Source organism: Streptomyces sp. NPDC031100 (genome assembly GCF_055570785.1).
This window is the reverse complement of the sequence record NZ_JBVIGN010000022.1, coordinates 56,823-99,830: the sequence shown is the minus strand read 5'-3', so window position 1 is coordinate 99,830 and position 43,008 is coordinate 56,823. Positions and strand designations below refer to the sequence as shown.

32 protein-coding genes and 1 pseudogene (1 of these 33 cut by a window edge) are annotated in these 43,008 nt (G+C 69.6%); 8 read left to right on the top strand and 25 right to left on the bottom strand.

Annotation, left to right across the window (positions count from 1 at the left end; all coding sequences use genetic code 11):
* Positions 1–138, top strand: a pseudogene (locus ACZ5DS_RS40605) (UTP--glucose-1-phosphate uridylyltransferase); the annotation flags it as partial.
* A 73-nt stretch (positions 139–211) separates the two neighbouring features.
* Here ACZ5DS_RS40605 and obgE read toward each other — a convergent pair.
* From obgE to ACZ5DS_RS40575, 6 genes are all read right to left on the bottom strand, one after another.
* Positions 212–1,657, bottom strand: coding sequence for a GTPase ObgE (gene obgE, locus ACZ5DS_RS40600; protein ID WP_468249025.1), 1,446 nt, complete (start codon positions 1,655–1,657; stop codon positions 212–214).
* A gap of 114 nt (positions 1,658–1,771) precedes the next feature.
* Positions 1,772–2,026, bottom strand: coding sequence for a 50S ribosomal protein L27 (rpmA, locus tag ACZ5DS_RS40595; RefSeq protein WP_023550764.1), 255 nt, complete (start codon positions 2,024–2,026; stop codon positions 1,772–1,774).
* Positions 2,027–2,040: 14 nt separating this feature from the next.
* On the bottom strand, positions 2,041–2,361 hold the full coding sequence (gene rplU / locus ACZ5DS_RS40590; RefSeq protein ID WP_009188585.1) for a 50S ribosomal protein L21: 321 nt from the start codon (positions 2,359–2,361) through the stop codon (positions 2,041–2,043).
* 242 nt (positions 2,362–2,603) lie between these two features.
* A complete protein-coding gene (locus ACZ5DS_RS40585; protein WP_468249022.1) occupies positions 2,604–6,899 on the bottom strand; it encodes an Rne/Rng family ribonuclease in 4,296 nt (1,431 codons plus the stop codon).
* A gap of 262 nt (positions 6,900–7,161) precedes the next feature.
* Positions 7,162–7,947 (bottom strand): TIGR03936 family radical SAM-associated protein, encoded by a 786-nt coding sequence (locus ACZ5DS_RS40580; protein WP_468249020.1) that lies wholly within the window; start codon positions 7,945–7,947, stop codon positions 7,162–7,164.
* Between the two features lie 46 nt (positions 7,948–7,993).
* A complete protein-coding gene (locus ACZ5DS_RS40575) occupies positions 7,994–9,085 on the bottom strand; it encodes a hypothetical protein (RefSeq protein WP_468249018.1) in 1,092 nt (363 codons plus the stop codon).
* Between the two features lie 122 nt (positions 9,086–9,207).
* Between ACZ5DS_RS40575 and ACZ5DS_RS40570 the strand changes: the two genes are divergently transcribed.
* On the top strand, positions 9,208–10,002 hold the full coding sequence (locus tag ACZ5DS_RS40570) for an SDR family NAD(P)-dependent oxidoreductase (RefSeq protein WP_468249016.1): 795 nt from the start codon (positions 9,208–9,210) through the stop codon (positions 10,000–10,002).
* Between the two features lie 23 nt (positions 10,003–10,025).
* Here the strand turns inward: ACZ5DS_RS40570 and ACZ5DS_RS40565 are convergent, their stop codons facing one another.
* From ACZ5DS_RS40565 to ACZ5DS_RS40555, 3 genes are all read right to left on the bottom strand, one after another.
* A complete protein-coding gene (locus ACZ5DS_RS40565; RefSeq protein ID WP_468249013.1) occupies positions 10,026–10,418 on the bottom strand; it encodes a cytochrome P450 in 393 nt (130 codons plus the stop codon).
* Positions 10,419–10,531: 113 nt separating this feature from the next.
* Complete coding sequence (locus ACZ5DS_RS40560) at positions 10,532–11,557, bottom strand: hypothetical protein (protein ID WP_468249011.1); 1,026 nt, start codon at positions 11,555–11,557, stop codon at positions 10,532–10,534.
* A 428-nt stretch (positions 11,558–11,985) separates the two neighbouring features.
* Positions 11,986–14,625 carry an amino acid permease gene (locus ACZ5DS_RS40555; RefSeq protein ID WP_468249009.1) on the bottom strand — a complete coding sequence of 880 codons (2,640 nt, stop codon included), beginning with the start codon at positions 14,623–14,625 and terminating at the stop codon, positions 11,986–11,988.
* A gap of 158 nt (positions 14,626–14,783) precedes the next feature.
* Here ACZ5DS_RS40555 and ACZ5DS_RS40550 point away from each other — a divergent pair, with 158 nt between their 5' ends.
* Positions 14,784–15,254, top strand: coding sequence for a hypothetical protein (locus ACZ5DS_RS40550; protein WP_468249007.1), 471 nt, complete (start codon positions 14,784–14,786; stop codon positions 15,252–15,254).
* Between the two features lie 60 nt (positions 15,255–15,314).
* Here the strand turns inward: ACZ5DS_RS40550 and ACZ5DS_RS40545 are convergent, their stop codons facing one another.
* The gene (locus ACZ5DS_RS40545; RefSeq protein ID WP_468249005.1) at positions 15,315–16,733 is read right to left on the bottom strand and encodes a (2,3-dihydroxybenzoyl)adenylate synthase; all 1,419 of its coding nucleotides are present in this window, start codon (positions 16,731–16,733) and stop codon (positions 15,315–15,317) included.
* Between the two features lie 324 nt (positions 16,734–17,057).
* Between ACZ5DS_RS40545 and ACZ5DS_RS40540 the strand changes: the two genes are divergently transcribed.
* On the top strand, positions 17,058–18,725 hold the full coding sequence (locus ACZ5DS_RS40540) for an IS1182 family transposase (RefSeq protein ID WP_468249002.1): 1,668 nt from the start codon (positions 17,058–17,060) through the stop codon (positions 18,723–18,725).
* A gap of 67 nt (positions 18,726–18,792) precedes the next feature.
* Here the strand turns inward: ACZ5DS_RS40540 and ACZ5DS_RS40535 are convergent, their stop codons facing one another.
* From ACZ5DS_RS40535 to ACZ5DS_RS40525, 3 genes are all read right to left on the bottom strand, one after another.
* On the bottom strand, positions 18,793–19,062 hold the full coding sequence (locus ACZ5DS_RS40535; RefSeq protein ID WP_468249000.1) for a hypothetical protein: 270 nt from the start codon (positions 19,060–19,062) through the stop codon (positions 18,793–18,795).
* Positions 19,063–19,405: 343 nt separating this feature from the next.
* Entirely contained in the window at positions 19,406–20,161 is a 756-nt protein-coding gene (locus ACZ5DS_RS40530) for an MBL fold metallo-hydrolase (RefSeq protein ID WP_468248998.1), read from the bottom strand.
* Between the two features lie 95 nt (positions 20,162–20,256).
* On the bottom strand, positions 20,257–21,303 hold the full coding sequence (locus ACZ5DS_RS40525; RefSeq protein WP_468248996.1) for a YybH family protein: 1,047 nt from the start codon (positions 21,301–21,303) through the stop codon (positions 20,257–20,259).
* A gap of 418 nt (positions 21,304–21,721) precedes the next feature.
* Between ACZ5DS_RS40525 and ACZ5DS_RS40520 the strand changes: the two genes are divergently transcribed.
* Together ACZ5DS_RS40520 and ACZ5DS_RS40515 are read left to right on the top strand one after the other, a co-directional pair.
* A complete protein-coding gene (locus ACZ5DS_RS40520) occupies positions 21,722–22,669 on the top strand; it encodes a GlxA family transcriptional regulator (RefSeq protein ID WP_468248993.1) in 948 nt (315 codons plus the stop codon).
* 1,036 nt (positions 22,670–23,705) lie between these two features.
* Positions 23,706–24,005, top strand: a complete 300-nt coding sequence (locus tag ACZ5DS_RS40515; RefSeq protein WP_468248992.1) for a hypothetical protein — start codon at positions 23,706–23,708, stop codon at positions 24,003–24,005.
* 462 nt (positions 24,006–24,467) lie between these two features.
* Here ACZ5DS_RS40515 and ACZ5DS_RS40510 read toward each other — a convergent pair whose 3' ends face one another.
* The 12 genes from ACZ5DS_RS40510 to ACZ5DS_RS40455 form a co-directional block, all read right to left on the bottom strand.
* Positions 24,468–26,429, bottom strand: coding sequence for a TIGR03960 family B12-binding radical SAM protein (locus tag ACZ5DS_RS40510; RefSeq protein WP_468248990.1), 1,962 nt, complete (start codon positions 26,427–26,429; stop codon positions 24,468–24,470).
* Between the two features lie 70 nt (positions 26,430–26,499).
* Positions 26,500–27,999, bottom strand: coding sequence for a CYTH and CHAD domain-containing protein (locus tag ACZ5DS_RS40505; RefSeq protein WP_468248987.1), 1,500 nt, complete (start codon positions 27,997–27,999; stop codon positions 26,500–26,502).
* Between the two features lie 91 nt (positions 28,000–28,090).
* Complete coding sequence (gene rodA, locus ACZ5DS_RS40500) at positions 28,091–29,287, bottom strand: rod shape-determining protein RodA (RefSeq protein WP_468248984.1); 1,197 nt, start codon at positions 29,285–29,287, stop codon at positions 28,091–28,093.
* Complete coding sequence (mrdA, locus tag ACZ5DS_RS40495; RefSeq protein WP_468248982.1) at positions 29,284–31,533, bottom strand: penicillin-binding protein 2; 2,250 nt, start codon at positions 31,531–31,533, stop codon at positions 29,284–29,286. Before mrdA ends, rodA begins: the two co-directional genes overlap by 4 nt.
* Before the next feature lie 116 nt (positions 31,534–31,649).
* Positions 31,650–32,324: a rod shape-determining protein MreD gene (mreD, locus tag ACZ5DS_RS40490; RefSeq protein ID WP_468248980.1), complete on the bottom strand. Its 675-nt coding sequence runs from the start codon at positions 32,322–32,324 to the stop codon at positions 31,650–31,652.
* A 13-nt stretch (positions 32,325–32,337) separates the two neighbouring features.
* Positions 32,338–33,279, bottom strand: coding sequence for a rod shape-determining protein MreC (gene mreC / locus ACZ5DS_RS40485; RefSeq protein ID WP_468248978.1), 942 nt, complete (start codon positions 33,277–33,279; stop codon positions 32,338–32,340).
* 165 nt (positions 33,280–33,444) lie between these two features.
* Positions 33,445–34,464, bottom strand: a complete 1,020-nt coding sequence (locus ACZ5DS_RS40480; protein ID WP_266514304.1) for a rod shape-determining protein — start codon at positions 34,462–34,464, stop codon at positions 33,445–33,447.
* A 312-nt stretch (positions 34,465–34,776) separates the two neighbouring features.
* Positions 34,777–35,190 carry a nucleoside-diphosphate kinase gene (gene ndk / locus ACZ5DS_RS40475; protein WP_468248976.1) on the bottom strand — a complete coding sequence of 138 codons (414 nt, stop codon included), beginning with the start codon at positions 35,188–35,190 and terminating at the stop codon, positions 34,777–34,779.
* A 62-nt stretch (positions 35,191–35,252) separates the two neighbouring features.
* Complete coding sequence (locus ACZ5DS_RS40470) at positions 35,253–35,615, bottom strand: DUF4233 domain-containing protein (protein WP_468248973.1); 363 nt, start codon at positions 35,613–35,615, stop codon at positions 35,253–35,255.
* A gap of 10 nt (positions 35,616–35,625) precedes the next feature.
* The gene (folC, locus tag ACZ5DS_RS40465; protein ID WP_468248971.1) at positions 35,626–37,140 is read right to left on the bottom strand and encodes a bifunctional tetrahydrofolate synthase/dihydrofolate synthase; all 1,515 of its coding nucleotides are present in this window, start codon (positions 37,138–37,140) and stop codon (positions 35,626–35,628) included.
* A gap of 212 nt (positions 37,141–37,352) precedes the next feature.
* On the bottom strand, positions 37,353–39,977 hold the full coding sequence (locus tag ACZ5DS_RS40460) for a valine--tRNA ligase (RefSeq protein WP_468248969.1): 2,625 nt from the start codon (positions 39,975–39,977) through the stop codon (positions 37,353–37,355).
* Between the two features lie 136 nt (positions 39,978–40,113).
* Positions 40,114–41,403: an RNA-guided endonuclease InsQ/TnpB family protein gene (locus tag ACZ5DS_RS40455; protein WP_468248967.1), complete on the bottom strand. Its 1,290-nt coding sequence runs from the start codon at positions 41,401–41,403 to the stop codon at positions 40,114–40,116.
* Between the two features lie 198 nt (positions 41,404–41,601).
* Here ACZ5DS_RS40455 and ACZ5DS_RS40450 point away from each other — a divergent pair, with 198 nt between their 5' ends.
* Entirely contained in the window at positions 41,602–42,054 is a 453-nt protein-coding gene (locus tag ACZ5DS_RS40450) for a transposase (RefSeq protein ID WP_468248965.1), read from the top strand.
* Between the two features lie 24 nt (positions 42,055–42,078).
* Positions 42,079–43,008, top strand: the 5' portion of a protein-coding gene (locus ACZ5DS_RS40445) for a hypothetical protein (protein ID WP_468248963.1). 21 nt of this gene lie beyond the right edge of the window; 930 of the gene's 951 nt are visible here — the first part of the coding sequence; the start codon lies at positions 42,079–42,081; its stop codon lies off the right edge, out of view.

The following is a 43,008-nucleotide window of genomic DNA, read 5'->3' as shown; positions in this document are numbered from 1 at the left end:
CGCTACGACACCGGCGACCGTGGCGACTACCTGCGTGCCATTGTCAGACTGGCGTGCGAACGTGAAGACCTGGGCCCGGACTTCCGGACCTGGCTCCGCGACTACGTCGGCCAGGAGCTGACGGGCGACAACGGCTGACGCCGAGAACGTAAAAGAGGGCGGGCCGGAGGATTTCCTCCGGCCCGCCCTCTCGCGTTGCCGTTGCTCTGGTCTAGAACGGCTCGAAGTCCTCGAACTCCTGGCCGGCCTCGTCCCGTTCGGCCTGCCGGTCCCGGCGCCGCTGCGCGGCAGGGCGGGGCGCTTCGAAGCGGTGGTCCTCGCCACGGCGACCGAGCATCTCCGCGCCCGCCATGACCGTCGGCTCCCAGTCGAAGACGACCGCGTTCTCCTCGGGTCCGATGGCGACGCCGTCGCCGGCCCGGGCGCCCGCCTTCATCAACTGCTCCTCGACACCGAGGCGGTTGAGCCGGTCGGCGAGGTAGCCGACGGCCTCGTCGTTGTTGAAGTCGGTCTGGCGGATCCAGCGCTCCGGCTTCTCGCCGCGCACCCGGAACAGCGGCTCGCCGTCGACCTCCTCGCGGACGACCGTGAAGCCCGCGTCGTCCACGGCCTTCGGCCGGATGACGATCCGCGTCGCCTCCTCCTTCGGCTTCGCGGCACGCGCCCTGGCGACCAGGTCACCGAGGGCGAACGACAGCTCCCGCAGCCCGATGTGCGCCACCGCCGACACCTCGAAGACGCGGTAGCCGCGCGCCTCCAGGTCGGGGCGGACCATCTCGGCGAGGTCCTTGCCGTCCGGCACGTCGATCTTGTTGAGGACGACGATCCGGGGACGGTTGTCGAGGCCGCCGTACTGCCGCAGCTCCTCCTCGATGACGTCGAGGTCGGAGACCGGGTCGCGGTCGGACTCCAGGGTCGCGGTGTCCAGCACGTGCACCAGCACGCTGCACCGCTCCACGTGCCGCAGGAACTCCAGGCCGAGGCCCTTGCCCCGGCTGGCGCCCGGGATCAGACCGGGCACGTCGGCGATGGTGTAGACGGTCGAACCGGCCGTCACCACTCCCAGGTTCGGCACGAGGGTGGTGAACGGGTAGTCGGCGATCTTCGGCTTGGCCGCGCTCAGCACGGAGATCAGCGAGGACTTGCCCGCGCTCGGGTAGCCCACCAGGGCCACGTCGGCGACCGTCTTCAGCTCCAGGACGATGTCCTGCAGGTCCCCGGGCACGCCCAGCAGCGCGAAGCCGGGGGCCTTGCGGCGGGCGCTCGCCAGCGCCGCGTTGCCGAGGCCGCCGCGGCCGCCCTGCGCGGCGATGTACGAGGTGCCGTGGCCGACCAGGTCGGCGAGCACGTTGCCCGCCTTGTCCAGGACGACCGTGCCGTCCGGCACCGGCAGGACCAGGTCCTCGCCGTCCTTGCCGGAGCGGTTGCCGCCCTCGCCGGGCTTGCCGTTGGTGGCCTTGCGGTGCGGGGAGTGGTGGTAGTCGAGCAGCGTGGTGATCGACTGGTCCACGGTCAGGATGACGTCACCGCCGCGGCCGCCGTTGCCGCCGTCCGGGCCGCCGAGCGGCTTGAACTTCTCGCGGTGGACGGAGGCACAGCCGTGGCCTCCGTTACCCGCGGCGACGTGCAGCTCGACGCGGTCCACGAAGGTGGTCATGGTTCAGTGCCTCCAGAAACGTGCGGGAATGTCTCTTACTCAACACGCGAAAGGCGGACCCGCCTTCCCGACCGGGAAGTGAGGTCCGCCTCGCGAAGTGAAGTGAACGTTCGGTCAGGCGACCGGAACGATGTTCACGACCTTGCGGCCACGGTGGGTACCGAACTCCACCGCACCGGCCTGCAGCGCGAACAGCGTGTCGTCGCCGCCACGGCCGACGCCGGCGCCCGGGTGGAAGTGGGTGCCGCGCTGACGGACCAGGATCTCACCAGCGTTCACGACCTGACCGCCGAAGCGCTTCACGCCGAGCCGCTGGGCATTGGAGTCGCGACCGTTCCGGGTGGACGATGCGCCCTTCTTGTGTGCCATGTCTCCTCAGTCCCTTACTTCGCAGCCGTGGGGATCGACGTGACCTTGATCGCCGTGTACTGCTGGCGGTGGCCCTGCCGACGGCGGTAGCCGGTCTTGTTCTTGTAGCGCAGAATGTCGATCTTCTGGCCCTTGTGGTGGTCCACGACCTCGGCCTGAACCTTGATGCCGGCCAGCACCCACGGGTCGCTGGTCACAGCGTCGCCGTCGACAACGAGCAGGGTCGAGAGCTCGACCGTGTCGCCAACCTTGGCGGTGGAAATCTTGTCAACCTCAACGATGTCGCCGACAGCAACCTTGTGCTGGCGACCACCGCTGCGCACGATGGCGTACACGCGGATCTCTCTTTCGCTCGAAGAAACGGCACCCCCGCAGGCCAGCCGCCCAGCAATGACACGGACGACCTCTCCCGGCCAACCGTGTGCCCGGGAGGAAGAGGTTTACGGGGATGTGGCGTGCTCAGTGGACACGCCGACGGTCAAGGTTACGGGGCCACGGCCGAGGGGGTCAAACCGGGCCGGGCTCCCGGGGTATGCGGCCGGTCACATGAACCGGCCGCATACCCCGTCGGGCCTCGTCAGCCCTCGTCGGTGGCGGCGGAGACCGTGGTGGTCTTCTTCGCCGTCGCCTTCGCGGCGGCCGTCTTGGCGGTCTTGGCCGCCTTCTTGGCCGTCGTCTTCTTGGCGGCCGTCTTCTTGGCCGCGGTCTTCTTGGTGGCCGCCTTCTTCGCCGTGGCCTTCTTGGCCGCCTTGCGGGCGGTCTTCTTGGCCGGCACGGCCTCCTCGACCGTCTCCTCGGCGGCGGGCGCCTCGGCGGCAGCCGCCTCCGGCTCGGTGGCCGGGACGACCACGACGGCCGTCTCCTCGGACGCGGTCGGCGCGGTGGCCTTGCGCACGGCGCGGCGCCGCGGGCGGGCCGGGGCGGCGCTCTCGACGGGCGCCTCCTCGACCGGAGCCGGGGCCGGGGCCTCGGCCACGGGCTGCTCCACCGGCGCCTCGGGCGCGGCCTCGGCGACCGTCACCGCGGCCGCCTCCGCGCCCGCCGGGGAACCGGCCGGCGCCGAGACCTTCCGGGTCGCACGACGACGCGTACGGCCCTTGGGAGCGGCCTCCTCGGCGGCGGGCTCCTGGACCGGGGCCGCTACGACGACCGGCTCGGCCTGCGCCTCGACCACCGGCTCCGGCTGCACGGCCTCCTCGACGGACGTGCCAGCCGGCGCCTCGACGGTCTCGGTGACCTGCGCGGCCTTGCGGCTCCCGGCCTTCGGCGCACCGGCCGGAGCCGTAGCCCGGCGGCTCGCGCGGCGGCGGCTACGGCCACGGGTGGCCGCCGCCTCCGCCTCGGCGACGCTGCTGTACAGCTCCTCGTCCGGCGCGAAGTCAGGTGCCGGCAGCGCGATCGGCTCGGCCAGCTCGGCGGCCACCTCGACGACGGTCTCCACCTCGGGCTCGACGGCCTCGCCGGTCTCCGCGGCCACGGCCGCGACCTCGTGCTCGGGCACCTGACCGTCACCGCCACGCCCGCGCTTCTTGCGCTTGCCGCCACCGCCGCCGACGGCGGTCGGCTGCTCCATGTGCACGATGACGCCACGGCCGTTGCAGTGGACGCAGGTCTCGGAGAACGACTCCAGCAGACCCTGGCCGACCCGCTTGCGGGTCATCTGGACCAGGCCCAGCGAGGTCACCTCGGCGACCTGGTGCTTCGTACGGTCGCGGCCCAGGCACTCCAGCAGACGCCGCAGCACCAGGTCGCGGTTCGACTCCAGGACCATGTCGATGAAGTCGATGACGATGATGCCGCCGAGGTCGCGCAGCCGCAGCTGGCGCACGATCTCCTCGGCCGCCTCCAGGTTGTTCCTGGTGACGGTCTCCTCGAGGTTGCCGCCCTGACCGGTGAACTTGCCGGTGTTGACGTCGACGACGACCATCGCCTCGGTCCGGTCGATCACCAGCGAGCCGCCGCTGGGCAGCCAGACCTTGCGGTCCAGCGCCTTGGCGAGCTGCTCGTCGATGCGGTACGTGGCGAAGACGTCGACCTCGGAGGTCCACTTCGACAGCCGGTCGGCGAGGTCCGGGGCGACGTGCGAGACGTACCCGTGGATGGTCGACCAGGCGTCGTCGCCGCTGACGACGACCTTGGAGAAGTCCTCGTTGAAGATGTCGCGGACGACCCGGACGGTCATGTCCGGCTCGCCGTACAGCAGCGACGGTGCGCTTGAGCTGCCGCTCTTCGACTTCTTCTGGATGTCCTCCCACTGCGCCTGCAGCCGCTCGACGTCCCGGCGCAGCTCGTCCTCGCTCGCGCCCTCGGCGGCGGTGCGCACGATGACGCCCGCGTCCTCGGGGACGATCTTCTTGAGGATGGTCTTCAGCCGGGCCCGCTCTGTGTCGGGCAGCTTGCGGCTGATGCCGGTCATCGAGCCCTCGGGGACGTACACCAGGTAACGGCCCGGGAGGGAGACCTGGCTGGTCAGACGCGCGCCCTTGTGTCCGATCGGGTCCTTCGTCACCTGGACGAGGACGGACTGACCGGACTTCAGGGCGGACTCGATGCGACGCGGGCCGTTCGCCATGCCCAGCGCCTCGAAGTTGACCTCGCCGGCGTAGAGGACCGCGTTGCGGCCCTTGCCGATGTCGATGAAGGCGGCTTCCATCGACGGCAGCACGTTCTGGACCTTGCCCAGGTAGACGTTGCCGACGTACGAGGTCGCCTGCTCCTTGTTGACGTAGTGCTCGACGAGCACGCCGTCCTCGAGCACGCCGATCTGCGTGCGCTCGCCGTGCTGGCGCACGACCATCACACGCTCGACGGCCTCGCGGCGGGCCAGGAACTCGGCCTCGGTGATGATCGGGACGCGGCGGCGGCCCTGCTCACGGCCTTCCCGGCGGCGCTGCTTCTTGGCCTCCAGACGGGTCGAGCCCTTGATGGACTGCACCTCGTCGGACGGCTCGCTGGGCTTGCGGGGCTCGCGGACCTTGACGACCGTGCGCTCCGGGTCGCCCTCGCCGGGCTCTTCGTCGGCGGCGGTGTCACCGGCACGGCGACGACGACGCCGGCGACGGCGGCTGGCGGAGGACACACCGGCCTCCTCGCGGGCCTCCTCGGCGTCCTCTTCCTCCTGCTCGGCGGTGTCCTCGGCGTCCTGCTCGGCCTGCTCCGCGGCCAGTTCGTCGGCCTCGGCGTCCGCGCCCTCACCCTCGCCGGCGTCACCACGGCGACGGCGACGGCCGCCTCGGCGACGACGACGGCGCGAGCCGGACTCCTCGGCACCCTCGGCCTCTTCGGCCTCGTCCGCCTCTTCGCCCTCGGCGAGCTCTTCGGCAGCGGCCTCCGTCGGCTCCTCGTCCTCGGCGGCAGCCTGCGGCTCCTCGGCGAAGGCGGCGGCCCGGCGACGACGACGGCGGCGCGTGCCGGCCTCGGCGCGCTCCTCCGCGTACGCCTCGGTCTCCTCGGGCTCCTCCGTCTCGGCGGCCTCGGCAGCGGCCTCGGCAGCGGCCCGCTCCGGGGTCTGGAACCTGGGCTCGGTGAACACCGGCGCCTGGAACACGGCCACGGCGGGCCGGGCCGGCCGACGCGGTCCCTCGGCCTCGGCGGTCTCGGCGGTCTCGGACTGCGGCGCGGGCGCGGAGAACCCGGAGGCGGCCTGCCGCACGACCCGGCGGCGGCGCCGCGGCGCGGCACCCTCGGCGGGGGCCTCGGCGGCAGGGGTCTGGACGGCGACAGGCTCGGTGATCTCGGCCTCCTCGGCAGGCTGGGCGGCCTCGGCCTGCTCGGCGGCAGCCGCGGGGGTCTCCTCGGCCACCGGCACACCGGCGGGCGCGGAGACCCGACGCGTGGCACGGCGGCGGGTACGGCGCGGCCCGGCCTCTTCGGAGGGCTGGGCGGCCTCGGCGGCTGCAGCGACCGTGGCAGCCTCCTCGACGGCCGCGACGGCGGCGGCTGCGGAGGCAGCGGCCACTACGACAGTCTCGGCGGCAGTGGGCTGCTCCTCCGCGGCCTCGACGGCAGCGGCAGCCGGTACGACGGTCTCTGCGGCCTCAGCGGCTTCCGCGGCCGCCGGGGAACCGGCCGGCGCGGACGCCCGACGGGTCGCGCGACGCCGCGTACGAGGGGCCGCAGCGGCCTCGGCCTCGACGGCGGGAGCGGCCTCGACAGGAGCTTCGGCGGTGACCGGGGCTTCGGCGGCGGGCGCGACCTCGGGCGCCTCGGCGGCCGTGGGTGCACCGGCGGGCGCGGACACGCGCCGGGTGGCACGGCGGCGGGTGCGGGCAGGGGCGGCTTCGGCGACAGCCTCGGCCTCGCCCTCTACCTCGGCCTGCGCCTTCTCGTCGGCCTTCTCCTCAGCCTTCGGCTCGGCCTCGGGGGACTCGGCGGGCGTGGCAACGCGGCGCGTGGCCCGGCGGCGGGTGCGACGGGGCGCGACTTCCTCAACGGCCTCGGCGGTCTCAATGGCCTCGACGGCCTCAGCGGTCTCGACAGCCTTGGCGGTCTCAACGGCCTCGGCAGCAGCAGCCGTAGCCGATACGACCGTCTCGGCGGCCTCTGCGCTCGTGGGCGCACCGGCGGGCGCCGAAGCGCGGCGGGTGGCACGGCGGCGGGGGCGGGCGGCGGGCGCAGCCTCCTCGGCGGCGGGCGCCTCCACGGCCGCGGCCTCGGTCTCGGCGGTCACTTCCGCCTCGGCGACCTCCTCGGCCTCGACGATCGGGTCGGACTCAGCGGCCGGTATGGCCGGCACGGAGCCCTCGGTGGGTGCCTCGGCCGCGGCGGGCGGGCCCGCCGGGCGGGAGGCGGCACGGCGACGCCTGCGCGGCGGCAGGGTGTCGCTGGGAGTGTTCAGTTCGGAACCCTCAATGGGTTCGGTCGGCTCGAGCATGCGGGCGTTTCTCCCGTCAGGCTCCCGGGCGCCGCGCCTGGTCCGGCGCCGGTCCGCAAAGACCGTCCGCCGTTGACGTCCGCGGCCCGCGCGATGCGCGGTGGCCGCCGTCCGGGGCGCGGGCGCCGCACGGGAGCACTCTGTGTCCTGTCTCGCCGGTTCCGTACGCCTTGTCGGTACGGCCTGGCGAAAGTCTTCTGGTCGGTGCGCTGCCCGACCCAGGTGGCTCCCGAGTACAAGGGCTGCGCTTCGACGTCCGTCCCTACGCGGAACCTTCCGGCGTCGGCGCCGTCGCGGCGGCAGCCGGTGCGGCCGTCAGGGCCTCGGCTGCCTCGCGGTCGGGCGCGAGCGGGTCGGTCACCGTGCCGGTCTCTTCATCGAGCAGCCCCTGCGCCAGCCTGGTCACCGCTGCGGGGACCGGCGGCGCCAGGTCGGCCACGGCGCGGAGACCGGACAGGACGTCGTCGGGTCGTACGGCAGGCGTCACGTGCCGAACAACCAGCCGCAGTATCGCACAGGGCTGGTCGCTCGGCCTATCAGCCTGGGAACTGTGCGTTTCCAGGGATTGCAGGGATACGACGGCCGTGCGGGCGTCGAAGGTGCGCACACCGTTCTTGGTCATGCGCTGGACCTCGACGGTGTCGGCCTTGATGAAAGCCTCGACCGCGCGCTCGGCGTCGACCGGGTCGACGCCGTCCAGCCGCAGCTCCCAGACGGAGGCCGTCAGCCGGTCGGCGAGGCCCGAGGTCCGTGCCTCGACCGCGTCGACGATGTCCAGCCCGGTGGGCAGCGACTCGTCGAGGAGGACGCGCAGGGTCTCGGGGTCGCGCGGCGTGGTCAGTGCGATCTCCAGGTACTCCGCCTCACTGCCCGTGCCGGTGGGTGCGGCATTGGCGTACGACACCTTCGGATGCGGCGTGAACCCCGCCGAGTACGCCATGGGCACCTCGGCACGGCGCAGCGCACGCTCGAAGGCGCGCTGGAAGTCACGGTGGCTGGTGAACCGGAGGCGGCCGCGCTTGGTGTAGCGCAGTCGGATGCGCTGCACCGCGGGTGCGGGCGGCGGGCCTTCGGGCTGTCGCTTGCCCAGTGTCCTAGTCCTTCGTGAGAGCGGTCGTACTGCTACCAAGAGTACGTGTGTCGCGCCCTGAGGGTTCCCGGCGGTCCACCCCGAACGGCTGCCGGGGGGCGCCGAAGAGCATCCGCCTCAGGTCCGCACGGGCCTGCCGTACGGTCTCGCGCGCGCTGGTCAGCGCCTGCCGCGCCGTGCGCCCCATCGCGCGCGCGGCCTCGGCGACGGGCCGCAGGACGACGTCTCGTACGAGGTGTCCGACGGGGGTGAGCACCGTGCGGTAGACCCAGCGCAGCGGCTCCACGAAGATCCACCGGAAGAGGGTCGCGAGCGCCCGGCCGACGGCGCGCGAGATCCGCCCGGCGATCCGCCAGGCGTGCCCGAGCGCCTCCCCCACCTCGCGTGCGACGACGGCGAGGGCCCGGCCGAGGGGCGCGAGGAGCCAGCGCCACAGGGCGAGGGCGGGCAGCACGAGGAGGATGCGGACCGTCCAGTACAGGACCGCGCCGATCCCGGTGACGACGGCGCCCGCGAGCCAGGCCAGCGCCCGTCCGACCGGGGTGAGGACCCACTCGTACAGCCACCGCGCGGGGACGACGAGCAGGTACCGCACCAGCCAGGCCACGGCGGCGTACAGGCCCGCCCCGAGGACGCCGAGCAGCAGGCCGACGCCCTTCAGCAGCCAGGCGATGCCCCGGCCCACCGGTGCCAGCACGCGCGCGTACAGCCACGCGAGACCGGCGCCGATCCCCCGCGCGACCCGGGCGAGGGCGTGTCCGACCGGGGTCAGCACGTACGTGTACAGCCACCGCAGCGGTACGGCGACGAGGACGTACCCGAGCCATCCGAGTGCCTTCCCGACCGGCACGAGGAGGTATCGCCACAGCGCCACCCACGGCCACACGAAGACCGCCCGGCCGACCCACAGCAGCGCGCGCCCCACCGGACGGAGCACGGTGTCGTACAGGAACCGGCCGGCGACGACCAGCGCGTCCCACGCCATCCGCACCGGCAGCACCAGCACGAGCACGACGATCCGCACGGGAATGCGGATGGCAACGGCGAGGCACCCTTCGGGGTACTGCGGCTGGGGCGGCGGTTTCTGGACATCCATACCGACTCAGACGCACCGGCCGCGTGTCCGGATGCACGGGCACGGCCACACACTCTCAGGCGATCCGGCACCGGTCCACGTACCCTCGACATATCCGGTGATCACCACAGAAAAGGGGCGCCATGGACCTCCGGCTCAAGGACAAGGTCGCCGTCGTCACCGGGGCGAGCAAGGGCATCGGCCTCGCCATCACCGACGCGTTCGCCCGTGAAGGCGCACGCGTCGTCGCCGGCAGCCGGAGCATCACTCCCGAGCTCGAAGCGCTCCATGAGAGCTACGGCGTCACCGCGGTCCCGGTCGACCTGTCCACCGCAGACGGACCGGACACGCTCGTCCGGCTCGCGGTGGACCAGTACGGCAGGGTCGACGTCCTGGTCAACAATCTGGGTACCGCGACCGCCCGGCCGAGCTTCCTGGACATCGACGACGCCGAGTGGCAGCGGATCTTCAACCTGACCCTGTTCAGCGCGGTCCGGACCACTCGCGCGGCGCTTCCTCACCTGCTGGACGCGGACGAGGGGTGCATCATCAACATCAGCTCCATCAACGCGCGTCTGCCCTTCCCCATGGTCGTGGACTACTCTGCGGCCAAGGCCGGGCTGACCAGCCTGACCAAGTCACTGTCGGAGGAGTTCGCACCGCGGGGCGTCCGGGTCAACGCGATCGCCCCCGGACCGGTCCGCACTCCCTTCTGGACCGCGCCGGGCGGCTTCGCCGATGCGACGGCGGCCCAGGCGGGCACCACCGCGCAGGAGGCCATCGATGTGGTCGTGCCGCAGAGCATGGGCATCTCCACGGGGCGGGTCACCGAAGCTCACGAAGTCGCCGATCTGACGCTCTTCCTCGCCTCGCCGCTCGCCGGCAACATCACGGGAGCCGAGTTCACCATCGACGGCGGGCAGATCAAGACCGTGTAGTCCCTTGCCCTTCTGCGGTTCTGTCAGGGCGTTGTGGGCGCGAGCCGCACCACCGCCCTGTGCCGTGGAACGGTGGTGATGTTGCGGACGCGCGCCGCTTCGGAGGCTCTCGCCGCCATGAGTTCCCAGCGCGTCAGGATCTCGGACAGGACGACCGCCCCCTCGGCGAGGGCGAATCCGGCCCCCAGGCACCGGCGGACTCCGCCGCCGAAGGGCAGCCAGGTGTGGGGCGGCGGGTTGGTTCCGAGGAACCTCTCCGGGCGGAACTCGTGCGGTTGCGGGTGATTCCGGGGGTCGTGGTGCGCCAGTAGGATCGAGGTGTTGACGACGGCGCCCCCGGCGATCCGGTGGCCGCCGATGACCGCCGGCTCGGTCAGCTTCCGCGCGGTCGACGCGATCACCGTGTGCAGGCGCATTCCGAGTACTCCTCGCCGCCGCAGCAGGCGCGGCGCTTCTCCTACGGGCCCGATCCCGCCGCTCGAACTCCTCCTGAACGCCGAACAGGGTTCCGGCCCGGGCCGGTTGCGGCTCAGCCCGTGCAGGCGTCCGCGCCGCCCTTGGCGAAGGTCTCCTTGGTGCAGTAGGTGATGGTCGGGTAGTACGCGCCCATGACCTTCGCCGGGTCGTCACCCTTCTTGACGTCCTGGACCGCGTGGGGGAAGTCCTGCGCCGGAAGCATGGTGCGCAGAATGAGCAGGCCGGTGACGTCGGTGGGACCCCAGTCGACCCATGTCACCCCGTTCGTCGTCGTCGCGTTGGCGGGACGGTCCTGCGAGGTCGACACCACATAGGTGTAGCGCCCGTCCTTGTCCCGGGCCGTCTGGAAGTCGGCCGCGCAGGAGCTCACCGGGTACGGCAGTCGCACTTGGTTCTGGCAGAGGGACCAGTACCTGACCTGGGCCTTGGTGAGCACGGACTGGCCGTTGTAGGTGTCGGGGAACGTGGGCGCCGTGCCGCGGACGACGGCGATGCGGCCCGACTTGTACTCGAGCGGCGTACACAGGTACTTGTTGTACGGGTTGGGGAACAGCCCGCCGGTCTTGTTGGGCAGGGCGAATCCCGGGGCGCTCGCCGTGGACTTCCCGCAGCCTTGGAATCCCCCGGCCGGCGCGTACTTCTTCACCACGTCCTTCAGCTCGGTGGCGACCGGGCCGGTGGGGCCCTGGGCCGCATCGGCCCGGGGGCAGGTCGCAACGGACTTGGGGCTGCTGCCCTGACGCTGCATCGACAGCGTGGGCAGCGGGACTCCACCCGTCAGGTCGGAATCCTTGTCCGGCACGTAGATCCTCAGCACCAGCCACCCCGCTCCCGACCCGGCGCTGTTCGCGGTGGCGGCGAGCGTGTTGCCGCCGGAGCCGGCCGCGACGCCGGGCTTGACGGTGACCTGATAGCGGTGTTGCGCCGGGTTCGTCCCCGCGTCCGGGACGGCGAACGGATTCTTGCTGCCCGACTTCGGAGCGATCTGGTAGTCGGCGAGGGAATCGATGGGCGAGCCCGTGGCGTCGTAGACCGTCAGCGAGGTGAACCGGGCAGCCGGGTACGTTCCCTCCGCCACGATGCGATCTCCCTGTTTCAGCCGGTAGGGCATCATCCAGTACGTCGCATTGGACTCGGGAAAGGCCAGGTTGAGCCTGCCGGGTCGCACGACGGCCGGCCATGCGCAGGAAACCTCGCGTGCCGCCACGCTCGTTCCGGCCTGTCTCGGGGCACCCGCGGCAGCCGACGGCGCGACCAGCACGGTGACGACTCCCAGCCATGCCAGAGCAGTTGCCTTCACAGTTCGCCAAGGGGCACACGACATGGAAAGCCCCTCCGTCCATGGGTAGCGAGAGCGGCGGAGAGAGGCGTCCCTGCGGTGAAAGCACGCTTCAGGGGGACACGAGCCCCGAGCGGGAGCCCATCGCCCAACACCCTGGGACGCAACCGCCACACCAGTCTCACCCGGTTCCGAGTCCCCTGCAACGCGGCCGCCTGCCCACGCACCTACCGGCCGTCCGCCGGCGGCAGGTCCTGCTCGGTCCAGATCGTCTTGCCGGTGGGGGTGTAGCGCGTGCCCCAGTGGTGGGTCATCTGGGCGATGATGTACAGGCCCCGGCCTCCCTCGTCGTCGCTCGCGGCGTGCCGCAGATTGGGCGTGGTGTGGCCGGTGTCGGAGACCTCGCAGATCAGGGTCCGGTCGCGGATCAGGCGTACCCGGATCGGGCCGCCGACGTAGCGGATGGCGTTGGTGACCAGCTCGCTGACGATGAGCTCGCTGGTGAACGACAGATCGTCCAGCCCCCAGTCGCGGAGCTGCTTGCTGACGGCGGAGCGGATGGTGGCCACCGCCGCCGGGTCCGGGAGCAGCGCCCACTCGGCGAACCGGCTCTTGTCGAGCAGGCGGGTGCGCACCACGAGCAGCGTCGCGTCCTCGTCCACCGGCCCGGGCAGCAGGGCGGTCACCGCCCGGTCGCACAGCGCGTCCAGGGACGCTCGGCTGCCGGCGAGGACCTGGGACAGCTGCGCGAGCCCCGCGTCACGGTCGTCGGCCGCCTGCAGGAGGCCGCCCGTGACGAGGGCGACGAGACTGCCCGGCGCGAGCTCCAGTTCCGCGCTCTGGTAGGGCGGGCCACCGATGCCCAGCGGCGGTCCGGACGGCAGCTCCGGATAGTCGACGGCGCCCGTGTGCGGTTCGACGACCGCCACCACCGGCTCCCCGGCCCGCGCCAGGCTGCACTTCCCCGAGACCGGGTCGTACACCGCGTACAGGCAGGTCACGCCCAGGGCCTCGTCGGCCGGCGGCCTCCGGCGGCCGACGAGGCCCTGGCCCGTCCCGCCCTCGTGCAGGGTCTGCTCGACCAGGTCGGCCAGCCGGGACAGGAGCTCGTCCGGGCTCAGGTCCAGCCGGGCCAGCACGCGCACACCCGTGCGCAGGCGTCCCATGGTGGCCGCGGCGCGCAGGCCGTGACCGAGCACGTCCCCGACGACCAGGCCGACCCGGGTGCCCGACAGCGGGATGAGGTCGTACCAGTCGCCGCCCACCCCGGACCCGCTGTCCGCGGGCATGTAGCGGCTCGCCGCGTCCACGGCGACGTGCGGCGGCAGGCGGCGCGGAAGCAGGCTCCGCTGGAGTTTGAGGGTCACGCTGTGGCCACGGGTGACCACCGGCATCAGCAGGAAGCCGATCAGCAGGGCGCCCAGGCCGAGGACGGTGACCCCGCCCGTCCTTCCGATCAGCGGCAGGTCGACGGTGGTCTCGCCGTATCCGGGGTTCGCGTAGACGAAGAAGGTGGCGTACAGGAACAGCACGAGCATGATCAGCCCGCCGAGCCCCGGCAACACACCCTTGAAGACCAGGTCTTCGACGCTGCGGGTGAGGACCTTGCGGTGGTACCAGACGCAGGCGAAGCCGGTCACTGCGTACTGGAACGCGATCGCGAGACCGACCGAGTCGATCGAGTCGGTCACGACGTTCTGGCTGAACGACGTGACCAGGACCAGCAGAGCGATCGAGGCCGCTCCCATGCCGACGGTCCCCCAGGTCGGGGTGAGGAACCTGCGGTGGACCCGGGCGAACCGGGCGGGGACGGCCTTGTGGACCGCCATGGAGAAGACGGTCCTGGCCAGGGGCAGGATGGTGGTCTGGGCGGAGGCCACCGCGGAGGTCAGCACCATCAGGATCAGCAGTCTCGACAGGAGCAGCCCCATGTCGTGGCTCCCGAACACGGCCTCGCCCAGTCCGGAGAACACATCGTCCGAGTTGTCCGCGTTGCCGAGCCCGATGCCCGAGGTGCCGACTCCCGCGAACGCCTGCGCCGAGGTGGACACCAGCCCGTACATGATCAGGAGCAGCACGACGGACAGGACCGCGGCGCGCCCGGGGATGCGGGTGCTGTCGACGGTTTCCTCGTTGACCGCGAAGGCGGTGTCCCAGCCCCAGTAGATGAAGACCCCCGCGAGGATGCCCGAGGTCAGGGCCGATGCCGAGGGCACCTCGAAGGGGTTGAACCAGGAGGCGGAGACGTGGATCGCCGTCGGCGGAGGGCTGGCGTAGACCCTGATCAGCGCGGCGACGGCGAACAGGATCAGCATCACCACTTCCAGGCACAGCAGCCAGCGCTGGACGGCCGCCGAGAACTCGATGCCGACGTAGCAGACCGCGGTCAGTACGGCGATCCAGACGATGCCCGCCACAGTGGTCCACAGCCGGTCCTCCGCCAGTCCGTCCAGGCCCACCAGCCGGAAGCCGTAGACAGCGGCGATCACGGCGAGGTTCCCCATGACGAGGACGTCGGCGACGACGATGCCCCAGCCGCCCATCCAGCCGGTGCGCGGTCCGAAGGCGCGCGTGGCCCACGTGAAGGTCGTCCCGCAGTCGGCGTTGCTCGCGTTGAGCTCCCGGAAGGCGTACGTGACCAGCAGCATCGGGACGAACGCCAGCATGGTGACGATCGGGGCCTGCAGCCCGACCCCGGCCACGATGATGCCCAGCGTGGCGGCGAGGCTATACGCGGGGCCGGTGGAGGCCAGGCCCATGACGACCGAGGAGAACATGCCCAGGGCATCACTCTTGAGCCCCTTCCGGCCGGCCGCCGTCCCGGGAGCGGGGCGGCCGGCGGACACGGCGCCGTCAAAGTGCCTCACACTTGATTCCAACGCGGGGCCGCTTGCCTCCGCAACAGCGCGAGGGGGCGTCAGGAAAGCCTCCGGTCACCCGACCGCCTTCCGGCCACCAGAAGCGCCGGCCCCATTCCTGCAGGGACCATGGACCTCCACCGCCCCGGGGGTTGGAAGGCGTGTCCGTGGAGCAACGTACGGGGATGGGATGGAACAGTCTGGCGAGTACGGCTCTGGGCGCGCTGATCGGCTTGGCAGCGACCTTCACGCTCGACCGGGAGCGTTGGAGACGGGAGAGCGAGCAGCGCAGGAGAGATGAGCGACGAGCGGTGTACACGTCCTTTCTCGCCGCCACCGCGGAAGCGAGCGAGATCCTCATCAACATTGCCCGCGGCCACGACACCGACGCATCGGCGTCGAGCCGCGCACAGACCGTCATCCGCGACAGCCGCATACTGTCACGGCGTCTGGAACTTTCCCTCGTTGCGGAAGAACCCGTTCTGAAGGAGGCGAACCGCCTCGTAGAACGCCTCCGTGATTACCGCCACGTCGTCGGTCAGGGACTTCCTCATGACATAGAAGCGGTCGACCATGCACGCACCGCATTCAACGAGCAGCGCGACCAGCTGATCGAAGTGATGCGTAAGTCACTGTGAATGTGCCGTGCTCGCCCGGAAGTCCGCCCAGAAGTCCGCAACGGTGGCCGGCCCTGCCCGTCACAGGCCGAATGGATCCCCGTGGTCGGCGGCCCACCGTGGGGCGTCCTTGAGACGTCCGACCACTACCAGGTTGCCGTCCGGGGTGCGCCGCGCGAGGTCGCCGGTGCGGAAGTAGCCGTCGGTGGTGAAGGAGCGTGCGTTGTGGTCGGGCGCCCGGTAGTAGCCCCGCAGGGTACAGGGACCGCGGGCGAGCAGTTCGCCGGGTTCCCCGTCGGGCACGTCCTTGCCGTCGACGTCGACAATGCGGATCTCGTCGTCGGGCGAGAGCGGGCGGCCCTGCGTGGTGAGCACGGTCTCGTCCGGATCGGCGGGCCGGGTGAGAGTGAGCAGCCCCTCGGCCATGCCGAAGACCTGCTGCAGGCGACAGCCCAGTTCGGGGCCGATCCGTTCGGCGGTCGCCCGGTGCAGAGGCGCGCCACCGATCTGCACGAGACGCAGACTGCTCACGTCGGCCTGGACCGTGGGAAGTACGTCGAGCCAGAGCTGGGCGACGGCGGGCACCACCGACGTGATGGTGACCCGCTCCCGTTCGATGGCCGAAAGACATTCGGCGGGTCCCGCGTTCCCGGCGTTCCCGGCGTTCTCGGCGTTCTCGACCAGGACGACGGTGCCGCCGACGGAGAGGGTGCCGACGATGCCGGGGCAGCCGAAGGTGAAGTTGAACTCGGCGGGCAGCGCGGCGAGATACACGTCGTTCTCGGTGAGCGACACCAGCTCGGCGGCGGCCCGCGCCTGGTAGGCGTAGTCGTTGTGGGTGCGCGGAATGAGCTTGGGCGCCGCGGTGGTACCGCCGGAATGCAGGAAGAACGCCACCTGGTCGGCGCGCTGGACGATCGCCGGCCCGGGAGGGGCGTCGATGGAGCCCAGCGGGAAGTAGTGGCAGCCCGACGGGTCGGTCGTAAGGCCGCCGTACGGGGACGAGGCGCCCGGCGTCTCAAAGGTGAACACCCGCCGCAGGAAGGGTCCTCGGGCCGCGATGTCCGCGGCCATCGCCGTGTGGTCGAAGCCCTGGTACGTCGAAGGACCGACGTAGCCGACGGCCTCGGTGACCCGCACGAGGTGGGACACCTGGGACGCGCGGTCCGAGACCGGGGAGAACACGGGGACCGCGCCGACGCGCATCAGTGCGAACACGGTGATGACGAACTCGGGAACGTTCGGCAGCTGGACGACGACCCGTTGCCGGGGCCGGAGGCCGCGCAGCCGGAATCCGGCGGCCATGCGGTCCACGCGCCGGCTCAGGTTCGCGTACGTGATGCGGGTGCCGCCGTGCACGAGCGCGGTCCGCGGTCCGTACTGCAGGGCCCAGCCGCGCAGCAGGTTGTCCAGCGTATTGCCACGCCAGTGCCCGGCCGCCCAGTAGCGGTCGACGAACTCCTCGGGCCAGGGCGCGCAGCCGTCGAGCATGGATGCCATTCGCTTCCTTCTGTACCAGTCTCTGAACCGGAAGCCGTCTCAACGCCGTGGAGCAACCCCGCTGTCCTGACCTTGGCGATCCAATCCGCCAACACCCCTCTGCGCAATGTGCTTTCCAGACCATGGACGCTGAATTCCCTCAGCAGAAAGTCCAATGAGCGCCACTGACCAGGAGCAATGCGAGCGCCCCAGCGCTCCTCAGCGTTGGCCTGGGCCCCCGATCCGTCCGGACGCTGTTGGTGAATTCGGGGGCTCACGTGACGTCGGCCTTCAAGACCCGGTTGTGGTCTTGAAGGCCGACGTTGTCGTATGGGGTGGGTGCGGATGTCGATGCAGCCGAGCGGACTGGGCAAGGTCCCGGCGGAAACGGCGCGGGTAGCGCGGACGGCGTTCCCGAAGGGAAGCCTGGCGATCCGGGTTCGGGACGAGTTGGGTCCGTTGTTCAGCGACGCGGAGTTCGCGGACCTGTTCCCCTCTCGGGGAAAACCTGCCTGGTCACCGGGTCGGTTGGCGCTGGTGTCGGTGTTGCAGTTCGTGGAGGGACTCACTGACCGGCAGGCCGCGGAGGCGGTGCGGGCGCGGATCGACTTCAAGTACGCGCTGGGGCTGGAACTGGGTGATCCAGGGTTCGATTTCTCGGTGCTGTCGGAGTTTCGGGATCGCCTGGTCAAGGCGGATGCGGGGCGGCGGGTGCTGGACGGCATCCTGACAGCGGCCGGAGAAAAGGGGCTGCTCAAGACGGCGGGCCGGGCGCGGACCGACTCCACCCACGTGCTGACGGCAGCCCGGGAAGTTGCCTGGCTGGAACGGGTCGCAGAGACACTGCGGTCGGCGTTGAACACGCTGGCTCAGGCGGCCCCGGACTGGCTGGTCGAGGTTGTCGAACCGGACTGGTTCAAGCATTACGCCGTCAGGGCTGAGGACTCCCGGTTCCCCAAGTCCCACGCCAAGCGAGACGAGCTGGGGCTGCGGATCGGCCGGGACGGGACCCGGCTGCTTCAGGCCGTCTGGTCCCGCCATGCACCCCAGAACCTGCGGACTCTTGAGCAGGTGGAGCATCTGCGGCGCATGTGGGTGCAGAACTTCCACCAGGTCGAGGGCGAGGTGAGGCGGCGGGACCCAAAAGACCGGCCGCCGGGCGCAATCTGCCTGGTCAGCCCCTATGACAGGGAGGCACGCAACAGCCTCGAACGGGACACTGCCTGGGCAGGGTACAAAGTCCATCTCACCGAGACTTGTGAGCCGGATGTCCCGAATCTGATCACGAACGTGTCCACCACCATGGCGACGGTTCCCGATTTCTCGACGACCGAGGCCGTGCATGCCCGACTCGCTGAGGCAGGCCGTCTCCCCGGTGAGCATCTGGCCGACGCCGGATACATCGACGCGCACGTGCTGGTCAGCTCCCGCCGCGAGCACGGCCTGACGCTCACCGGGCCGGTCGCCGGCATCATCAGTCACCAGGCCGCCGCGAACAGCGGGTTCACCTCCGGCGACTTCACCATCGACTGGGCGAGCGAGCAGGTCACCTGCCCCGGCGGCAAGACCACCACCCGCTGGAACCCCGATCACTCGCCCGACGGCACCCCCGTGATCCGGGTCCGCTTCAACGTCGGCCAGTGCCGCCCCTGCCCGGTCCGCGAGCAGTGCACCACCTCCAGTGTCGGACGGCGCCTGACCCTGCGACCCCGCGAGGAACACGAAGCCCTGCGTCAGGCCCGCGTCGACCAGGACACCGACACCTGGAAGGAGCGCTACAAGACGCGCGCCGGAGCCGAGGGCACGATCTCTCAAGGCGTCCAGCGCTGCGGCCTGCGCCGATCCCGATACCGGGGCCTCGCGAAGACCAGCCTCCAGCATCAGCTCACCGGCGCCGCCATCAACCTCGCCCGCATCGACGCCCACCTGACTGACACACCCCGAGCCCGCACCCGCACCAGCCACTTCGCAGCACTCCGCCCCGCCGAGATCATGCTCAGCGGGGCGAAGTAGAACTAGCCCCCGAATTCACCAACAGCGTCCTTCCGGACCGGGGGCCCGGCCTTGCGGCCCGGGACTGTCAGGCGTTGAGGTCAGGTGTGGCGAGAGGCTTGGCCACCTTCCCAGGAAGGTGGGCCGCGACCAGCTGCACGAGAACCAGGATGGTGATCGCCACCACCAGCCATGCGGCCTGGTGCAGCACACTGGTCATCGTGTCGCCGTTGACCACGCAGGCCAGTACGCCTGTCAGAGTGATCGTGGTTTTGTGGCGACTGTCAGTCCCGCATGCAACGGTGTGGAGCGGGTGGACATCGAGCACAGACAGTCCACCGAAACCCTGGATGGACATAGTCCTCCTTGGTTACTTGGAGGGCGCCCCCGAGGACTCTCCCTCAAGAGCGGACGCGCTCTTTCGGAATTGGTAGTCCCAGGCAGGGCACGGCCCTGACAGTAAGTACCCACCGGCGTTCGTCTTGGTGTTGTGCACGTCGATTCTGGCGGTGGCGAACTCCGGCAAACAAAGACCAATTGAAGGTCACCCGAGTGCTTGACCTGCGATGATACTCGCGTATATCACACGGTACTGACACATGCCGGGGTGACTCAATTGACACGCCCTAATCCACATGGCGATGTTGGGAAAATGTCCCGATTGACAGATGGCCAAGAAAACTGAAAGGGAGTACCCGTGGTCACGCCGCGGTCTTTTCCTTGGTGTGCAGGCGTCCTCCAGCCACGAGGCGGTCGAGACGTCGCTGCTCCGCGGCCGCCCAGCGGCCCACCCGCTCGGGGTCGAGGGGGGCACCGTGGCCGACGTGGAGCTTGGTGGGGCCGAGGGCCAGCATCTCGCGCAGGCTCGCCAGGTTGCCGAGCCGGTCGTCGTGGAAGGGCGGGTTGGCGGGCCGCCCCTTGATCAAGCCCAGCAACGGGGTGGCCACGAGGTCTCCGGCCACCAGGTCGCCGTCGTCGGTGAGGACGGAGACGGAGCCGGCGGTGTGGCCCGGCGTGGGCATGATGCGAGCCTCGACACCGAAGTCCGACAGATGGGTCTCGCCACGGATGAGCACGTTCGGTTCGAACGGCTCGGTCGTTTCGCGCACCCGCGAGGTGCGGGCGAAGAGCCGCCCGAACAGCCCGATGGGCAGGTACGGCTCACTGACCCGGCCCGCTTGGTAGATGCCGAGGTCGGCGATGTGGCCGGCGATCGGTGCGCCGGTGAGCCGGCTGAGTTCTGCGGCGGAGCCGAAGTGGTCGATGTGTCCATGGGTGACGACGATCAGGCGGACGTCCTTGGGGTCCACGCCGTGGGCGGCGACCCGGTCGTGGATCAGCCGGCCGCTGCCGGGTGTTCCGGCGTCGACGATGATCGGTTGCCTGCCCAGCAGCAGGTAGGCGTTGACGGCGTGCCGACCGTGCACGGGAATGGCAATGACCTTGGTGGGAGACATTGAGGAACTCCTCGACAGACATGGGGTGGAGTGAGGCTGGGTGGGGTGGGGTGGCTGGGCGGCCTGTGCGTCCGTGCGCCCGCCGCCTGAGGCGGTCAGCTGAAGAACGGGTCGTCCACGACGCGGACCCAGCCGCCGTCCGGCTGGCGTCGAAGCATCTCGGTGGTGGTGGAACTCACCGGCTCCGGTCCGACCCTGGTGAGGGTCGCCGTGTTCGACACCAGGGCGACGTCGTCCACCTGTCGGATGTCGCGCAGTTCGAGCTCGAGACGGGCGCCGCTGTCGATCATCTGCTGCAGTGCCTCGCGGATGGCGTCCGTGCCCACCAGGTGGGTTCCGGGGGTGGGGACGAGGTGGGCGTTCGGCTCGTAGAGCGACACCAGGCCCTCGATGTCACCGGCCTCCAGGTACTCCATGAACAAGGTCCCCACCTGCTGAGGCGTCTCGGCGCGGCGTCGGACGGTGGCGCCGACCGGCTTGTCGCCCCAGCCGGCCGCGGCGAGCAGGTCGTACCAGCCGGGATGGGCGCCGTAGGGCAGATGGCGGCGCAGCAGCTCGCCCGGGAAGGTCAGCGGGGACGCCTTGTGGGGCTTGGCCTTGGCCTGGGTGAGGATGGCGTCGCTGAGCGCGTAGGCCAGGTCCAGACGCGGGAGCAGGGCGTGCACATCGTCGGCGAGGCCGGCCGGAAGACTCTCACGCCGGACTCCGAGGATGTCGGTGCCGATGCCCGCCTGGGCCAGCGCCACCTCCGTGCCCTTCCGCTCGGCGATGCCGCCCGAGGTGTGCAGGGCGATGGCGTCCCAGACGATGGCGACACGCCGTTCCCCGACACCGCGCTCGCGGAGGAATGCCGCCGCGGTGTCGGCGCCGTCGACTTCGAAGCGCTGGTCGCCGTTGCCCTCCTCGCTCAGTCCGATGTCGTGCAGGACGCAGCTGACGAACAGCAGCTCGTCGTCGTAGTCGGTACCTGGGCGCAGGCCGCGGTTCTGGGCATGGGCGCGGGCGAAGACGTAGCTGCGCACGCAGTGATGGAGAACGAAGGCGGGCGTGGCCTGGGCCACATAGGCGTATGCGTCCCGGGTGAGGCTCGTGTCGGGGAGGTCGAGCTGCTCGAAGACGGACAGTCGCGCGTCGGTGGTCATGATGTTCTCTTTCGCCGGGTGCCCCGGTCAGGGGCAGATCGGTGTGGTGGCCGGGCGGCGCGGTGGCCGGGCGGCGCGCTCAGACGTGCCCTCAGCGCCGGGCCGCCACGCTCGCGGACGTGGGCGTACACCTAGCCGCCCGCCCGGCACGTCGAAGAAGCGGCCCACCACCTTCTGCGTCATTGCCAGTTCCTCGGCCACGGTTCGATCCTTCTCCGGAACCTCCCTTCCAGGCCACGACCCATCTGCCAACATGCGCATTTTTTGAGCCACGCCTGCTGTCGGTGGACCATGACTCTCCGGCGGCACGAACTGCGTGGCTGAGCAGGCAATCTGCCGGGACATCCCTTGGAGCCGAATGGACGGAGAGGCCCACTGACTCTCTCTGCGAAAATGGGCCGGTCGTAACATTGCGGCCATGAACAAGCATCGCGTCACAGTCCTGGCGGTGGACGGCGTGCTGCCCATGGATCTGGGAATCCCCACGCAGATCTTCAATGCCCGTCCGAACACCCCCTACGAGCTCACCGTGTGCGGCGACACCGAGGAGGCCGTGACCACCAGCGCCGGTTTCACCCTCGGGCTGACCGCGGGACTCGAAGCGCTCGCCGACGCGGACACGATCATCGTCCCGGGTTTCGAGGACTACCGGCGCCCTCCGCACCCACGGGTGAGGGCCGCTCTCAAGCTCGCCGGCCGCGCCGGGATACGCATCGCTTCCATCTGCACCGGCGCCTTCGCCGTCGCCGCGGCCGGACTGCTCGACGGCCTCACCGTCACCACCCATTGGGCCAGCGCGGACGACCTGGAAGAGCTCTACCCCCTAGTGCGCGTCGACCGGAACGTCCTCTACATCGACAACGACACCATCCTGACCTCCGCGGGCGTCACGGCCGGCATCGACCTGTGCCTGTACATGGTCCGCAAAGACCTCGGCGCAGCCGTCGCGAACGACATCGCCAGGGAAATCGTCGCCGCCCCCCACCGTGACGGCGGACAGGCCCAATACATCACGCGGAGCCTCCCCGCCCCGCAGGCCACCACGCTCGCCGACACCCGTGAGTGGGCCCTGCGCAGCCTCGAAGAAGACCTCACCATCCCCGAGCTCGCCGACCACGCCGGCGTCTCCCCACGCACCCTGACCCGCCTATGGCGCCAGGAAACCGGCGTCAGCCCCCACCAATGGCTGTTGACCGCCCGCATCAACCGTGCGCGAGAACTCCTGGAGACCACCGACCTCCAGGTGGAACAGATCGCCACCCGGTGCGGCCTCGGCAGCGGCGCCAACATGCGCGCCCGATTCCGTGACACCGTCGGCATCACGCCCACGGCGTATCGCCGCGCCTTCCAGCACCAGGCTGTCTGACGGCGTCGCGGGTCAGGCGGGCGGTCGCAGAGTTCACCGACGGACGGAATCTGCTCAGTACGTACGACGTGCTCCACAGGACGACGAACAGGTCGGCTGGCGTAGCTCGGCCGGAATACCCCGGATTCTGCCAGGTGTCCGGTGCGCTTGTTCCTAGTTCCCGGGTGGCTGGGTGACGACGATCCGCCAGATCACCGAATCGGCCGCTGAGAACTTCCACGCCAGTTCGTGCATATGGGCGTGCGGTATCTCGGCGGTGAACACGCCGTTCCCATCACCGCACTGAGACCCGGCGAGAGGCTTTCCGGTGGCGATGATGTCGAACTTGGAGGGGCCGGCGCATGTCCACATCACCGTGATGGATGAGGCCTTCCCCGCTGACGCGGGAAGCGTGACACCGCCCTCACCGTGACCCGATCCCGTGTAGAGCGTCTTCGATCCGACGAGGAGCGGCGACTGGACCGGATCGGGAAGGCGGTCCGGGCTCGTCGGGGTCTGTACCCGAGAGGGGGTCGCGCTGGTCCCCGTCGTTGCCCTGTGGGTGGCGGTCGCCTGGGGGTGAGCGCCGCCGGAACAGGCCGACACAAGCACCAGGGCCGACAGCCCGACGGCCAGCAGGGAAGGCTTCATCAGATCGTCCTCAACTCGCGAGTGGGAAGGAATATCCCTTCGAGCCAAGGGCAAGCCATCCGTCCCTCTGACTCGCCGGAACCTTCCAAGTCCCGCCAACGGTGACGGTGGTGGTCTTCGCGTAGGACGGGGGCGGCATGGACAGAACAATCACGGACTGCCTGGGTGATCGTCAAGCCCTGCAGGCGCGCTACCACTTCGAGACGTTCTCGAATCGGGATGGCTGGCCGCACCTGTAAAGCGAGGTCGGTGTCGATGGGTAGACAAGCACACGAAGCCTCTGGTGAAGACGGTTCTTCTGGGTCGAAATCCCTTTACCAGGATCTTCACCGCACTGTCAGCCCAACTAGCATGCAGTCTTGGTAAGTTGGAAGAAGACTCACACACCGACTGACATGGGGTGACCGTGCCGTCCGAGACCGGTTCGCAGTCCGTCAGGGAAGCCGCCCGCCGCATCGTGGATCTCGTGCTCACCGAGGACGACGTCTACCTCAACAGCCTCTCGGACGACGTCGGGGCTTCTATCGCCGTTCCGTTGATCGAGGTGGCGAAAATGCTGGGCGAGCCTACTGGTGACAAGGAGTTCCGGGGTAGCGTCCGGCTCCTGCTGGAGGTGAGCGCGGACGTGGCTCCCTGCATGCCGAGCGAGCTGCGTGACCTGTTCGAGGAGCTGCGTTTCGCAACGCGGGGCGTAACCGTGCGCTGAACGGGATCGCGGACGAGAGGGTTGGGCGAGGCCGGCAGAACGGGACCTGGGCAGGTTGAGGTTCAACCGAGTTGAAAAAGGCTCATTCGCTCGCGGACGTGGTCCCGGGACGGGGCGTGGCGTGCAACTTGGCGAGGATCGTGATCGCCGTACGGACCATCCCGATGGCCAGGGGCGGGGTCAGCACGGCACCACCGACGAACGCCGACGAGCCCCCTTCCCGGTCAGGAAAGGGGGCTCGCGGCTACGCAGTCACGCACAGGCTGATACGGACCTCATACCCACTCCACCTCAGAAACGATGTGCAGCGAAGTCTTAGGGCCCGGCAGCGGCGTCCGAGAGGACGCCAGCGGCGCCGACGGGCGAGAGACCGAAGCGCCGACCGCAGCCAGCACAGCCGCCACCTCCTCCTCGCTCGCCCCCGCCAGCGCCTCAACCACCCGATCGAGTGCCTCGCCCACCTCAGTGCGCGTGACCACTCGAAGCCGGCGCCGGACCAGCGTTCTTGACCGTCAGCGGCAGCAACTTCTTGCCGGTCGGGCCGATTTGTATGGCCGTATCCATCTGCGGGCAGACCCCGCAGTCGAAGCACGGAGTCCAGCGGCAGTCCTCGACCTCGGTCTCGTCGAGGGCGTCCTGCCAGTCCTCCCAGAGCCAGTCCTTGTCCAGCCCCGAGTCCAGGTGGTCCCAGGGGAGGACTTCCTCGTACGTGCGCTCACGCGTCGTGTACCAGTCGACGTCGACGCCGAAGGGGACCAACGCCTTGTCCGCGCAGGCCATCCAGCGGTCGTAGGAGAAGTGCTCGCGCCAGCCGTCGAAGCGGCCGCCGTCGTCGTAGACCGCGCGGATGACCGCGCCGATGCGGCGGTCGCCCCGGGAGAGCAGACCCTCGACGATGCCGGGCTTGCCGTCGTGGTAGCGGAAGCCGATCGAGCGGCCGTACTTCTTGTCGCCGCGGATCTTGTCCCTCAGCTTTTCGAGACGGGCGTCCGTCTCCTCCGCCGAGAGCTGCGGGGCCCACTGGAAGGGGGTGTGGGGCTTCGGGACGAAGCCGCCGATCGAGACCGTGCAGCGGATGTCGTTCGACCTCGACACCTCGCGGCCCTTCTGGATCACGTGCGTCGCCATGTCGGCGATCTGGAGGACGTCCTCGTCCGTCTCCGTCGGCAGGCCGCACATGAAGTACAGCTTCACCTGGCGCCAGCCGTTGCCGTAGGCCGTCGCCACCGTACGGATGAGGTCCTCTTCCGAGACCATCTTGTTGATGACCTTGCGCATGCGCTCGGAGCCGCCCTCGGGGGCGAAGGTGAGGCCGGAGCGGCGGCCGTTGCGCGTCAGCTCGTTCGCCAGGTCGACGTTGAACGCGTCCACCCGCGTCGACGGCAGAGACAGGCCGATCTTGTCTTCCTCGTAGCGGTCCGCCAGGCCCTTGGCGATGTCGCCGATCTCCGAGTGGTCCGCGGAGGACAGGGACAGGAGGCCTACCTCCTCGAAGCCCGTCGCCTTCAGGCCCTTGTCGACCATCTCGCCGATGCCGGTGATCGAACGTTCGCGGACCGGGCGGGTGATCATGCCTGCCTGGCAGAAGCGGCAACCCCGCGTGCAGCCGCGGAAGATCTCGACCGACATGCGCTCGTGGACCGTCTCGGCCAGGGGGACGAGCGGCTGCTTGGGGTACGGCCACTCGTCCAGGTCCATGACGGTGTGCTTGCTGACCCGCCAGGGGACACCGCTCTTGTTCGGCACGACACGCGCGATACGGCCGTCCGGCAGGTACTCGACGTCGTAGAACGCCGGGATGTACACCCCGCCCGTCTTCGCCAGGCGGAAGAGGACCTCCTCGCGGCCGCCGGGGCAGCCCTCCGCCTTCCACTCGCGGATGATCCTCGTCATGTCCAGCACGGCCTGCTCGCCGTCGCCGATGATCGCCGCGTCGATGAAGTCCGCGATCGGCTCGGGGTTGAAGGCCGCGTGGCCGCCCGCCAGGACGATCGGGTCGTCGATCGTGCGGTCCTTGGACTCCAGGGGGATGCCCGCCAGGTCCAGTGCCGTGAGCATGTTCGTGTAGCCCAGCTCCGTGGAGAAGGACAGGCCGAGCACGTCGAAGGCCTTCACCGGGCGGTGGCTGTCCACCGTGAACTGCGGGACACCGTGCTCCCGCATCAGCGCCTCGAGGTCCGGCCACACGCTGTAGGTGCGCTCGGCGAGGACGCCCTCCTGCTCGTTGAGGACCTCGTAGAGGATCATGACGCCCTGGTTGGGCAGGCCGACCTCGTACGCGTCCGGGTACATGAGCGCCCAGCGGACGTCGCAGCTGTCCCACTCCTTGACGGTGGAGTTCAGCTCGCCGCCCACGTACTGGATCGGCTTCTGCACATGCGGGAGCAGTGCTTCGAGCTGCGGGAACACCGACTCGACAGACATCGGGGGAACCTTTGTGAGCTGACAGGGGTGACCATCAAGCGTAACCCGCCCGGAGGACTCCCCCGTACGCTCAGACCGGCGCCCCGGCGGTGATCTCCTTCCAGAGGCCCGGCAGGTCCGCTTCCACGGCCGCTGCCCGGGCCTCCTCCCTGCCGTACAGCAGCCCGTACGTGAACGCGCTCTCCCCCGCCGCGTGCGCCACCGCGGACAGCTCGCGCAGGGTGTGGCGGGCCATGACGCTGTCCTGGTGTTCGCCGAGCAGGCTGGTCAGGGACTTCATGGACTTGGTCAGGGAGGCGGCGGGGCGGCCGAGGGCGGGGGTGGCCGCCTCGCCCGCGTACCGGGTGCGCTTGGCCTTCTTGCGGGCCTCGTGGATGGCGAGGTCACGCTGGTCGCCGGGCTGCTGGTCCAGGGCTTCGGTGATCAGGCGGGAGACCTTCGCGAAGTCCTTGCGTACGGCCCGGGCGATCACCTTCTCCGGCTTCCCTGCGGCCTTCTTCCTCAGCGGCGGGTCGGCGAGCAGGGCGTCCAGGCTGTCGAGCAGGGCCAGATAGCGGGCGGAGTCCAGGATCGCGATGACATGGCTGCGGGCGCTGTCCTGCTTGGTGCCGGCCCAGGTGGTGAGCCGTTTGTGGACGGGACCGGAGACCAGGGTGGGCGGGAGGCCGTCGAGGACGGTGAGCAGGCGCTCGGCGAGCACCTCCTGGTCGCGGCCCACGCCCAGCTCGCCCGCCAGCCACTTCAGCTCGGCGGCGATCGGGTCGGTGACGGCGGGGTCGAGGACCGTGCCGAAGGTGCGGAAGGTGCTGCGCATCCGGCGGGTGGCCACCCGCATCTGGTGGACCGAGTCCGGTACGTCCCGGCGGACGCCCGGGTCGTATCCGAGGATCGCCTCGCGCTGTTCGCGCACGTAGACGAGGACGTGGTCGCCGGCGGTCACGGGCTTCGCGCGCCGTCCGGAGCCGGGTCGGCGGCCGCTGGTCTGCTCCAGTGCCCGGGCCAGCTTCGACGGCGCCTTCGACGGCCGTACGCCGGCCTTGCGCAGGCGTTTGTCCACCTGGTCGAGGAAGGCCGGGTCGCCGTCGTCCGCCAGCTCCACCTCGATCTCGGTCCACTGGGCGCTCCCGCCCTTGCCGGTGAGCCGCTCGGCGGTCACGGCGTCGACGCTCGCCTCGGCTAGCAGCGCGCCGTCGGCGTCCACGAGGTGGCTGACGTCGCGGGCGGAACGGAGCCGGACGACGGGGACCAGCTCGGCGCGGCGGACCCGGGAGCGGACCAGTGCGGCGATCTCGTCGGGGACGGTGTCGGACAGCGGCGCTCTGATCTCGTCGCGGACGCCGGGGGCGACGGGGAACTTCAGGTGCCAGCCCGCATCCGAGCCTCCGGTGCGCCGGCGCAGGGTGAGGGCGGCGGCGGCCAGGCGCTCGTCCGCGGTGTCGTAGTAGGTGGCGTCCAGTTCGACCAGGCCCTTGTCGAGGACGTCCGCCACCCCGCCGACGCCGGTCAGGTCGGGCAGGCCACTGTCGTCGGATTCGTACTTGCGCTCGATCTCGCGTTTCGCATCCGCCATGAATTGAATCTAGTGGCAGAACGGTCGGGAGGGCAGGGGCCATCCAGGGCGAATGGCCGGAAAACTCCCGTCATACACCCGGTGAACACCCTCACGCGGACATCGGCCGCTGCACCTTGATCGACTGCAGCAGTCCCACCGCCACCCACACCGCGAACATCGACGAGCCGCCGTACGACACGAACGGCAGCGGCAGGCCGGTGACCGGCATGATGCCCAGGGTCATGCCGATGTTCTCGAACGCCTGGAAGGCGAACCAGGCGACGATGCCGGCGGAGACGATCGTGCCGTACAGCTCGGTCGAGTCGCGGGCGATACGGCAGGCGCGCCACAGGACCACACCCAGCAGGAAGATGATCAGGCCGGCGCCGAGGAAGCCCAGTTCCTCGCCCGCGACCGTGAAGACGAAGTCCGTCTGCTGCTCGGGCACGAACTGGCCGGTGGTCTGCGAGCCGTGGAAGAGGCCCGCTCCGGTCAGGCCGCCGGAGCCGATGGCGATGCGGGCCTGGTTGGTGTTGTAGCCGACGCCCGCGGGGTCCAGGTCCGGGTTGGCGAAAGCCGCGAAGCGGTTGATCTGGTACTCGTCCAGGATGTGCAGCTGCCAGACGGCGATCGCGCCGATGGCGCCCGCGGTGATCAGGCCGAAGACCCAGCGGTTGGAGGCGCCGGAGGCGAGCAGCACGCCCAGGATGATGACCACCATGACCATGACCGACCCGAGGTCGGGCATGAGCAGCACGATCAGGATGGGCACGGCGGCCAGGCCGAGGGACTGCACGACCGTGCGGTGGTCGGGGTACTTCTTGTCGCCGGCGTCGACCCGGGCGGCGAGCAGCATGGCCATGCCGAGGATGATCGTGATCTTCACGAACTCGGACGGCTGCAGCGAGAAGCCGCCGCCGAGCACGATCCAGGAGTGCGCGCCGTTCACCGTGGAGCCGAGCGGGGTGAGCACGGCGAGGATGCCGAAGACCGACAGGCCGTAGAGGATCGGCACGGCGTTGCGCAGGGCGCGGTGGCCGAGCCAGACCGTGCCGATCATCAGGGCGAGCCCGATACCGGTGTTCATGATGTGGCGGATGAGGAAGTAGTACGGGTCGCCCTGGTTGATCTCGGTGCGGTTGCGGGTCGCCGAGTACACCAGCAGCGAGCCCAGCAGCGACAGGGCGATGGCCGCCATCAGCATCGGCCAGTCGAGCCGGCGGGCCAGCGAGTCGCGGGCGAAGATCCTGGTCCAGCCGGCCCGCTCCGGGCCGTACCCGGAGACGGAGAAGCTGTTGCTGGTCATGTGAGCGTCCTCCGGCTTCCCCTCCGGCGCGGCCGCCTGCGGGTGTTGCTGTTGCCCGTGCCGGGCGAGGGGCTGGTGGCGGGCTGCTGGTCGTCCCCGTTGGTGGGGTTGTCCTGCTGGGAGGCCTCGGCGTCCTTGCCCGGGTCCCCGGTGATCTTCGGCGCGGTGATCGTGCCGTCCGTGCGGACCTTCGGCAGGGACTTCTGCGGCTTGGGCAGCAGCGCCTTCTTGGTGTCGATGGAGCCGTCGCCCTGGACGCCGTAGAGCGCGCTGTAGATGTTGCGCACGGCCTCACCGGAGGCTCCGGAACCCGTACCGGCCTGGGCGATCGTCATGATCACCGTGTAGTCCTTGGAGTAGGTGGCCAGCCAGGACGTGGTCTGCTTGCCGTAGACCTCCGCCGTACCGGTCTTGGCGTGCAGCGGGATCTTGTTCTGCGGCCAGCCGCCGAACTTCCAGGCGGCGGTACCGCGGGTGATGACGCCCGCGAAGGCGTCGTTCATGCCCTTGAGGGTGGCCTGGCTGACCGGCAGCCGGCCCGCCTTCCTCGGCTTGATCTCCTGCACGGTCTTGCCGTCCGCGCTGATGACCGCCTTGCCGATGGTCGGCTTGTACATCGTGCCGCCGTTGGCGACGGCGCCGTAGATCACCGCCTCCTGGATCGGGGTGACGAGGGTGTCGCCCTGGCCGATGGAGTAGTTGATCTCGTCACCCTCGCGCATCTTGTTGCCCTCGAGGCAGTTCTCGTACGCGATCTTCTCGACGTAGGAGCCGTCCTTCTTCCCGGACTTGCACCAGGCGTCCTTGTTGGCCTTCCAGTAGTCCAGCTTCCACTGGCGGTCGGGGACACGGCCGGTGACCTCGTTGGGCAGGTCGATGCCGGTCTCCTTGCCGAGGCCGAACTGGTGGGCGGTCTTGAAGAAGTAGTCCTTGGGCCGGCCCTTCTTGGGGTTGATGCCGCCGTCCCTCTTCCACTCCCGGTCCGCGAGGCCGTAGAAGACCGTGTCGCAGGAGACCTCCAGGGCGCGGCCGAGGGAGATCGGGCCGAAGTTCTCGCCCTCGAAGTTCTTGAAGACCTGACCGCCCACCGAGTACGAGCTGGTGCACGGGTAGCCGCCGTCCCAGACGTAGCCGGCGTTGACCGCGGCGGCCGTGGAGACCACCTTGAACGTCGAACCGGGCGCAGCCTGACCCTGTATGGCCCGGTTGAGCAGCGGGTAGTCGGACTTCTTGCCGGTGAGGGCCTGGTAGTCCTTGGCGGAGATGCCGCCCACCCAGACGTTCGGGTCGTAGGTCGGGGCGGAGGCCATGGCGACGATCCGGCCGGTCTTGGCCTCCATCACGACGACGGCGCCGGAGTCGGCCTTGTAGTTCTCGCCGGTGATCTTGTCGAACTGCTCGCGGGCCCTCTTCATGGCCTTGTCCAGCTCGAACTCGGCGACCCGCTGCACCCGGGCGTCGATGCTGGTGACCAGGTTGGAGCCGGACTCGGCGGCGTCCGACTTGGCCTTGCCGATGACCCGCCCGAGGTTGTCCACCTCGTAGCGGGTGACGCCGGCCTTTCCGCGCAGCACCTTGTCGTACTGGCGCTCCAGGCCGGAGCGGCCGACCATGTCCGAGCGCAGATAGGGCGAGTCGGTGTCCTTGGCCTTCTGGATCTCGTCGTCGGTGACCGGCGAGAGATAGCCGAGGACCTGGGCGGTGTTGGACTTGCCCGGGGATCCGTAGCGGCGCACGGCCTCCGGCTCGGCGGTGATGCCGGGGAAGTCCTCGGCGCGCTCGCGGATCTGCAGGGCCTGCTTGGGCGTTGCCTCGTCGGTGATCGGGATCGGCTGGTACGGCGAGCCGTTCCAGCAGGGCTGGGGGGTCTTGGCGTCGCACAGCCGGACCTTCTGCCTGACCTCCTCGGGCTTCATGCCGAGGACGCCGGCCAGCTTGGTGAGGACGGCCTTGCCGTCGTCCTTCTGCTTCAGCAGGTCGGTGCGGGAGGCGGAGACGACCAGGCGGGTCTCGTTGTCGGCGAGGGGGACGCCCCGGGCGTCCAGGATGTCGCCGCGCACGGCGGGGTCGACCACCTGCTGGACGTGGTTGCCCGACGCCTCCTTCTGGTACTCGGCGCCCTCCCGGATCTGGAGGTACCACAGGCGGCCGCCGAGGGTGCCCAGGAGGGAGAGGACGAGGATCTGGATCACGACGAGCCGGATCTGGACGCGTGGGGTCCGTCCGGTCTCGGGAATGTTGGTCACTGCGGCTGTCTCCCCCTCTCAGTGCACGGATGCGTGTGCGCGTACGAATGACGAACGACCGGCCTGTGAGGCCGCGTTCCGCGGGAACTTCCCCGTTCGAGTGAACTCGCGTGCACTCACAGCCGCTTGACCCCCTTGATGCGGCCGACCCGGGTCCCGCGCGTGCGGGCCTTGGCCTTCAGGGCGCCGAGGCCGCGCTGGTTGCCGATGCGCAGGCCGGTGCCGGAGGAGAGCCAGCCGGTGGAGATGTCGCCGGCCTTGGCGGCGGGGCTGTTCTCGGCGAGCGGATCGTTGTCGGCGCGGCGGGCCAGCCACATGATTCCGGGAACCACGAACGGCGCGAGCAGCAGGTCGTACAGGGCGGCCGAGAACAGCAGCCCGGTCAGGCCGACATGGCGGGCGGCGGTGTCGCCGACCAAGGCGCCGACGCCCGCGTACAGCAGGGTGGAGCCGACCGCGGCGGCGACCACGACGGCCATCGGGCCGGTCGCCGACTTCAGCCGGCCGTTCTCCGGCTTGATGAGTCCGGCGCCGTAGCCGATGACGCACAGCACCAGGGCGTAGCGGCCGGCCGCGTGGTCGGCGGGCGGGGCGAGGTCGGCGAGCAGGCCGGCGCCGAAGCCGACGAGCGCGCCGCCCACATGGCCGTAGACCATGGCGAGGCCGAGGACGGTGAGCAGCAGCAGGTCGGGGACGGCGCCCGGCAGGTGCAGCCGGGCGAGGACGCTCACCTGGATCACCAGGGCGACGACGACCAGCGCGCTGGAGAGCAGGATCCGGTTGACACGCATGGGGATTCAGCTCCTACTGCTGCTGCTCGTCGGTGGCGTTCGCGTCGGCGGACGGTGTGACCGTGACGGTCACCGTCGGTGTCGGGGTCGGCTTGGGCTTGGCCGGCAGGACCTCGTCGCGCGGGTCCTTCTTCGGGGCCTCGACGACCACGCCGACCATGTCGAGCTGGGTGAAGCTGACGTACGGCGTGACGTAGAGCGTGCGGGTGAGGCCGTGGCCGGAGGGGTCGACGCGGGCCACCACGCCGACCGGGACACCCGGCACGAACGGCTTGTCGGCCTGGGAGCCGAAGGTGACGAGCCGGTCGCCCTTCTTCACCTCGGCCTTGCCGTTGAGCAGTTCCACGCGCAGCGGGCGGTCGCCCTGCCCGGAGGCGAAGCCGAGTTCGTCGCCGCCCTCCATGCGGGTGCCGACGGTGAAGTCGGGGTCGTTGGCGAGCAGCACGGTGGAGGTGTTCGGGCCGACCGTGGTGACCCGGCCGACGAGCCCGTCGCCGTTCAGGACGGTCATGTCGCGCTGGATGCCGTCGTCGGCGCCGACGTCGATGGTGATGGTCCAGGAGAAGCCCTGCGCCGACCCTATGGCGATGACCTGGGCGCCCTTGATGCCGTACTGGCCCTCGCCGGAGAGCTTCAGCATCTTGTCGAGCTGCTTGAGGCGGCTGCGGTTGCGGTCGTCGCTGCCGAGCTTCGCCTTGAGGGCCGCGTTCTCCTTCTCCAGTGCCGCGAGCCGGTCGTGGCGGTTGCCGGAGTCACGGACGGCGGAGACGGCGTCACCGACCGGGTCGACCGCCGAGGACAGCCCGTTCTCGATCGGGCCGAACACCGCGGCCGCGGCCTGCCGGGCACCGTCGACCGGCGAGTTCCGGCCTCCGCGGATGTCCACCGTGATCAGCGCGAACGCGATGGCGATCAGCAGGACCAGGAGCAGCCGGCTCTCTTTCGTGTCCCTCACGTGCGGCGGCCGTGCCCTTCCTCAAGTAGGAATTCGGGGACCCCTTAGAGGCGCCCCTCGCGAAGCGCAACCCCAATGGGCCCATTTGTGGGAGCTTATGCCTCTATATCAACGATCCGCCGTACGAGAGGAGATCATCTCGTACGGCGGAATGGAAGAGTTACGTCATCTGCGCGGCTGGGCGTCCAGGACCTGCTGCAGCGCCTCGAACTCCTCGACGCACTTGCCGGAACCGAGCGCCACGCTGTCCAGCGGGTCCTCGGCGATGTGGATCGGCATGCCGGTCTCCCGCCGCAGCCGCTCGTCCAGGCCGCGCAGCAGCGCTCCGCCGCCGGTCAGAACGATTCCCCTGTCCATGATGTCGCCGGACAGCTCCGGCGGGCACTTGTCGAGGGTCGTCTTGACGGCGTCGACGATCGCGTTGACCGGCTCCTCGATCGCCTTGCGGACCTCGGCGGCCGAGATGACGACGGTCTTCGGCAGCCCGGAGACCAGGTCCCGGCCGCGGATCTCGGTGTGCTCGTCGGCGTCAAGTTCGTACGCCGAGCCGATCGTGATCTTGATCTGCTCGGCCGTCCGCTCACCCAGCAGAAGGCTGTACTCCTTCTTGATGTGCTGGATGATCGCGTTGTCCAGCTCGTCGCCCGCAACCCGGATGGACTGGGCGGTGACGATGCCGCCGAGCGAGATGACCGCGACCTCCGTGGTGCCGCCGCCGATGTCCACCACCATGTTGCCGGTGGCCTCGTGGACCGGCAGGCCCGAGCCGATGGCCGCGGCCATGGGCTCCTCGATGATGTGCACCTGGCGGGCGCCGGCCTGGGAGGACGCCTCGATGACGGCGCGGCGCTCGACGCCGGTGATGCCCGAGGGCACACAGACGACGACCCGCGGCCGGGCGAGATACCGCCGCTTGTGGATCTTCAGGATGAAGTAGCGGAGCATCCGCTCGGTGATCTCGAAGTCGGCGATCACGCCGTCCTTCAGCGGACGCACCGCGACGATGTTGCCCGGTGTCCGGCCGATCATCTTCTTCGCCTCTGCACCGACCGCGAGGATGCCACCAGTGTTGGTGTTGATCGCGACGACGGACGGCTCGTTGAGCACGATTCCGCGACCCCTGACGTACACCAGCGTGTTGGCGGTCCCGAGGTCGACAGCCATGTCACGGCCGATGAACGACATTGAGTTCCCCATCCGGATTCATCTGGCCTTCCGAAGCTTTTGAGGGCATATCAGGTCGGCGAGGCGGGTGCTGTGACGTGAAGGCTTCCATCGTAAACGCGCCTGCACGCGCACTGCGCGAGGGTCTTCGCCATTGTCATCAGACGGCGCGTCGCCTCGCTTGTGGAGACGGTCCATCGGAGGCACACGTTCCCCCGATCGGCAACGCATATGCCAAAGGACGGCCGAAATCGTACGGCCGCCCCTGGTCAGGACCCCGAGCGGAACTGACGTCCCCTCAGAAATTTTTCCGGAAACTCTACGCGATGACGCTCAGGCGCGGCCGGGGAAGAAGATCTTCACCTCGCGTTCGGCGGACTCCTCCGAGTCGGACGCGTGGATCAGGTTCTCGCGGACGATCACGCCGTAGTCGCCCCGGATGGAGCCGGGGGCGGCCGCGATCGGGTCGGTCGGACCGGCGAGCGCGCGCAGCCCCTCGATGACCCGCTCACCCTCGACGATCATCACGACGACCGGGCCGGAGGCCATGAACTCCACCAGCGGCTCGTAGAAGGGCTTGCCGACGTGCTCGCCGTAGTGCTGCTCCAGCGTGACGCGGTCCAGGATGCGCAGCTCCAGCGCGGTGATCTGCCAGCCCGCCTTGCGCTCGATACGGCTGATGATCTCGCCGGTCAGGCCCCGACGGACGGCATCGGGCTTGAGCAGGACGAGGGTGCGCTGAGTCACGGGGGCTCCTTACGACTGACGTGTGCGGTGGAACGAGGTTACAGGGCGTGTCCGGGGTGCCGTTACGCAGCGTCAGGTGTGGTGGAGGAGGACTCCGCCTGGGCCGCGAAGCGGGCCTTGGCCGCGTCCACCTTCCGCCCGAAATGCACCGACGCCCACCACAGGGCGGCGAAGACCGCGCCCATGAAGTACATGGTCGGGACGAACACGCCGGAGGCGATCAGGGCGAGCTGCAGCGCCCAGCCGAGGGCGACGCCGCCCGGCCGGGTCACCATGCCGCACAGCAGCACGCACAGGACCATGGCGATGCCGCTGACCAGCCACACCGTCGACGTGGACAGGTCCGGGTCCTTCATGGCCACGAGGCCGGCGAACCCGATGATGAAGAACTCGCCGATCAGCGTCGACGAACAGAGCGTGCGCACGACGGAAACCTCAGCCCTTCCCCAGCAGCAGGCGGGCCTCGCCCACCGTGATGACCGAGCCGGTGACCAGCACCCCGGCGCCCGCGAACTCGCCCTCCTCCTCGGCGAGCGTGATGGCGGCCTCCAGCGCCTCCGGCAGCCGCGGCTCGACCTGGACCCGCTCCTCGCCGAACACCTCGACGGCGAGCGCGGCCAGCTCGTCCGCGTCCATGGCGCGGTGCGTGGAGTTCTGCGTGACGACGACCTCGGCGAAGATCGGCTCGAAGGCCTCCAGCAGCCCCCGCACGTTCTTGTCGGCGCTCACCCCGACCACACCGATCAGCCGGCTGAAGTCGAACGCCTCCCGCACGGCCTCGGCGGTGGCCTCGGCGCCCGCCGGGTTGTGGGCGGCGTCCAGCACGACCGTCGGAGACCGCCGTACCACCTCCAGGCGCCCCGGCGAGGACACGGCCGCGAAGGCCTTGCGCACGGTGTCGATGGCCAGCGGCTCCGCGCGCAGCGCGCCGACGCCGAAGAACGCCTCGACGGCGGCGAGCGCCACGGCCGCGTTGTGCGCCTGGTAGGCGCCGTGCAGCGGCAGGTACACCTCGGGGTACTCACCGCCCAGACCGCGCAGCGTGAGCAGCTGTCCGCCGACCGCGACCTGCCGGGCCACGACCCCGAACTCCAGCCCCTCCCGGGCCACCGTCGCGTCGACCTCGACGGCCTTCTTCAGCAGCACCTGCGCCGCGTCCACCGGCTGCTGCGCCAGGATCACGGTCGCGTCCTGCTTGATGATGCCGCCCTTCTCACCGGCGATCTCCCCCGGCGACGCGCCGAGCCGGTCGGTGTGATCGAGCGCTATGGGGGTGATCACCGCGACATCGCCGTCGATCACGTTCGTCGCGTCCCAGCTGCCGCCCATGCCGACCTCGACGACGGCGACGTCCACCGGCGCGTCCGCGAAGGCCGCGTACGCCATGCCGGTGAGTACCTCGAAGAAGGACAGCCGGTACTCCTGCTGCGCGTCGACCATCTCGATGTACGGCTTGATGTCCTGGTACGTCTCGATGAACCGCTCGGCGGAGATCGGGGCACCGTCCAGGCTGATCCGCTCGGTGATCGACTGCACGTGCGGGCTGGTGTACCGGCCGGTGCGCAGCTCGAAGGCGCCGAGCAGCGCCTCGATCATGCGGGCGGTGGAGGTCTTGCCGTTCGTCCCCGTGATGTGGATCGAGGGGTACGACCGCTGCGGCTCGCCCAGCACGTCCATCAGCGCGGCGATCCGGCTGACGGAGGGCTCCAGCTTGGTCTCGCCCCAGCGGGTGGCCAGCTCCGCCTCGACCTCGCGCAGGGCCTTGTCGACCTCGGGGTCCTCCGGCCGCGCGGGTACGTCGGCGTGGGGCCGGCCGCCCTGGGTACGCAGGGTGCGGCTGCCGGCCTCGATCACCGCGAGGTCGGGGTCGCGGTCGGTCTCGGCCGCGATGATCTCCTCGAAGCTTTCGAGGGGGTCGGGCTGGTCGTTCTCGTGCGGGAGGTCGCTCACGGGGCCAGTCTACGGAGCCACAGTGACAAAGGCTGCGGTGGCTCTTTCGGCCGGTTCGGGGTGGCTCGGCCTGTCGTTCGGGTGCGGGTCGTCGGTGGCTGGTCGCGCCCACGCGGCGGAGCCGCACATCGATACAGCCCCGCACCCCTTTCGGGCACGCGAAGGCCCCCGGAACCTCGCAGCTCCGGGGGCCTTCAGTGCAGTACCGGCCCCTACGCCGACGGCAGCCTGTCCAGTTGAGCCTGGATGCGGGCGATGTCCTCGTCCGCCTTGGCGAGCCGCGTGCGGATCTTCTCCACCACCTGGTCCGGAGCCTTCGCCAGGAACGCCTCGTTGCCGAGCTTGGCCGTGGCCTGGGCCTTCTCCTTCTCGGCGGCGGCCAGGTCCTTGGCGAGGCGCTTGCGCTCCGCGGCCACGTCGATCGTGCCGGAGAGGTCCAGCGCCACCTCGGCGCCCGCGACCGGGAGGGTCGCCGTCGCCGTGAAGGACTCGCCCTCCGGCTGCAGGCGCAGCAGCTGGCGGATGGCGGCCTCGTGCGGGGCGAGCGCCGTACCGTCCAGCGTCAGGCGGGCCGGGACGCGCTGGCCGGGCTGGAGGCCCTGGTCGGCGCGGAAGCGGCGGACCTCGGTGATGACCGACTGGAGCGACTCGATCTCGCGCTCGGCGGCAGCGTCACGGAAGCCGCTGTCGGTCGGCCACTCGGCGATGACGACCGACTCGCCACCGGTGAGGGTGGTCCAGAGGGTCTCCGTCACGAACGGGACGATCGGGTGCAGCAGCTTGAGGGTGACGTCGAGGACCTCGCCGAGGACCCGCTTGGAGACCTCGGCCGGCGCGCCGCCCGCCTGGAACGTCGTCTTGGACAGCTCGACGTACCAGTCGAAGACCTCGTCCCACGCGAAGTGGAAGAGGGCGTCGGACAGCTTGGCGAACTGGAAGTCGTCGTAGAGCGCGTCGACTTCGGCAATCACCGAGTTCAGCCTGGACAGAATCCAGCGGTCCGTCGCCGACATGGCGGAGGCGTCCGGCAGCGGGCCGTCCACCGTCGCGCCGTTCATCAGCGCGAAGCGCGTCGCGTTCCAGATCTTGTTGGCGAAGTTGCGGGAGCCCTGGACCCAGTCCTCGCCGATCGGGACGTCGACACCGGGGTTCGCGCCACGGGCCAGCGTGAACCGAAGCGCATCGCTGCCGTACTTGTCCATCCAGTCCAGCGGGTTGACCGCGTTGCCGAAGGACTTCGACATCTTCTTGCCGAACTGGTCGCGGACCATGCCGTGCAGGGCGATGGTGTGGAACGGCGGGGTGCCGTCCATCGCGTAGAGGCCGAACATCATCATCCGGGCGACCCAGAAGAAGAGGATGTCGTAGCCGGTGACCAGGACGGAGTTCGGGTAGAACTTCGCGAGCGACTCGGTCTGTTCGGGCCAGCCGAGGGTGGAGAAGGGCCACAGGCCGGAGGAGAACCAGGTGTCGAGGACGTCGGTGTCCTGGTGCCAGCCCTCACCGCTCGGCGGCTCCTCGTCCGGACCGACGCAGACGACTTCACCCTCCGGGCCGTACCAGACGGGAATCCGGTGACCCCACCACAACTGCCGCGAGATGCACCAGTCGTGGAGGTTGTCGACCCAGTCGAAGTACCGCTTCTCCATCTCCTGCGGGTGAATCTTGACGCGGCCGTCGCGGACGGCGTCACCGGCCGCCTTGGCGAGCGGGCCGACCTTGACCCACCACTGCATGGAGAGCCGGGGCTCAATCGTCGTCTTGCAGCGCGAGCAGTGGCCGACGGAGTGGACGTACGGCCGCTTCTCGGCGACGATCCGGCCCTCGGCACGCAGCGCGGCGACGATGGCGGAGCGGGCCTCCAGGCGGTCCAGGCCCTGGAAAGGACCGTGGGCCGTGATGACGGCGTGCTCGTCCATGACGGTGATGGACGGCAGGTTGTGCCGCTGACCGATCTCGAAGTCGTTCGGGTCGTGGGCCGGGGTGACCTTGACGGCGCCGGTGCCGAACTCGGGGTCGACGTGCTCGTCCGCGACGACCGGGATGGAGCGGTCGGTCAGCGGAAGCCTGATGAGCTTGCCGACGAGGTGCTTGTAGCGCTCGTCCTCGGGGTGAACGGCGACGGCCGTGTCACCGAGCATGGTCTCGGCACGGGTGGTGGCGACGACGATCGTCTCGTCCCCCTCCCCGTACTTCATGGAGACGAGTTCGCCGTCGTCGTCCTGGTACTCGACCTCGATGTCGGAGATCGCCGTCAGACAGCGGGGGCACCAGTTGATGATGCGCTCGGCGCGGTAGATCAGCTCGTCGTCGTAGAGCCGCTTGAAGATGGTCTGGACGGCCTGGGACAGGCCCTCGTCCATGGTGAAGCGCTCGCGCGACCAGGCGACACCGTCACCCAGACGGCGCATCTGCCCGGAGATCTGCCCACCGGACTCGGCCTTCCACTGCCAGACGCGCTCGACGAAGGCCTCGCGGCCGAGGTCGTGCCGGGACTTGCCCTCCTTGCCGAGCTCGCGCTCGACGACGTTCTGGGTGGCGATGCCGGCGTGGTCCATGCCGGGCTGCCACAGCGTCTCGAAGCCCTGCATGCGCTTACGGCGGGTCAGGGCGTCGATGAGCGTGTGCTCGAAGGCGTGGCCCAGGTGGAGGCTGCCCGTGACGTTCGGCGGCGGGATGACGATCGTGTACGGCGGCTTGTCGCTCTTCGCGTCCGCCTCGAAGTAACCCCGCTCTACCCAGCGCTCGTACAGCGGCCCCTCTACATCGGCCGGCGCGTACTGGGTCGGCAGTTCGGTGTCGGGCGCGGGTGGCTGCTGCTGAGCGTTTTCGGTCACGGGCACAGTTTAGAGGCGCCAGGGAGCAGTGCCGAAACGCGTTTGTTCTTTGACATCCTCCCCGCGATGATCCACTGCGGGGATTCCCAATGGCCTTCGATGCCCGCCGCGGCCTGGACCGCCGCGGACGGAAGGATCAGGGGTTCACGCGTGGCCGCGCGGGTGCGAGCCACGGCCCGCCCACGAGGGGCTGCCGCTGCGTGCTGTTCACCGCAATGTCCTGCGGCAATGTGTCGGTGTGCAGTGCGCGATCGAGGATCACCACCGAGGCGTTGTGGTCCGCGTCGTCGGTGTGCCCACATGAGGTGCAGACGAAGGTGTCACGGCTGACGCGTGATGCCGGGTCCCAGACTCGGCAGACACCGCACGTCTGTGAGGTCCCGGCAGGCGGGACCACGACAAGAACGGAGCCGCTGGCAGGACACTTGTAGGCGAGCTGACGAAGCCGTTCGCCGGGCACGTTGTCGAGAATGGCCCGATTGAGGCCAGATTTCTGTGAGACACGCAAACCAGGCGCGTCCTGTGTGCCCTTGGCGCTCCTTGTCATCTGCTTCACGCGAAGGCCTTCGATGGCGACCAGGCCGTGGCTCTTGGCAAGGTCGGTAGTGAGCTTGTGCGTGAAGTCCAGTCGGCGGCGGGCCTGCCGGGCCTTCAACTCCGCAATGGCACGGAGTGTCCTCTTCAGCCGGTTGCTGTATCGCCCTCCCTGGTGTTGTTTGGCCTGCTTGATCTGACGCTCTCTACGGCGTTCCAACCCCGTCAGTCGGCGCTTCTCGCCCTCGGTCAGCGTCCTACGCATGAGTCGGGGAGCTGTTTCATCCGACAGGTACGCCGACTGCTTCACACCGAAGTCCACCCCCACGCATGGCTGCCCGTTGGGCGGAGCTTCTGGCCTTCCGACGCGGACACCGAAGGCGATATACCACCGGCCGGCCCCGTCGACGCGAATCGAGGCGTTCTTGATCTGGCCCCCGAGGGAGCGAGTCAGCCTGAACCTGATCTCGCCGAGCTTGGGAATCCTGACACACGCCCACCTGCGGTTCAGTTTGGTCACACGAACGGCCTGTCCCGGGAGAGGGATCACCACGCATGTGGTCCGCTTCTTGAAGCGGGGGAACTCGGCTGGGTGTTCCGGATTCCAGAAGTTGTCGAAGGCCCGATCAAGGTGACGAAGGACTTGCTGCGGCGCTTGGGACGGCAGATCCCCGATCCACTCAAGATCATGTCGCGCCTGCGTCAGAAAGCGGCACTGTTCGTCAGCGCGCAGAGTCCTGCCCCGCTGCCGGTACACGTAGATCCGCTGCTCCAAGGCCACATTCCAAACGGCGCGGCAGGTGTGGCCCCATTCGCGGAGTCGCTCCGCCTGGTGAGGCGTGGGGTACAGGCGGTACTTACGCCCAGAATCCGCGATCTTCTCCCGCTGCACACGTCCGCGTCGCCCTGACACTGCCACCGCCTCTCTCCGCCCCTGCAGGCGATCTACGTCCTCAACTCGCGCCCGAATGACTTTCCGATCCCGACCTACACAGGGCGCACACCCACGTGGACGCGCTCGGCGCTGGACGCATGGAGGACTGCCCATCCCTCAAAACGGCGCAGGCAGGCGCCGTCGAGCCCCAGCCCCATGAAGGGGCGCCCCACCACGCGGTTTCACGGCCTCCAGGCACGGCTGGCATTCGCGACGCACAGCTGCCACGCGTTGCTCACTGATCCATTGCTCCAAGTCAGCGAGCAGGCGATCCGTGCAGCGGCTGCCGAAGTAGACACGGGGGTGACGGAGTTCGCCGGTGCGGCTGACCACATTCACTTCGTTGTCGTCTATCCGGCAGAGCAGTCGATCGCGCAGTTGGCCAGGCGGTTCAGACACGCGGCAGCCCGGGCAGTGCGCCAGCAAACCGGCTCGACACCGGCGGCCGAACAGATCCGTGTCTGGTCGGCGTCGTACTTCGCCTCGTCAGCAGCGCCCCGATCCGTAGTTCGTCCGGCAACAGGCACAGGACTTCAACAACTGAGCATCAATAGACCCCCCGCCAACCCGCCCCACGAGGCGGCACGCCAAGATGTGAAGAACGCATAAGCAACGGAGGGGACTGAGAAGTTCATGAGCTACAACCAGCCGGGCCCGTACGGTGGACAGCCCCAGCAGCCCGGGCCGTACGGCCAGCCGGGCCCCTACGGCCAGCAGCCGCAGGCACCCCAGCCCGGCTACGGCTACCCCCAGCAGGCCCCTCCGGCTCCACCGCAGCCCGGCTACGGCTACCCGCAGCAGGGCGTGCCGCAGCAGCCGAACCCGTACGGCCAACAGCAGCCCTACGGCCAGGCCCCGTACGGCGTCCCGCAGCCGCCGACTCCGGGGGGCGGCAAGAAGAAGACGGGGCTGATCATCGGGGCGGTGGCGGTCGTGGCGGTGATCGCGGTGGGTGCGTACTTCGTGCTCAACGGAAGCAGCGGCGCCGACGTCGCTGACGACGGCCCGCACAAGCTGATCACTCCGACCACCGTGATCAACGGTGAGTACCAGAAGGGTGCCAGCTCCAGCGACGACGCCATGACGGACAGCGACGTGTCGGCCGCCCGGAAGGCCGGCGTCAAAAACGCCAAGTCAGTGGGCGCGGAATACCAGTCCGGCGACAAGAGCAACCCCCTCGCCATGAAGATGCTGAAGTTCGGCGGCGTCTACGGCCAGATCGACGACCCCGCTGCCGTCGTCGACGCGATGTTCGCCAACATGAAGAAGGAATCCGAGAAGGACCAGAGCGGCGACGACACCAAGGGCACGCTGGTCGGGAGCCCCGAGGAGCAGGAGCCGGCGGGCCTCGACGGCGCCGTCATGAAGTGCCAGTCCGTGAAGCTGGACATGAGTGGATCGGACGCCGGTTCCTCGGGCCCGAAGCAGATGATCATGCCGGTGTGTGTCTGGGGCGACCACAGCACCGTCGGCGTGACCATCAACACCGACGTGGCCAGCGCAATGGCGGGCAAGGGCATGCCCCTCAGCGACGCCGCGGAGATCACCGCCAAGCTCCGCAAG

Bases quoted from the DNA above. Each gene is read 5' to 3' on its own strand.
- rpmA (WP_023550764.1), bottom strand. From the start codon at position 2,026: ATGGCACACAAGAAGGGCGCATCGTCCACCCGGAACGGTCGCGACTCC.
- ACZ5DS_RS40505 (WP_468248987.1), bottom strand. From the start codon at position 27,999: ATGGCGGATGCGAAACGCGAGATCGAGCGCAAGTACGAATCCGACGAC.
- ACZ5DS_RS40530 (WP_468248998.1), bottom strand. From the start codon at position 20,161: ATGTCTCCCACCAAGGTCATTGCCATTCCCGTGCACGGTCGGCACGCC.
- ACZ5DS_RS40540 (WP_468249002.1), top strand. From the start codon at position 17,058: ATGTCGATGCAGCCGAGCGGACTGGGCAAGGTCCCGGCGGAAACGGCG.
- ACZ5DS_RS40510 (WP_468248990.1), bottom strand. From the start codon at position 26,429: ATGTCTGTCGAGTCGGTGTTCCCGCAGCTCGAAGCACTGCTCCCGCAT.
- ACZ5DS_RS40565 (WP_468249013.1), bottom strand. From the start codon at position 10,418: ATGCGCCTGCACACGGTGATCGCGTCGACCGCGCGGAAGCTGACCGAG.
- mreD (WP_468248980.1), bottom strand. From the start codon at position 32,324: ATGCGTGTCAACCGGATCCTGCTCTCCAGCGCGCTGGTCGTCGTCGCC.
- ACZ5DS_RS40520 (WP_468248993.1), top strand. From the start codon at position 21,722: ATGAACAAGCATCGCGTCACAGTCCTGGCGGTGGACGGCGTGCTGCCC.
- ACZ5DS_RS40525 (WP_468248996.1), bottom strand. From the start codon at position 21,303: ATGACCACCGACGCGCGACTGTCCGTCTTCGAGCAGCTCGACCTCCCC.
- ACZ5DS_RS40545 (WP_468249005.1), bottom strand. From the start codon at position 16,733: ATGGCATCCATGCTCGACGGCTGCGCGCCCTGGCCCGAGGAGTTCGTC.
- ACZ5DS_RS40575 (WP_468249018.1), bottom strand. From the start codon at position 9,085: ATGGATGTCCAGAAACCGCCGCCCCAGCCGCAGTACCCCGAAGGGTGC.
- ACZ5DS_RS40450 (WP_468248965.1), top strand. From the start codon at position 41,602: ATGAAGGGGCGCCCCACCACGCGGTTTCACGGCCTCCAGGCACGGCTG.
- rodA (WP_468248984.1), bottom strand. From the start codon at position 29,287: ATGACCAGCAACAGCTTCTCCGTCTCCGGGTACGGCCCGGAGCGGGCC.
- ACZ5DS_RS40535 (WP_468249000.1), bottom strand. From the start codon at position 19,062: ATGTCCATCCAGGGTTTCGGTGGACTGTCTGTGCTCGATGTCCACCCG.
- ACZ5DS_RS40585 (WP_468249022.1), bottom strand. From the start codon at position 6,899: ATGCTCGAGCCGACCGAACCCATTGAGGGTTCCGAACTGAACACTCCC.
- ACZ5DS_RS40570 (WP_468249016.1), top strand. From the start codon at position 9,208: ATGGACCTCCGGCTCAAGGACAAGGTCGCCGTCGTCACCGGGGCGAGC.
- obgE (WP_468249025.1), bottom strand. From the start codon at position 1,657: ATGACCACCTTCGTGGACCGCGTCGAGCTGCACGTCGCCGCGGGTAAC.
- ACZ5DS_RS40480 (WP_266514304.1), bottom strand. From the start codon at position 34,464: ATGTCGTTCATCGGCCGTGACATGGCTGTCGACCTCGGGACCGCCAAC.